The sequence below is a fragment of the Arthrobacter sp. Y3221087 genome, assembly GCF_059089905.1.
Genome location: NZ_JBNHFE010000008.1, coordinates 1 through 57,671, shown reverse-complemented (window position 1 = coordinate 57,671; position 57,671 = coordinate 1). Strand labels below are relative to the sequence as shown.

Annotated in this window: 43 protein-coding genes; 16 read left to right on the top strand and 27 right to left on the bottom strand. The window is 67.4% G+C overall.

Features of this window, described 5'->3' with window-relative positions; translation table 11 throughout:
* Positions 1-50: 50 nt before the first annotated feature.
* From AC5RUO_RS17780 to AC5RUO_RS17745, 8 genes are all read right to left on the bottom strand, one after another.
* A complete protein-coding gene (locus tag AC5RUO_RS17780; RefSeq protein WP_494011036.1) occupies positions 51-1,076 on the bottom strand; it encodes a nucleoside hydrolase in 1,026 nt (341 codons plus the stop codon).
* A 6-nt stretch (positions 1,077-1,082) separates the two neighbouring features.
* Positions 1,083-2,060 (bottom strand): aldo/keto reductase, encoded by a 978-nt coding sequence (locus AC5RUO_RS17775; RefSeq protein WP_494104199.1) that lies wholly within the window; start codon positions 2,058-2,060, stop codon positions 1,083-1,085.
* An 8-nt stretch (positions 2,061-2,068) separates the two neighbouring features.
* Entirely contained in the window at positions 2,069-2,629 is a 561-nt protein-coding gene (locus AC5RUO_RS17770) for a hypothetical protein (protein ID WP_494104198.1), read from the bottom strand.
* Positions 2,626-3,186, bottom strand: coding sequence for a DUF402 domain-containing protein (locus tag AC5RUO_RS17765; RefSeq protein ID WP_494104197.1), 561 nt, complete (start codon positions 3,184-3,186; stop codon positions 2,626-2,628). Before AC5RUO_RS17765 ends, AC5RUO_RS17770 begins: the two co-directional genes overlap by 4 nt.
* Positions 3,187-3,239: 53 nt before the next feature.
* Complete coding sequence (gene dxs, locus AC5RUO_RS17760; protein WP_494104196.1) at positions 3,240-5,213, bottom strand: 1-deoxy-D-xylulose-5-phosphate synthase; 1,974 nt, start codon at positions 5,211-5,213, stop codon at positions 3,240-3,242.
* Between the two features lie 142 nt (positions 5,214-5,355).
* Positions 5,356-8,181 (bottom strand): aconitate hydratase, encoded by a 2,826-nt coding sequence (locus tag AC5RUO_RS17755; RefSeq protein ID WP_494011031.1) that lies wholly within the window; start codon positions 8,179-8,181, stop codon positions 5,356-5,358.
* A gap of 164 nt (positions 8,182-8,345) precedes the next feature.
* Entirely contained in the window at positions 8,346-9,740 is a 1,395-nt protein-coding gene (locus AC5RUO_RS17750; RefSeq protein WP_494104195.1) for a class I SAM-dependent RNA methyltransferase, read from the bottom strand.
* Positions 9,737-11,713, bottom strand: coding sequence for an APC family permease (locus AC5RUO_RS17745; protein ID WP_494011029.1), 1,977 nt, complete (start codon positions 11,711-11,713; stop codon positions 9,737-9,739). The genes AC5RUO_RS17750 and AC5RUO_RS17745 overlap by 4 nt, the downstream gene beginning before the upstream one ends.
* 119 nt (positions 11,714-11,832) lie before the next feature.
* On the opposite strand from AC5RUO_RS17745, the gene AC5RUO_RS17740 reads away from it, so the two are divergent.
* Together AC5RUO_RS17740 and AC5RUO_RS17735 are read left to right on the top strand one after the other, a co-directional pair.
* The gene (locus tag AC5RUO_RS17740) at positions 11,833-12,507 is read left to right on the top strand and encodes a potassium channel family protein (RefSeq protein ID WP_494011028.1); all 675 of its coding nucleotides are present in this window, start codon (positions 11,833-11,835) and stop codon (positions 12,505-12,507) included.
* The gene (locus AC5RUO_RS17735) at positions 12,504-13,256 is read left to right on the top strand and encodes a potassium channel family protein (protein ID WP_494011027.1); all 753 of its coding nucleotides are present in this window, start codon (positions 12,504-12,506) and stop codon (positions 13,254-13,256) included. Before AC5RUO_RS17740 ends, AC5RUO_RS17735 begins: the two co-directional genes overlap by 4 nt.
* Positions 13,257-13,271: 15 nt before the next feature.
* On the opposite strand, the gene AC5RUO_RS17730 is transcribed toward AC5RUO_RS17735, so the two are convergent.
* From AC5RUO_RS17730 to dut, 4 genes are all read right to left on the bottom strand, one after another.
* The gene (locus AC5RUO_RS17730; protein WP_494104194.1) at positions 13,272-14,051 is read right to left on the bottom strand and encodes a DUF3159 domain-containing protein; all 780 of its coding nucleotides are present in this window, start codon (positions 14,049-14,051) and stop codon (positions 13,272-13,274) included.
* Positions 14,048-14,392, bottom strand: a complete 345-nt coding sequence (locus AC5RUO_RS17725; protein ID WP_494011025.1) for a single stranded DNA-binding domain-containing protein — start codon at positions 14,390-14,392, stop codon at positions 14,048-14,050. Before AC5RUO_RS17725 ends, AC5RUO_RS17730 begins: the two co-directional genes overlap by 4 nt.
* A 4-nt stretch (positions 14,393-14,396) precedes the next feature.
* Complete coding sequence (locus AC5RUO_RS17720; protein ID WP_494011024.1) at positions 14,397-15,101, bottom strand: DUF3710 domain-containing protein; 705 nt, start codon at positions 15,099-15,101, stop codon at positions 14,397-14,399.
* A gap of 100 nt (positions 15,102-15,201) precedes the next feature.
* Entirely contained in the window at positions 15,202-15,726 is a 525-nt protein-coding gene (gene dut, locus AC5RUO_RS17715) for a dUTP diphosphatase (protein WP_494104193.1), read from the bottom strand.
* Positions 15,727-15,874: 148 nt separating this feature from the next.
* Here dut and AC5RUO_RS17710 point away from each other — a divergent pair, with 148 nt between their 5' ends.
* The gene (locus tag AC5RUO_RS17710; RefSeq protein ID WP_494104192.1) at positions 15,875-16,363 is read left to right on the top strand and encodes a DUF3093 domain-containing protein; all 489 of its coding nucleotides are present in this window, start codon (positions 15,875-15,877) and stop codon (positions 16,361-16,363) included.
* 179 nt (positions 16,364-16,542) lie between these two features.
* Complete coding sequence (gene sepH / locus AC5RUO_RS17705) at positions 16,543-17,940, top strand: septation protein SepH (protein WP_494104191.1); 1,398 nt, start codon at positions 16,543-16,545, stop codon at positions 17,938-17,940.
* A gap of 8 nt (positions 17,941-17,948) precedes the next feature.
* Here sepH and AC5RUO_RS17700 read toward each other — a convergent pair whose 3' ends face one another.
* The 5 genes from AC5RUO_RS17700 to AC5RUO_RS17680 all read right to left on the bottom strand — a co-directional run bounded on the left by AC5RUO_RS17700 (position 17,949) and on the right by AC5RUO_RS17680 (position 25,090).
* Entirely contained in the window at positions 17,949-19,520 is a 1,572-nt protein-coding gene (locus AC5RUO_RS17700) for an HNH endonuclease signature motif containing protein (protein WP_494104190.1), read from the bottom strand.
* A gap of 110 nt (positions 19,521-19,630) precedes the next feature.
* Positions 19,631-20,383 (bottom strand): thymidine kinase, encoded by a 753-nt coding sequence (locus AC5RUO_RS17695; RefSeq protein WP_494011020.1) that lies wholly within the window; start codon positions 20,381-20,383, stop codon positions 19,631-19,633.
* Positions 20,376-21,599 carry an alkaline phosphatase family protein gene (locus AC5RUO_RS17690; RefSeq protein WP_494104189.1) on the bottom strand — a complete coding sequence of 408 codons (1,224 nt, stop codon included), beginning with the start codon at positions 21,597-21,599 and terminating at the stop codon, positions 20,376-20,378. The genes AC5RUO_RS17695 and AC5RUO_RS17690 overlap by 8 nt, the downstream gene beginning before the upstream one ends.
* Positions 21,599-22,342, bottom strand: coding sequence for a DUF5998 family protein (locus AC5RUO_RS17685; RefSeq protein WP_494011018.1), 744 nt, complete (start codon positions 22,340-22,342; stop codon positions 21,599-21,601). The genes AC5RUO_RS17690 and AC5RUO_RS17685 overlap by 1 nt, the downstream gene beginning before the upstream one ends.
* A 63-nt stretch (positions 22,343-22,405) precedes the next feature.
* A complete protein-coding gene (locus AC5RUO_RS17680) occupies positions 22,406-25,090 on the bottom strand; it encodes a bifunctional acetate--CoA ligase family protein/GNAT family N-acetyltransferase (RefSeq protein WP_494104188.1) in 2,685 nt (894 codons plus the stop codon).
* Between the two features lie 76 nt (positions 25,091-25,166).
* Between AC5RUO_RS17680 and AC5RUO_RS17675 the strand changes: the two genes are divergently transcribed.
* Positions 25,167-27,674 (top strand): DNA gyrase/topoisomerase IV subunit A, encoded by a 2,508-nt coding sequence (locus AC5RUO_RS17675; RefSeq protein ID WP_494011016.1) that lies wholly within the window; start codon positions 25,167-25,169, stop codon positions 27,672-27,674.
* 9 nt (positions 27,675-27,683) lie between these two features.
* Positions 27,684-28,202 carry a DinB family protein gene (locus AC5RUO_RS17670; RefSeq protein ID WP_494011015.1) on the top strand — a complete coding sequence of 173 codons (519 nt, stop codon included), beginning with the start codon at positions 27,684-27,686 and terminating at the stop codon, positions 28,200-28,202.
* On the opposite strand, the gene cydD is transcribed toward AC5RUO_RS17670, so the two are convergent.
* The 3 genes from cydD to AC5RUO_RS17655 are packed head-to-tail and all read right to left on the bottom strand — an operon-like array spanning position 28,199 to position 34,337.
* Positions 28,199-31,648, bottom strand: a complete 3,450-nt coding sequence (gene cydD, locus AC5RUO_RS17665) for a thiol reductant ABC exporter subunit CydD (RefSeq protein WP_494104187.1) — start codon at positions 31,646-31,648, stop codon at positions 28,199-28,201. The genes AC5RUO_RS17670 and cydD overlap by 4 nt on opposite strands.
* A gap of 1 nt (position 31,649) precedes the next feature.
* Positions 31,650-32,699, bottom strand: a complete 1,050-nt coding sequence (gene cydB, locus AC5RUO_RS17660) for a cytochrome d ubiquinol oxidase subunit II (protein ID WP_494011013.1) — start codon at positions 32,697-32,699, stop codon at positions 31,650-31,652.
* A gap of 33 nt (positions 32,700-32,732) precedes the next feature.
* Entirely contained in the window at positions 32,733-34,337 is a 1,605-nt protein-coding gene (locus AC5RUO_RS17655; RefSeq protein WP_494104241.1) for a cytochrome ubiquinol oxidase subunit I, read from the bottom strand.
* Positions 34,338-34,597: 260 nt separating this feature from the next.
* On the opposite strand from AC5RUO_RS17655, the gene AC5RUO_RS17650 reads away from it, so the two are divergent.
* Both AC5RUO_RS17650 and AC5RUO_RS17645 read left to right on the top strand, forming a co-directional pair.
* Complete coding sequence (locus tag AC5RUO_RS17650) at positions 34,598-34,981, top strand: BlaI/MecI/CopY family transcriptional regulator (RefSeq protein ID WP_494011012.1); 384 nt, start codon at positions 34,598-34,600, stop codon at positions 34,979-34,981.
* A 6-nt stretch (positions 34,982-34,987) separates the two neighbouring features.
* Positions 34,988-35,977 carry a M56 family metallopeptidase gene (locus AC5RUO_RS17645; protein WP_494011011.1) on the top strand — a complete coding sequence of 330 codons (990 nt, stop codon included), beginning with the start codon at positions 34,988-34,990 and terminating at the stop codon, positions 35,975-35,977.
* 53 nt (positions 35,978-36,030) lie between these two features.
* On the opposite strand, the gene AC5RUO_RS17640 is transcribed toward AC5RUO_RS17645, so the two are convergent.
* Positions 36,031-38,139 carry a DNA gyrase/topoisomerase IV subunit B gene (locus tag AC5RUO_RS17640; RefSeq protein ID WP_494011010.1) on the bottom strand — a complete coding sequence of 703 codons (2,109 nt, stop codon included), beginning with the start codon at positions 38,137-38,139 and terminating at the stop codon, positions 36,031-36,033.
* 252 nt (positions 38,140-38,391) lie between these two features.
* On the opposite strand from AC5RUO_RS17640, the gene AC5RUO_RS17635 reads away from it, so the two are divergent.
* The gene (locus AC5RUO_RS17635; protein WP_009358954.1) at positions 38,392-38,613 is read left to right on the top strand and encodes a DUF7455 domain-containing protein; all 222 of its coding nucleotides are present in this window, start codon (positions 38,392-38,394) and stop codon (positions 38,611-38,613) included.
* Between the two features lie 219 nt (positions 38,614-38,832).
* On the opposite strand, the gene AC5RUO_RS17630 is transcribed toward AC5RUO_RS17635, so the two are convergent.
* From AC5RUO_RS17630 to AC5RUO_RS17615, 4 genes are all read right to left on the bottom strand, one after another.
* Positions 38,833-40,137, bottom strand: a complete 1,305-nt coding sequence (locus tag AC5RUO_RS17630; protein ID WP_494104186.1) for an RNA polymerase sigma factor — start codon at positions 40,135-40,137, stop codon at positions 38,833-38,835.
* A 345-nt stretch (positions 40,138-40,482) separates the two neighbouring features.
* The gene (locus tag AC5RUO_RS17625) at positions 40,483-41,688 is read right to left on the bottom strand and encodes a DUF4192 family protein (RefSeq protein WP_494011008.1); all 1,206 of its coding nucleotides are present in this window, start codon (positions 41,686-41,688) and stop codon (positions 40,483-40,485) included.
* A gap of 76 nt (positions 41,689-41,764) precedes the next feature.
* The gene (locus AC5RUO_RS17620; protein WP_494053630.1) at positions 41,765-43,117 is read right to left on the bottom strand and encodes an MFS transporter; all 1,353 of its coding nucleotides are present in this window, start codon (positions 43,115-43,117) and stop codon (positions 41,765-41,767) included.
* Between the two features lie 65 nt (positions 43,118-43,182).
* Positions 43,183-44,121, bottom strand: a complete 939-nt coding sequence (locus AC5RUO_RS17615) for a proteasome assembly chaperone family protein (RefSeq protein WP_494104185.1) — start codon at positions 44,119-44,121, stop codon at positions 43,183-43,185.
* Positions 44,122-44,381: 260 nt separating this feature from the next.
* Between AC5RUO_RS17615 and AC5RUO_RS17610 the strand changes: the two genes are divergently transcribed.
* The 5 genes from AC5RUO_RS17610 to AC5RUO_RS17590 all read left to right on the top strand — a co-directional run bounded on the left by AC5RUO_RS17610 (position 44,382) and on the right by AC5RUO_RS17590 (position 50,472).
* Positions 44,382-45,905, top strand: a complete 1,524-nt coding sequence (locus AC5RUO_RS17610; protein ID WP_494104184.1) for a leucyl aminopeptidase — start codon at positions 44,382-44,384, stop codon at positions 45,903-45,905.
* Between the two features lie 252 nt (positions 45,906-46,157).
* Positions 46,158-47,540 carry a dihydrolipoyl dehydrogenase gene (gene lpdA / locus AC5RUO_RS17605; protein ID WP_494011004.1) on the top strand — a complete coding sequence of 461 codons (1,383 nt, stop codon included), beginning with the start codon at positions 46,158-46,160 and terminating at the stop codon, positions 47,538-47,540.
* Positions 47,541-47,654: 114 nt separating this feature from the next.
* Entirely contained in the window at positions 47,655-49,400 is a 1,746-nt protein-coding gene (gene sucB / locus AC5RUO_RS17600; RefSeq protein ID WP_494011003.1) for a 2-oxoglutarate dehydrogenase, E2 component, dihydrolipoamide succinyltransferase, read from the top strand.
* Positions 49,401-49,549: 149 nt separating this feature from the next.
* Positions 49,550-49,900, top strand: a complete 351-nt coding sequence (locus AC5RUO_RS17595) for a hypothetical protein (protein ID WP_494011002.1) — start codon at positions 49,550-49,552, stop codon at positions 49,898-49,900.
* Between the two features lie 143 nt (positions 49,901-50,043).
* Complete coding sequence (locus AC5RUO_RS17590) at positions 50,044-50,472, top strand: OsmC family protein (protein WP_494104183.1); 429 nt, start codon at positions 50,044-50,046, stop codon at positions 50,470-50,472.
* Between the two features lie 74 nt (positions 50,473-50,546).
* Here AC5RUO_RS17590 and AC5RUO_RS17585 read toward each other — a convergent pair whose 3' ends face one another.
* Positions 50,547-54,056: a S41 family peptidase gene (locus tag AC5RUO_RS17585; RefSeq protein ID WP_494104182.1), complete on the bottom strand. Its 3,510-nt coding sequence runs from the start codon at positions 54,054-54,056 to the stop codon at positions 50,547-50,549.
* Positions 54,057-54,128: 72 nt separating this feature from the next.
* Between AC5RUO_RS17585 and AC5RUO_RS17580 the strand changes: the two genes are divergently transcribed.
* Positions 54,129-55,040 carry a TIGR01777 family oxidoreductase gene (locus AC5RUO_RS17580; protein WP_494104181.1) on the top strand — a complete coding sequence of 304 codons (912 nt, stop codon included), beginning with the start codon at positions 54,129-54,131 and terminating at the stop codon, positions 55,038-55,040.
* A 22-nt stretch (positions 55,041-55,062) separates the two neighbouring features.
* On the opposite strand, the gene AC5RUO_RS17575 is transcribed toward AC5RUO_RS17580, so the two are convergent.
* The gene (locus AC5RUO_RS17575) at positions 55,063-56,769 is read right to left on the bottom strand and encodes a serine/threonine-protein kinase (RefSeq protein ID WP_494104180.1); all 1,707 of its coding nucleotides are present in this window, start codon (positions 56,767-56,769) and stop codon (positions 55,063-55,065) included.
* A gap of 139 nt (positions 56,770-56,908) precedes the next feature.
* Between AC5RUO_RS17575 and lipB the strand changes: the two genes are divergently transcribed.
* A complete protein-coding gene (lipB, locus tag AC5RUO_RS17570) occupies positions 56,909-57,577 on the top strand; it encodes a lipoyl(octanoyl) transferase LipB (RefSeq protein ID WP_494104179.1) in 669 nt (222 codons plus the stop codon).
* Positions 57,578-57,671: the final 94 nt, after the last annotated feature.

Genomic DNA, 57,671 nt, shown 5'->3' with positions numbered 1-57,671 from the left:
GGATGAATCAACCGGCGGGCCGGGGACCATTCTACCGGTGGTGGAGTATTTCAGCCCAGCCTGGCTGCGAGGCCGCCGACGGTGGATACCAGTTCGCGGAAGGCCTGCTCCGGGTTGTTGCCGGAGACGATCCTGGCGTTGGGTTCGATGCCCCACAGGCCGCGGAAGTCGGCAACCGTTGTTCCGGCGAAAAGCGGCGATTCCGCCTCAACGTCCACGGTAGCCGGCCGGGCCGTGTACTCCAGCGTTCCCGCCGCCACGCCGGCGGCGAAGAAGTCATGGACGTGGGCAAGGTAGCCCTGGTCGTAACGCCGATGGAACTCGAAGTAGAACCGCAACGCATCGGACAGGTGCCTGATGATCCCGTTGTCCGAGGTGCTCCGCTGCCCTTCCGGCTGGTCCGGGAGCACCAGTTCGGGGACGGCGGCGCCTGCCGCTTCCGCCAGCCGCCGGACATGCTCCGGCCGCATCTCGATGCGTTCTGTCGTGTCCAGCGAGCACACCACGGGAAGCTTTTCCATGGCCCGCCCACGGTAAGCGGCGTAGACCTCCTTCGCCGCGTGCGGGTCCACGTGGGTGTTCCATTCCGCGGTAGGCGTGGTGTTGCCCTGGTAGTAGAAGCAGCCGCCCATGATCACCACACCGGCCAGGAGCTCCGGCAGGTCCGGCTCCTTGCGGAGTGCCAGCGCAAAATTGGTCAGCGGTGCAGTAACCAGGGCCGTCAACTCCCCCGGCCGTGCCTTGGCATGTTCAATCCAGAGGTCGACGGCGTGGCGCGGCGACACCCGCCCTTCCGGTTCCGGCAGGACGGCGTGGCCGATGCCCTGGGGTCCGTGAGTCTCAGGGGTGGTCAGCAGCGGTATGGACAGCGGCCTGCGCGCACCGATGGCCACTTCCACCCCGTGCCGGCCGCACAATTCGAGGAGCGCGAGGGTGTTGCGCGCCACCTGGTCCGCATCGACGTTGCCGGGTGTTGCCGTCACCGAGACGAACTCCGTGTCCGGCAGGGCCGCGAGGTAGGCAACGGCCAGTGCGTCGTCGATGCCGGTATCGACGTCCAGGAGGTAGGCGGGCATGGCGGCCTAGAAGAGTGCCACTTTGGGGACTGCGGGGAAGATCCCGTCCAGTTCCTGCAGGTCGGCTTCGGTGGGGATCCAGTCGGCAGCCGCGGCGTTCTGCCGGACCTGGTCCGGCCGGGTGGCGCCGGCGATGACGCTGGCCACCGACGGCTGGGCGGCAAGCCAGGAGAACGCGACGTCGATTTCGGTGAGCCCGCGTTCCTTGGCGAAGCGGCTGAACCGTCCGAGCTGCTCCCAGTCGGCGTCGTGCACCATGTGGGTCCGCGTGTGGCTGAGCCGGGAGCCTTCGGGGGCGTGCCCGGGCGAGTACTTGCCGGTAAGCAGGCCGTTGGCCAGCGGGAAATACGGCAGGACCCCCAGGCCAAATTCCTCGGCAGCCGGTGTCACTTCCAGTTCCGCCCGCCGGTCCAGGAGGTTGTAGTGGTTCTGGGTGGAAATGAAACGGGCGCCGCCCAGCTCCCGCGCCACGTACTCGGCCTGCGCGATCTGCCAGCCGGCACGGTTGGAGTGGCCGAGGTAGCGGACCTTGCCGCTGGTGACCAGCGCATCGAGGGCGGACAGTGTCTCGTCGATGGGGGTCAGCGGGTCCGGAGTGTGGAACTGGTAGAGGTCGATCCAGTCCGTGCCGAGCCGCCGCAGCGAAGCCTCCACCGCCTGGATGATGTAGCGCCGTGAGCCGCGTGCTCCGAAGTCGGGGCCGTTGGCGCCCTTCATGTCCATGCCGAACTTGGTGGCCACCACCACGTCGGCGCGGCGGCTGCCCAGGGCCTTGCCCAGCATTGTCTCGCTGAGCCCCGGCTCCCGGCCGTAGGTGTCGGCGACGTCGAACAGGGTGATCCCGGCGTCGAGCGCAGCGGAGACCACGGCGTCGGTGGCTTCCTGCGATTCGGTGGCGGTGTTGGCGCGGCCGAGGTTGTTGCAGCCCAGGCCGACCGTGGAGACCGTCAGCCCTGATTTTCCGACGCGGCGGTAGGTGGTCAAGGAAACTCCTAAAGGCTGAACGTGGTGGCGGACTTAGCGGAGTGCTTCACTTTGAACTTGTCCGGTTCCTTGAACGGGGCCGCGGCGATGGTGAGCTTGGTGAAGTCCAGGTCCTCGCCGCGGGCGCAGACCTTGATGGCGTTGGCGGCCTTGTTGGCGTCCGGGCAGAGGCAGAAGATGTTGAGCTTGAAGTCAGTGAATTCGGACCGGTCCACGGTGCCGAGGCCGCGCCACGCGAGGTGGCTGACCAGGGCATCTTTCGCCTTCTCCTCCAGGAACCGGTCGCGTTCGGTGCCTTCCCTGGTCTTCAGGGAAAACTGCGCCACCACCCAGAACTGCTCCTCGTCCGGAATCTCCGCGTAGCCGTCCTCGGCGCACTGCACGGCGAAGGCGTCCAGCAGCGCATCGGCGGCCGCGGCGTCTGCGACGTCCGTCTCTTCGGTCTTGCTCTGGTGCCCCACCACGCCGAAGTTCATCACGAACTGGCTGTACTCCTCGTCGAACCAGGCCTCCCGGAAGTGGAGGACGCCCTCGTCGTCGCGCTTGTAGACCCTGACAATCCCGCTCATTTGCGTCCCTCCGTGAACCATTCGACGTCGGTGCCGTCAAAGGGTGCCTGCTGTGCCTTGACGGCCCGGTATAGTTCGTCCGCTGCGGCCTGGATGTCTCCGATGAGCCGTTCGGGGTAGTTCATGGACATACTGTGGTGGGCGAACTCGTCCTGGTCGTCGATGAAGACGCCCCGGTCCGCGGTCCGGATGACGTCCAGGTCCATGTCGATGACGTGGAACTCGGTGACGGCCGGCCGGATGTCCGTCCATTCGTGTCCTACTGCCAGGTCCACGTAAACCCGTACCCCGTTCGGATGGGCCGAGTCGTAGAACGTGGCAACCCAGTCCCCCTGTCGCGGGACCAGCAGGACGGCGTCGGACCGGGTGTAGAACGCGGCGCCCGGGCGCGAGCAGAACTCGTTGGTGCCCTGGAAGATCCACCAGCCGTGCCGGTCCTCGCCAAGGTAGCGCCCCGGCACCACCCAGTGGGCCTTGCCGTTCCATTTCCGGTTCCGGGACACCACCAGCTGGCCGGGCTGGAGGCCGCTGGGGACCCTCGTTGTAGTGGTGTGCATGACCGGTCCGGACTCCCCCGTTGCGCCCGGAATTTTCAGCGCATCCTCTTCCCTCACAGGATCGGAAGGCTGCCGGTGGTGGGGTGTTGTTGCCCCGGCAGCGGGCGCGCGAACGGGACCTTCGTCCCCAAAACCTGCGCGACGACGTCGTGCGTAATCTGCTGGGCAGTGAGCCCCACACGCTCCAGGACCTGGCTGCGGCTGCCGTGGTCCAGGAACTCGACCGGCAGGCCGACCTCGTTCAGGGCAGTGTCCACCCCGGCCGCGCGCATCTCCTGGCGGATGCGCGAGCCCACGCCGCCGGCGCGTACGCCGTCCTCGATGCAGACCACCAGCCGATGGTGGGAGGCAAGGGCGATGATGGAGCGGCGGACGGGAAGGGCCCAGCGCGGATCCACCACCGTGGTGCTGATGCCCTGCGCGCCAAGCCTGTTGGCCACGTCGAGGGCCAGCTCGGCCATGGCGCCGACGCTGACGATCAGCACATCGTTCTCCGTGGACCCCGAAGGACGGCGGGCCAGGATGTCCACACCGTCGCTGAGCCGTTCAAGTGCTTCAACCTCGGCCCCGACAGAGCCCTTGGAGAAACGGACAACGCTGGGAGCGTCACTGATGGCGATGGCCTCACGGAGTTCCTCCCGCAGCCGTGTGGCGTCGCGGGGAGCAGCCAGGTGGAGTCCGGGTACCACCTGGACCATGGCCATGTCCCACATGCCGTGGTGGCTGGCGCCGTCCGGACCAGTGACGCCGGCGCGGTCCAGGACGATGGTGACCCCTGCCTTGTGCAGGGCAACGTCCATGAGCAGCTGGTCGAAAGCGCGGTTGAGGAAGGTGGCATAGACAGCCACCACGGGGTGCAGGCCGCCGAAGGCCATGCCCGCCGCGGAGGTGAGGGCATGCTGCTCGGCGATGCCGACGTCGATGACGCGGTCCGGGTGCTTGGCGGCGAACTTGTGCAGGCCTACCGGGATGAGCATGGCTCCGGTGATGCCCACCACGTCCTGCCGTTCGTCGGCGATGGCGGCGATCTCGTCGGCGAAGACCGAGGTCCAGGACTTGGCGCCGGCTTTCCCGGTGGGTTCGCCGGTTTCCGGGTCGATGATGCCGACGGCGTGGAACTGGTCCGCCTCATGCGCGCGGGCTGGGGCGTAACCGTGCCCCTTTTCCGTCATGGCGTGCACGATGACCGGGCCGTTGTAGTGCTTGGCGGTGGCGAGGGCATGCTCCATCGCCTGGAGGTTGTGGCCGTCCACGGGCCCGATGTACTTCATGCCGAGGTCCTCGAACATGCCCTGCGGAGCCCACCAGTCCTTGATGCCCTTCTTCATGGCATGCAGGCTCTTGTAGGTGAACTGGCCCACCGGGCCGCCGTCCTGGAGCTTTTTCTTCCACCAGTCCAGCGCCACCTCATAGGCGGGGGCGGTGCGGAACGAGTCGATGGTGGGCCGCAGCGAGGCCAGGTAGTCCGCGAATCCGCCCACCGTGGGGGCATATGACCGGCCGTTGTCGTTGACGACGATGACCACCCGGCGCTTCTTGTCCGCGGCGATGTTGTTGATGGCCTCCCAAGCCATCCCACCTGTCAGTGCCCCGTCACCGACGACGGCGACGACGTGCCGGTCGCCTTCCCCGGTCAGCTGGCGGGCACGGGAGATTCCGTCCGCCCAGGACAGTGAGGAGGAAGCATGCGAGCTTTCCACGATGTCGTGCTCGGACTCGGCACGGGACGGGTAGCCGGACAGTCCGCCTTCCTGGCGGAGGGTGGTGAAGTCCTGGCGTCCGGTGAGCAGCTTGTGGACATACGACTGGTGGCCGGTGTCAAAGACAATGCTGTCACGCGGCGAGTCGAAGATGCGGTGCACGGCGAGGGTCAGCTCCACCACGCCAAGGTTTGGCCCGAGGTGACCGCCCGTCTGGGAAACGTTTGTGATCAGGAATTCCCTGACCTCCGAAGCCAGCTGCTTGAGCTGTTCTTCGGTCAACTCGTTCAGGTCCTGCGGATTCCGGATGGTGTCCAAGATTCCCAATGACCCCTCCTTCAGGTGGTAGACGTGCCGTTTAACTCTAACGCCTTGGTCCACGGGACCGGACGCGCCTGCACAGCCGAAGCCCCGGCTGGTCCGTGACCGGCCGGGGCTTCGGGAGATGCTGCCTGCTGGGCAGTTCCCGCTAGTTCGCGGAAATCTGGCGCAGCACGTACTGCAGGATGCCGCCGTTGCGGTAGTAGTCCGCTTCACCCGGGGTATCGATGCGCAGCACGGCGTCGAACGTGGTGGCGGAACCGTCTTCGGCGGTTGCCGTGACCTTGAGGGTCTTGGGCGTGGTGCCTTCGTTCAGGGCCGTGACGCCCTCAACGGAGAACGTCTCCGTGCCCGTCAGGCCCAGCGACGCGGCGGACTCGCCGGCCGGGAACTGCAGGGGCAGGACACCCATGCCGATGAGGTTGGAGCGGTGGATGCGCTCGTAGCTTTCGGCGATGACGGCCTTGACGCCCAGCAGGGCGGTACCCTTTGCTGCCCAGTCGCGGGAGGAGCCGGAACCGTACTCCTTGCCGGCCAGGACCACCAGCGGGGTGCCGGCTGCCTGGTAGTTCTGCGCTGCGTCGTAGACGAACGCCTGCGGGCCGCCTTCCTGGGTGAAGTCGCGGGTGTAGCCACCTTCGACACCGTCCAGGATCTGGTTCTTGATGCGGATGTTCGCGAACGTTCCGCGGATCATCACCTCGTGGTTACCGCGGCGGGAACCGTAGGAGTTGAAGTCCTTGCGCTCGACGCCGTTGGCCAGCAGGTACTGGCCGGCAGGGGTGTCGGACTTGAAGGAACCGGCCGGGGAGATGTGGTCGGTGGTGACCGAGTCGCCCAGCTTCAGCAGGACGCGCGCGCCCGTGATGTCCTTGACCGGCTCCGGCTGCGCCTGCATGCCCTCGAAGTACGGGGGCTTGCGGACGTAGGTGGAGTTCGGATCCCAGGCGAAGGTGTCGCCTGCCGGCGTGTCCAGTGCCTTCCAGCGATCGTCGCCGTCGAAGACGCCTTCGTAGCCCTTGGCGAACATTTCCTTGTCGATCGAGGAGTCGATGACCTGCTGGACCTCGACCGGGTTGGGCCAGATGTCCTTCAGGAAGACGTCGTTGCCGTCGGTGTCCTGGCCCAGGGCATCGGTTTCGAAGTCGAAGTCCATGGAACCGGCCAGGGCGTAGGCGATGACCAGCGGCGGGGAGGCCAGGTAGTTCATCTTGACGTCCGGGTTGATGCGGCCTTCGAAGTTGCGGTTGCCCGAGAGCACCGCGGCGACGGCGAGGTCGTTGGCCTGGACAGCCTCGGAAATCTCGGCTTCCAGCGGGCCGGAGTTGCCGATGCAGGTAGCGCAGCCGTAGCCCACGATGTAGAAGCCGAGCTTCTCCAGGTAGGGGGTCAGGCCGGACTTCTCGTAGTAGTCGGTGACCACCTTGGAGCCGGGGGCGACGGAGGTCTTGACCCACGGCTTGGCGGTCAGGCCCTTTTCGACGGCGTTGCGTGCCAGCACAGCGGCGGCGAGCATCACGGACGGGTTGGACGTGTTGGTGCAGGAGGTGATGGAGGCGATGGTGACAGCACCGTGGTCCAGCTCGAACTCGCGTCCGTCAGCCATCTTGACCGGCACCGGGCTGGAGATGCGTCCGGCGCCGCCGTGCGCTGCCGAGTACTTCGGCGGTTCGCGGTCGGTGTCGGAGACGTGGGTCGCTCCGGCGGTGAAGGACGGGGCGTCGGAGGCCGGGAAGCTTTCCTCAAGGGACTCGTCCAGGGTGCCGGCATCGGCGTCGTGGGAAACGTAGTTCTTGAGGTCGTGGCGGAACTCGTCCTTGGCCTCGGTGAGCTCGATGCGGTCCTGCGGGCGCTTGGGGCCTGCGATGGACGGAACAACGGTGGAGAGGTCCAGTTCCAGGTACTCGGAGAACTTGATGTCGCGGGACGGATCGTGCCAGAGGCCCTGCTCCTTGGAGTAAGCCTCCACGAGGGCAACGTTCTGCTCGGAGCGGCCGGTGAGGCGCAGGTAGTCCAGGGTGACGTCGTCGATGGGGAACATCGCGGCGGTGGAACCGAATTCCGGGCTCATGTTGCCGATGGTGGCGCGGTTTGCCAGCGGCACAGCGGCGACGCCCTCACCGTAGAACTCGACGAACTTGCCCACAACACCGTGCTTGCGCAGCATTTCGGTAATGGTGAGCACCACGTCGGTGGCGGTGGCGCCGGCCGGGATGCTGCCGCTGAGCTTGAAGCCGACGACGCGCGGGATGAGCATGGAGACGGGCTGGCCGAGCATGGCTGCCTCGGCTTCAATGCCGCCAACGCCCCAGCCGAGCACGCCCAGGCCGTTGACCATGGTGGTGTGCGAGTCGGTTCCGACGCAGGTGTCGGGGTAGGCGCGGAGGGCGCCGTCAACTTCGCGGGTCATGACGGTGCGGGCCAGGTATTCGATGTTGACCTGGTGCACGATGCCGGTTCCCGGCGGGACCACCTTGAAGTCGTCGAACGCGGTCTGGCCCCAGCGCAGGAACTGGTAGCGCTCACCATTGCGCTGGTATTCGATCTCCATGTTGCGCTCCAGCGCACCGGAGTTGCCGAAGGCGTCGATCTGGACCGAGTGGTCGATGACCATTTCGGCCGGTGCCAGCGGGTTGACCCGCTTGGGGTCGCCGCCCAGTTCCTTGACCGCTTCGCGCATCGTCGCCAGGTCAACCACGCAGGGAACGCCGGTGAAGTCCTGCATGATCACGCGTGCCGGCGTGAATTGGATTTCAGTATCAGGCTGGGCATTCGGGTCCCAGCCGGCCAAGGCGCGGACGTGATCGGCAGTGATATTCGCGCCGTCCTCGGTCCTCAGCAGGTTTTCAAGCAATACCTTGAGGCTGAACGGAAGGTTTTCTGCACCTTCAACGGAGTTCAACCGGAAAATTTCATACTCGGTTCCGGCTACATTAAGTTTGCCTTTTGAACCGAAGCTGTCCACAGTGCTCATCGCAGGACTCCTCTCGCAACAGTTTCATCTTTGTCGCGCGGTTGACCGCCTGCTAGTTAGGACGCCCTAATTACTTTCGGGCCCGAAAATTGCACACGGCCGGCCGTGAATACGGGCGCGACGTGGGACTACTACGGCCATCGTAGTCGATAACCGCGGCGGCATCACGGGCGGGGAGCAAGCAGCGCCACTGTTTCAAGGTGGTGGGTGTGGGGGTAGAGGTCGAACGCGCGCAGGCCGGCCAGGTCCCAGCCGGACTGGCGGAAGTAACCCACGTCACGGGCGAACGACGCCGGGTCGCAGGACACGTAGGCAATGGCTCGCGGGTCCGCCGCGACGAGCTGACCCACCACGGACTTGCCGGCACCGGCACGGGGAGGGTCCAGGATAAGGGCGTCAAAGTCCCGCGGCTTCTGGCGCAATACCCGTTCCACGCGGCCTTGGATGATCTCCACCTGCGGGGCGGCGTGCAGGTTCTTTCGGGCGTCCCGGCTGGTTCCAGGGGCGCCCTCCACGGACAGGACTGAGCCGGTCTCCCCCACGGCCTCCGCCAGCACGGCGGTGAACAGGCCCGCCCCGGCGTAGAGGTCAGCCACCACGGCACCGGCATGAAGGAACCCGCCGCCGTGCAGGAAATCTGTGACAGCCCCCACAAGTGTGTCGGGCGCGTCGCGGTGGATCTGCCAGAACCCCGCGCCTGTGACGCGGTAGTCGTGGCCTGCCACCGATTCCTGCACCCAGGTCCTGCCGCGGAGCTGTGTGACGTCCTCCGTGACCGGATCGAAGGACGCGACGGACACGTCCGCGGGCAGTTGGGCCGCCACGGCGGCCAGCCGCTTTGCCTTCGTCCCCGGTGCCGGGGCGAGAAGCACCAGCGGCCGTGACCCGTTGGCCGGCGCGGCCACCTCCACCCGTTCGATCCCCTGCAGGTCCAGGTTCCAGAGCTGCAGGGCGTTGATGGCGTCCGTGGCCAGCGGCATGTCCCGCACTGGAACAATGTGCGTAGACCGGTGTGCATGCATCCCGAGCTTGCCGCCGGGGGTGACCGAAAAGCTGGCGCGCGTCCGCCACGCGAGGCCCGTGCCGCCGTCGGACGCTGCTCCCCCATCGCCGGCGCCGGCACCCACCGGCTCCACTGCCGGGGAAAGTTCGACGCCGGCCAGCCGGCGAAGCTGCTCGGCCAGCACGGCGGCCTTGAGGGTGCGCTGCCGCTGGAGGGTGATGTGCCCGAACTCAGCACCGCCCACCGGCGGACGGCCCTGCTGCCAGGCACGGCCTGAATCCGCAGGGCGCCAGAAGTGCTCCACACGGTCAGGTGACGCTTCCAGCACTTCGATGACATCGGCCCGCCAGAACTTGGCTTTGTCCTCCGCGTCCGTCAGGCGCACGCGGACCTTTTCGCCGGGGATGGCGTGCCGGACAAAGATGACCCGTCCCTCGTGGCGGGCAACGCAGTGCCCGCCGTGGGCCACCGGTCCGACGTCGAGGACGGCTTCTTCGCCGCTGTGCCCGCCGGCCTCCGGCGTAGCGGCAGGGGTGATGGAGGTTTTGGCGGTCATTGGACGTCCTGGAGGTTCTTTGCTTCTTCGGATGATTTGAGCTGCCAGGGAACGCTGGCCACCATGACCCCGGGTTCGAAGTGCAGCCGGGTCTTGATGCGCAGTGCGGTCTGGTTGTGCACCAGCTGCTCCCACCACTTGCCCACGACATATTCGGGGATATACACCACGATAAGGTCGCGCGGGGAGTCCAGCCGCATCTGCTTGATGTACTCCATGATCGGGGTGACGGTTTCGCGGTAGGGACTGGCCAGCACCGTCAGCGGCACGGGGATTTCGAGTTTTTCCCAGTCGGCGACGGTCTGGGCCGTTTCCTCGGGATCGATGTCCACGGTGATCGCGTCAAGGCGGGAGGGCCGTGACGCCCGTGCATAGGCCAGGGCCCGCAGGACCGGCTTGCGCACATGCGAGACCAGGAGCACGGCATGCACCCTGGTAGGCAGGGCCCGCGGGGACGCGTCCTCGTCCACCGCCAGTTCCCGGGCGACGTTGTCGTAGTGGGCTTTGATGCTCCACATGATCAGGTACAGGATGAACATGGCCAGCAGGGCAAGCCAGGCGCCCTGCTCAAATTTGGTGACCAGCACAATGCCAAGGACGGTGGCGGTCATGCCGAAGCCGACGGTGTTGATCGCACGGGACTTGGCCATCCGCCGTCGGACTGTCTTGTTCCTCGTTACCTTCAGCTGCCGCCCCCAGTGCCGGACCATTCCCAGCTGGCTGGCGGTGAAGGAGATGAAGACACCCACGATATAAAGCTGGATGAGCTTGGTGACATCGGCATTGAACGCCAGGATGAGCACCAAAGCCCCAGCCGCCAGGGCCACGACACCGTTGCTGAAAGCCAGGCGGTCGCCCCTGGTCCGGAGCTGGCGCGGAAGGTAGCCGTCCTGGGCAAGGATTGAGCCAAGGACGGGAAACGCGTTGAACGCAGTGTTGGCGGCGAACACCAGGATGACGCCGGTCGCTGCGACCACAATGTAGAAGAGGATGGAACCGGGGCCAAAGATGGTCTGGGCGATCTGGCTGATGACAGGGTTCTGGATGTAACCCTCCGGCAGCGGGCTGCCGTTCAACAGGAGTTCGGTGGCGGGGTCCAGGACGACGTGGACCTTGGTGGCATTGGCGAGGTAGATGATGCCTGCCAGCATGGAGGCGCCGATGACGCCCAGCAGAAGCAGGGTGGTAGCGGCGTTCTTGCTCTTCGGCGGCCGGAAACTGGGTACACCGCTGCTGATCGTTTCGATTCCGGTGAGCGCTGCGGCGCCGGAGGAGAACGCGCGAAGCAGCAGGAAGGCACCGGCCAACCCCACCAGCCCTTCATCGAAACCGGCTGCGGGCACGATCGTGAAGGCCGCTGACGGCGCCTCCCCTAATTGGCCGGTGGCCGCCTGGAAAATCCCCACGGCCGTCATGCCGAAAATTGATGCGATGAAGATGTAGGTGGGTAATGCGAAAAGGGTGCCGCCTTTGCTCACACCCCGCAGGTTGAGCAGTGCCAGGATGACAATGCCGACGGCGGCGATCAGCGCCTGCTGACCATACAGTGAAGGGATGGCGGTGGCCAGGTACGCCGCGGCGGAGGACATTGACACGGCCACAGTCAGGACATAGTCCACCAGCAGGGCAGACGCCACCGTAATGCCCGCGTTCTTCCCTAGGTTTTCACCGGCGATCTGGTAGTCCCCGCCTCCGGAAGGATACGCGTGGACGTTCTGCCGGTAGGAGGCAACCACGGTCAGGAGCACCACCATCACGGCCAGCCCAACCCAAGGGGAGAAGGCCACCGCACTGACGCCGGCCAGGGCGAGCGTCAGCAGGATTTCGTCCGGTGCGTAGGCTACGGAGGACAGGGCGTCGGAAGCGAAAACCGGCAGTGCAATCTTCTTTGGGAGCAGGGTGTGGGAAAGCCGGTCGTTCCGGAACGGCCTGCCCACCAGCACGCGTTTGACGGCGTTCAGTATTGTCAGCACCCCACAAAGCTAGTCTGATTCCCTGGGGTTGTCATGACGGCCCCTTGACAGGGGCAACGCCGGATGCTGGCGGTAGAGTTCTAGCTGCACAACCTGCACAGGATTACAGAGGAGATACGGTGGCGCATTTCGTGATCATGGGATGTGGCCGGGTGGGGGCGACGCTGGCTCATACGCTGGAGGACGCCGGCCATTCCGTGGCCATCATCGACCAGGACGACCGCGCCTTCCGCCGGCTCCGCCAGGGGTTTACCGGCCGCAAGGTCACCGGTGTCGGCTTTGACCGCGACACCCTGAAGCAGGCCGGCGTGGCCGAAGCCTACGCATTCGCTGCCGTGTCCAGCGGCGACAACTCCAATATCCTGGCCACCCGGGTGGCCCGCGAAACGTTCCACGTCCCGCACGTCGTGGCCCGCATCTACGACCCCGGGCGGGCGGAAATCTACCAGCGGCTGGGCATCCCCACCGTGGCCGCGGTGCGCTGGAGCGCAGACCAGGTCCTGCGGCGCATCCTCCCCGAACAGCACCTGGCGGGTGATTTCCGGGAGCCCTCCGGACGCCTGGTCCTGGCTGAACTGGACCTGGACACCGGCTGGATCGGGCACCGGATCAGCAGCATCGAAAAGGCGGCGGACGTCCGGGTGGCATACCTCACGCGCTTCGGCGAGGGCATGCTCCCCGATGCAGGAACCGCCTACCAGGACGGCGACACGGTGCACGCCATGTTGCAGGTGGACCGCAGCGCGCACGTCGCCCAGATCCTGGCCAAAGCCCCCGCCAAGGAGTTGCAGTGAAAGTCGTTATTGTCGGCGCGGGAAGCGTCGGGTCATCCATCGCCAGGGAACTGCTGGCCCACAAGCACGAAATTTTGTTGATCGACCTGAAGCCGGAAGTGATCGGCCGGAGCGGACTGCGCGGCGCACACTGGCTGGTGGGCGACGCCTGCGAGCTGAGCACACTGCAGGGCGCCAAAGTGGAAGAGGCGGACGTGGTGGTGTCAGCCACCGGCGACGACAAGGTCAACCTTGTGGTGTCCCTGCTCGCCAAGACCGAATTCGGCGTCGGCCGCACCGTGGGCCGCGTGAACAACCCGAAGAACGACTGGATGTTCAACGATTCCTGGGGCGTGGACGTGGCCGTCAACACGCCGCAGCTCATGACAGCGCTGGTGGAGGAGGCCGTGGAAATCGGCGACCTGGTCCGGCTCCTGACCCTCCAGACCGGAGTGTCGTCCCTGGTCGAATTCACCGTGCCGCACGATTCGCACGTGATCGGCCGGACGGTGGGGCAGATTGACTGGCCGGAGGATGCCACCCTGGTGGCAATCCTGCGAGACCACGCCCCCATCACGCCCAGCCGCGACGACGTCATTGACGGCGGCGACGAGCTGTTCTTCGTGACAACCATTGCCGCCGAGGACCAGCTGCGCGCCCTGCTTTCACCCGAGGCGGCCGACTCGATGGAGGAAGAGCAGCAGGACGAAGGGGTGCCGGCAGGCCGCGCGGAACAGCAGGCCCTCGAGGACGACGGCTTCGACGGCTAATGGCCGTGGGAGCCGTCAGGCTTTCGGCGCCGGTTCCCCGCCCGTCAGGTCCTTTGCGGGGGCAGGACGGGTCACCAGCCAGGCCACCCAGACGCCCAGGATGTACAGCGGGGCCCCCATCAGGAGGCGGGTGGTGGCAAGTGCGGCAAGGCCTTCCGGGCCCATCAGGTACAGCGGCACCTGGACGAGAAGCCGGAGCGCCAGGACCGCCACGATGATCCAGGTCCCCAGCCGGTAGGCCTTGAGCCGGCCCGGGTCCTTGCGCCAGTCGAGGCCTTCGTTCCGGATGAACCCGAACAGCAGTCCGGCCACCGGCCACTTGACCAGGATGGAGATCACCATTGCGATGATGTACGCCGCGTTGGTGAAGAACCCCGGGAGGTAGAAGTCCTCGGCCTTTCCGGTGGTGTTGGCCAGCCAGGCGGAAATTCCAACGCCGACAACGCCGGCGAGTGCCTGGGTCAGGGGCCGGCGCTGGATGAGGCGGACCACGGTGAACACGGCAGCGGTGCCTAGCGCGGCAACCAGCGACGGCGGAAGGTCCTGCGTGATGGTGAACGCAATCAGGAACACCAGTCCCGGCATGATGCTTTCCGCGATGCCCTGGACTCCACCGGCACTGCGCAGGACATCCACCCGGCCGTCGTGCGTCCTGTGCAGTCCCGCCTTGGCCGCGTATTCGGCGGCGAGGCCGGCCACAGGCGAGGACTCCTGCGCTGTCCCCGGCTCCTGCTCCGGGCCGTTGTTCCCGGAACGGGATCCTCCGGAGGACGGGTCGGGCTGGGGCGAGGTCATTCGTTCTCCTGACGGGACAATATCTCGTAGCGGGGGTTGAACATGGTGGGCAGGCCCTCGCTCCGGGACAGCATTCCCTCGAGGCGGAGCTCGGTGCCGGCTTCGATGCCGGGCACCCGCCTGCGTCCGAGCCACACCACCCGCAGCCGGGGATGCCGCCCCGCTGCAGGTCGCTGCCGGCCGGGCCCGGACTCGGAGACGATAGCGCTGAAAGCGGCGCTCCGGTCCGCCGGGACGTAGGTGATGGACTCGATCCGTCCCTGGCAGAGCACCCGGCCCTTGACGGGCAACTGGCTGAGGGGGGTGGTGCGGCCACCGTCCCTGGATGCTCCATCCGGCACGGAATCAGCCAATCTGGGTGATTTCCGGGCCACGCTCCGGTTCCTGCAGGCCGGGAGCAGCAGGCGGGGGCGTGGCAGTGGCATCCTTCGGCAGGCGCAGCTGGAGGAGGTCACGGGGCGGCATGGGGCTGTCGCCCCGGACAACCACTACCTTTTTGAACAAGGCTTCGAGGGGTCCGGCCGCCTCACGGTCCAGTGCTGCGGCGCCGCCCAGGACGCCGCGGAGGAACCAGCGGGGACCGTCGACGCCGATGAAGCGGGCCACGCGGTAGCCCTGGCTGCCGTCGGGCAGGCCGGCGGGAAGCTTGGCGACGAGTTCCGTCCCGAACTCACCCTGCACCTCCTCGACCTGGCCGCCCTGGGCGCCCACTGACTGGCCGATCTGGCCGCGGATTTCCTCCCACAGCTCTTCGGTCTTGGGCGCGGCAAACGCCTGCAGCTGAAGGCTCGAACCGTTGAGGTCCATGGTGACGGCCACCACCCGCTGGGTGGCTTCCTCAACTTCCAAACGCAACTGGAGGCCCTCGCTGGGCGTGATCAGGAGCGCCCCGAGGTCAACGTAACCGTCGCGGCTGCTGATTTCAGATGCATCGAAAGGGCCGCTGGCACGGCGTCCGGTGCTGCCCGCTTCGGCGTCCGCGAGCGTCAGCGGTTCGTCCGGTTCGGCCGCCTGTTCCTTCTTGGCTTTCCTGCCGAGCCCAAAGACCATCAGGGTGTCTCCTTAGTTGTGAAGTTCCGGTCCGGCCTGGGGAGGCCCCGCCGTCGTGCTTGTTCCGGCCGCCGGCTCCTGCGCTGGCACGAAACCGGCGTTAGGGAAGGGTGAATCCGCCGGTTGACCCGAACCCTCCGGTGCCGCGTACGGATTCGCTCAATTCTGCGACCGGGACGAACTGCGCGTGCTCTACGCGCTGGATGACCATCTGGGCAATTCTATCGCCGCGCCGCAGTTCGATGGGCTGGCTTGCGTCGGTGTTGAGCAGGGTGACGGAAATTTCGCCGCGGTAGCCCGCGTCCACCGTGCCGGGAGAATTGACGATAGTGAGACCGTGTTTGGTGGCCAGACCGGAGCGCGGATGGATCAGGGCCACGAAGCCATAGGGAAGCGAGATGGCCACTCCGGTCGGAACGAGCTTGCGCTCACCCGGCTGCAGGACTACATCCTCCCGCGCCCGGAGGTCTGCGCCGGCGTCGCCCGGGTGCGCGTAGGACGGGGCCGCCAAATCGGGGTCCAGCATCTTCAGCTGGATCTGGAGGGTGGGTGCCGGGTTGTCCGCGCCCGGGGCTGTGGGTGCTTCGTGAAGGGCCGTGTCGAGTGTGGCGGGATGATCAGTCACAATCACTCACTCTAACCCCCGCGCCCGCGCCGAACCTAGGCGTCCCGCTGATGGCACGGGCAGGGGCAGCATGACCTCCGGTCCAATGCGGGCCCAGGACACCCGGCGCCAAGATGAAATAGCGGGGCAAAGGTGGAAAGCTTGGCGTATGCCCGAATCAAGCTCCCCTTCGCCCGTGCCCAATTCTTCGTCCACGGGCGCGTCGGTGATTTACACGGAAAAGCTTTGGCCCAACCTGTGGATCTGGATCATCGCGGCGGGTGTTTCGGGCGCCGGAATCCTGGTTTTTGCCCCCATCAGCGCGGCCGCCGGTTTTACTGCGGCAGCGGTGCTCTTTGTCATCATCACGGTGCTCCTGTTGTTGTCCACTCCCACCATCCTGGTGACCGGGGACACGCTGACGGTGGGCCGCGCCACCATCGAGCGCAAGTTCGTGGGTGACGTGCAGGAATTCCGCGGGGAGGAAGCAACGGCAGAGCGCGGGACGCGGCTCAATGGCCTTGCCTACCTTTGCATACGGGGCTGGATTGATCCCGTGGTGAAGATCGACATCACGGACCCCGCGGACAGCACACCCTACTGGCTCACCTCTACCCGGCACCCGGCCCGGCTCACGGCAGCCCTGACCCGCAGGTAGGGCTGCCGCTCGGCGGCAACAACTTCCCGGCCCCTCTGCCGCCGGCGCCCTGATCGACAGTTGCGGCCCCCGGTCCCTGATACGGCGGAAAATCGCGGCACGCCCGGCCCCTTGAGGCAAAACACGTACACCGGGTGGCAGAGTTTCGATTGATAGTAATGCCAGGGTGGAGGATTTGGATGCAGGATCTACGGCTTGTGGGCGTGCACGACGACGGGACTCACCTCCTGTTGACCGGAGCCGGCGGCGAGATGTTCCAGCTGCCGATCGATGAAGCCCTGAGGACGGCAAGCAGATCAGCGGCAAAGCGGCCCGCCGACCGGCCTGCCATCCCCATGTCCCCCCGGGACATCCAGGCGCGGATCCGTGCCGGTGCCACGGCCGCCGAGGTTGCGGAATTGTCCGGGCTGCCGCTCGCCAAGGTGGAGCGCTATGAGGGGCCGGTCCTGGCGGAGCGTGAGTACGTGGCTCAGCAGGCCCGCAAGGTGGAAGTTGCCACGCCCTCCCCCGGCCACGACGTGTACCGGGCGGCGTTCGGCGACAGCCCGGCCACCCTGGACGATATGGTGGCCCACCGGCTGTCCGCGCATGGAATCGATCCTTCAACAGTGGAGTGGGACTCCTGGCGCCGGCAGGACGGGACCTGGACCGTCTCGGCCAGCTTCGAACCCCAGACCGGCGGTACGGCCGGCATCGGCGAGGAACCGCCGGCGTTGTGGACCTTCAACCCGGTCCGGAAATCCCTGCAAAACACCAACCGGTGGGCGCAGCAGCTGAGTGAACTGGAGCCGCTTGACGGTCCCGTTCCCGCGCGGCGGCTCTCAGCCGTCTCGGACAGGCCCTTCGACTTCGAGGCCGATGCGGAGAACGTCCGTTCCGGCCACGGCAACCAGGCCGGACCTGCCCAAGGTCCGGGCAAGGACCCTGACGGGCTGCTCGACATGCTGCGCTCCCGCCGCGGACAACGCCTGGGCGTGGACGAGGATTCCGACGACGCCCTCGCGCTGCTGCTGACCCATGGCGTACCGGCAGCCCACCCCCGTCCGTCCGAGGTCATCCCGGAACCGGAGGAGCCGGAGACCGGGCCGCAGGACGATATGGATGACGCACCCGCCGCCAAGGGGGATTCCTTTATCCGCCGGCGCGACGCCCGTCCCTCCATGATGTCCAGGCTCAGCCTCATCCCGCCGCACCGCGATCCGGTGGAGGAGGCCCTGCGGCTGCACGACGGCGTCAGCACAGACACTCGCGAAGTCACCATCGTCGCGTCCCCCACCCGTCCTTCGGGCACTGCTTCGGCCGGAGCGTCCCCAATCGGTACCGACGAGAGCGGCACCGACCAAACGGGGGACGATTCGGAGCCTGCAGCAGCCAGTGGGGCCGCTGCATCTCCTAATGTCGGCCTGAACGAATTGCTGGGCGGAAATCCCCGGCGCAGGGCACCGCGGCACGACGACTCCACACCGGCCACGGGCCAACTGCCCGAAACTGAAGCCCCTGAGCGACAGCCGTCGAGGCCCAAGCGTTCCAGCGTCCCGTCCTGGGACGAGATCGTTTTCGGCACCCGCGGCGACTGAGGACCTAACTAAGACAGGCTCTCCACGAGCACTTCTTCCAAATAGCTCCATTCCACTGACAGTTCCCCCAGGAAGGCTTCCCCGGCCAGGAGCCCGGGTGGCAGGTGTGGTGGTTCCCAGTCCTGGGGTTCGCTGTTGTAGGTGCGGCCTGCCGGGGAGATCCAGCCCGGTGGTTCGTTCTTTGTTGCCGGGGTGGGTTCCCAGCCGCTGCCGTGTTTCATCCGGTGATGTTTTGGGCAGAGCTGTCCCAGGTTCCTGAGGCCGGTGGTCCCGCCGTGATGCCAGGCGAGCAGGTGGTCGGCTTCGTTGTCGAGCGAGGCGTTGCTGCAGCCGGGGAACGGGCACTTGCCGTCCCGCAGCCGCAGCCACCGCCGCATTGCAGCCGGTATCCGGTAGTTCTTGCGCCCGATCTCCAGCGGCGCCCCGTCCCACGGGTCCACCAGCACCCGATAGAACGACGCCGCCCCCTCGGCCACCAGTTGCCGGGCCATCGACGCCGGAACCGGGCCATGACCATCCAGCACGGCGGGTTCGTCAGTGAGGCCAAGCAGGGAGAACACGGGCACGGTGACCAGCACCTGCGCCGCCGGTGACGGGACCTCCGCCAGGCTGGCCGCGGCCCCGGCGCCAGGCGCAACACTGCTCCCGGTGCTCAGCAGCGCCGCGGCGCCGGTACCTGTGGCCGCGCCCGTAGCCGCACTCCTCCCGGTGCTCAGCAGCGCCGCGGCGCCGATGTCGGCCATCAGTTGGGCAAGGGTGCGGGGCTCGTCCGGGCCCTGGAGGCCGCGGGCCAATGCCCTGGTCCGGCTCCATGCCGCGTTGGCCTGATCGGCGGGCAGGAACAGCGAGATCCAGCCCATCCCGTCGCGGTCTGGAGAATACTCCATCCGCCGCTGGGCCACACCCCGGGCATGCCGGCTTTCGATCGATTCCGGGTGGTGGCGTTCCCGCCAGGACCGTACCTTCCGCCGCAACCTCGCCGGCGGCAACTCCCCCGCCACACCCCCGGGCCCCGTGCCCAGAGCACCAGAGCCAGCCGCATCAGGCGTGAGGAAGTGCGCTTCGAGGGCCGCCGCGCCGGCGGCGTCCAGGCCCGCGGCCTCATCTACCAGGACCTGGGCGTTCTGCCACGACACCGACCCGGCCTGCAGCGCATCCAGCGCTGCAGGCAGGCTTCTGGTCAAAGCGTGCGCGGCACCAAGCAATGAACTTGCTGCGCGTTCGCCGATGGTCAGGACGCAGGCGACCTCGGCGACCACAGCCATCTGCTGCCCGGTAACCCATTGCGGGCTCGGGTCCGGGTCCGCCAAGGCAGCCGCAGCCTCCACGTGCCCGGCCACCAACCGCACCTTCACAGCCGTGGTGGCCGCCTCGATCCTGCTAATCAATGCCAGCCCATCCAGGCAGTCATCAGCGAACCGGCGCAAGGGATCAACACCATCGCCCAGACGTGAGTCAGCGGAAGCGGCAGGCGAAGCACCCGCAACGACGTCGGCAAGCTCGTCAGCGAATCCGGCCACCGACGCAACGGCAGCGAGAATCGCGTCCCTGCCATTGCCCTGCACCGCTGTGGCGTCCATGAATCCAGCATGCCAAGGGGGTCCGACAAAACATGCCCCCATAGGGCCAGCGGTGAAAAAGAATCTGAGAAATTGTGGTGGCGCACGCGGACTCCGGCGGCCCGGCGCTGCTAAGCCCCGGCCCCGGCAGAAGTCCCCGCCCCCGGAGCGCCTGCCCCACCCGTTCCACGCCACAGGCAGGCATCCACGTCGAACGGCAGCAACTGGTCCTGTTCGGCCATCAGGTTGGCCCCATGGGCTGTAACGCGCCGCATGTAGTGCCGCCGGCACAGCGTCTCGTAACCCACTACCGGGACATGACCGCTTTCCACAGTGGCTGACGGGTCCATGGCCATGTCAACATCACCCACCACCACCTGGGCACCCTCGGTGACCATGACGCCGTCGACCGTCCTGGCGTTGTGCGTGGCGCGCCGGCCGCACCAGCACAAGGCCTCGACCTGGAGCACCTGCACCCGGTCCGCCAGTTCGATGAGCCGCTGGGAGCCGGGAAACAGGCGGGTGCGGAAGTCGGCCGTAATGCCGAAGGCGAAAACGTCGACGTCGATCTCGTCAACCACCTTGGCGAGCTGTTCCACCTGCTCCGGCGAGTAGAACTGCGCTTCGTCGCAAATCAGGTAGTCCACACGCTGCCCCTGGGTGCGCCGGCGCATGACTTCCTCCCAGAAGTCGGTGCCGTCCCCTACTTCCACCGCATCCGTCTGGAGGCCGAGGCGGCTGGAGATGCGGGATTCACCGGCGCGGTCGTTGCGGCTGAACCGGACCCCGCCCCGCCCCCTGGCGCGGTGGTTGTGATCCATCTGCAATGCCAGGGTGGACTTGCCGCTGTCCATGGTGCCGGAGAAAAAGACGAGCTCAGCCACGGCGCACGCCCTTGCCGCCGGCGGTGAAACACAGCAGCGGCACCTCGCGTTCGGCCTTGGTCAGCGAGCCGTGCTGGCCCACCACCTCCATGGCGGCGGGGCGGCTGCGCCGCGTGTCGTACAGGGCCAGGCTGTCCCGCGCGGCAATCATGACGTCGCCGATCCTGCCTTCGACGGCGGGACGCACCGGGCCGAAGAGGCCGGCGGACAGCGCATCCTCCCGGGTGAACGCCCAGATCCTGCCGCGGAAGCGGGCACGCCAGGCTGCCAGCAGGCGGTCCCGGTCTGCGCCCTCTTCGAGGTACAGGTGCACCATTCGGGGCTCGCCCGCCGTGTGCCGGACACCGTCCACCAGTTGGGGGTCCGCGGAGTAGTCGATGCGGTGCTGCTCCGGCACGTCCAGCATCCCGTGATCGGCCGTGAGGAGGATGGTGGTGCCGGTCGGAAGGGACACACTGAGCCGCTTCACGGTCGCGTCCAGTTCCTCGATCTGGTGCTCCCACTGCTCGGAGCCGCAGCCGTAGCGGTGCCCTGCCTTGTCCAGCTCGTTCAGGTAGAAGTACATCAATGACCGGTCGGAGCCGGCCATTGCTTCGGCGGCTGCGGCCGTGCGGGCGTGGGAGGTGGTTCCGGACACGAACCGGCCGCCGCGGAGGGCGGCGCGGGTCATGGGAGAGTCACCGAACTGCGGCAGGCTAATGGTGGTGACGTCCACTTCGCCGGCGGCGCGCTCCAGCACCGTGGGGAACGGCTGCCAGGACTCGGGGTCCACACCCGGATCCCAGTTGCCCAACAGGTTGACCACCTTGTCCTGCTTCGGATCGAGCACGTCGTAGCCCACCATGCCGTGCTGGCCGGGCGGCAGTCCCGTCCCGAAGCTCGACAGTGCCGCGGCCGTGGTGGAGGGGAAAGCCGAATCGAGCCACACCGGAACGTCGCCCTGCCCGGCCTGGATCACCGACCGCAGGAAGGGGGTGTGCGCTGTTTTCTGCTTCAGCAGGCTCCGCCCCAGGCCGTCGGCCAGGACCACGCAGACGCGCTGGGCCGACGGCAGCCCGAGCGTGTTCGTGAAGCCGTCGACGCCGAGGCTGGCCGCGGCGCTGGTGAGGACTTCGGCGACCGAGCGCCGGCCGTAGGCGGGGGCGGAAGGCAGGTCCAGCGCCTGGCCTGCGGGGGCAAGAGGGGTACTGACAGCCTGGTGTCGGTCTTCGGGCATCAACGCTGCTGGTGGCCGCGGCTGAGCCGGGTGCCGAAGACACCGGCGCGCGGGCGTGGCGGGAGCGACTGCACATGGGGTGCCGGGGCGCTGGAGCCGGTATTCACTGCGCGCAGGGCACGGGCGAAGAGCTTGGCGTCCTGCACCGCCTGCAGGCCGTCGGCCTCGGCACTGATCCGCAGGACAATGTCCTCCTGGGCGATGGTGCCGGTGTAGCCGTGGTCCGCTTCGCACTGCGGATCCCCGCAGCTGGCAGGGCCCATGTCCAGCCGCTGGCCGCCGGACCAGGCGATGGACAGCGTGAGTTCGCGGACGGGGTCGGAGGGCTTGTAGTTCTGCGGCTGGGAGTACATGTAGCTGAGGACCACGGAGCGGATCTGCGCCACAGGCACCGATTCGGTGGAGATCTGGGCGACGATCTGCTCGCCGGCATCGTCCAGCTGCTGGTCGTCGACATGCGTGATCACCAGCATGTCCGAGGTCAGGACCAGGACGGTGATGTGGCGGCGGACCTCGGCACGGTCGAAGTGGGTTTCCAGGTGCACCAGGTGGGCTACGCAGTCGCGTCCGTCCAGGGCATCGTCCACGACGTCGGCCACCAGGCGGGGGTAGAAGCCGGCCTTCTGCAGGGCGTCGTCCAGGCTCTGGCCCTGGGCACCGTGGCTGTGTGAGCTGTGGTGGCGGACGGCCTGGTTGTCATTGCCGGGCGTTTCGGGCGCCGACGCGGGAGGCTGTGAGCTCATGACCCCTATTTTCACAGATCGGCCATACACATTGCGAACCGCACCGGTCCCGCACGCGCGGGCTCAGCCCAGCATGGCCCGGCGTGCGCTGTCCGTCCGCTGGGCGGCGTTGCCGATCCGGACGTCCGCGGCAAGGATGGTGGCGCCCGACGTGCCGCACAACACGGGATTGAATTCCACCAGTGCGATCTCGGGGTGGTTGTCCTTCATCCAGGCCAGCCTGCCGGCCAGGTCCTCCAGCGCTTCAACGTCGACGGCCGGCAGTCCCTGGTAGGCGAACAGCTTCCGGGCAGCCCGGGGCGCGCGGATGAAGTCGTGCACGTCGGCGGCGGACAGGGGCGGCACCCGGTGCGCCCAGTCGTCGAGCAGGCTGGTGGCGTCACCGGCCAGCCCGAATGAGACCACCGGACCCAGCAGCGGGTCCTCGATGGCCCTGAACGTGCACGCCTGGCCCACAGGCGCCATAGACTGCACCTCCAGTGCCGGGTCGCCGTAGGCGGCGAGCGCCCGGCGCATCTGGAGGACGTTCTGGCGAAGAGACTCCGGGTCCTGGATGTCGAGCCGTACTCCGCCCAGGTCGAGCCGGTGCCGCAGCGCGGGAGCGGTGGTTTTCAATGCGACGGGCCAGCCCAGTGCGTCAGCCGCTTCGACGGCCTGCTCCGGGGTATCGAAGCCCACGGACGGGAGCAACCGGATGCCGTAGTGGCCCAGCAAGGACGCTGCCGCTGCGGGGTCCAGCTGCTTGAGCTGCTCGCCGCGGACATCCCGCAGGAGGACCTCGATCTCGGCGCGTGCCTGCTGCGGGTCGCAGCCGGCGGGTTCCACGAAATGTCCGTGGTCCCGCGATACCCACTCCGCATACCGCACCACGGCCGCGAGCGCAGCCACCGCGGCGCCGGGGTTCGAGTAGCACGGGACGGTGTGGTCGAGCGACCCCACCATGCCCTCGACGTAGACGGAGGGGTCCAGGATGCCGGTGAACGCCGCCACCACGGGCTTCCCGGCGGCGGCCGAGCATTCGGCCAGCACTTCGGCGATGCTGTCCACCGTGAGTCCCCGCGCGGGCAGGAGCGCAGCCACGGCCGCGTGCACGGCATCCGATTCCAGCGCCTTCAGCAGCTCCGCGCGCAGGGCCGGCAGGGCAACGGACCGTCCGGCGTCGAGATCAACCGCGGCCACCAGCTGCGCGACGCTGAGCCCCTGGTCGGTGGCGCTGTCCGCCACCACTTTGCCCAGCGCCTGCGAGTTGCTGAAGATGGCGATGCCCGGACCGGCGGGAAGCGGTTGGCCGGATACAACCTGCGCCACGTCCACCAGCTGCTCGATGGTCTCCACCCGGATGACGCCGGCCTGGCGCAGCATGGCATCCAGTGCCCCCACCGGCGCCTGGGTTGTGCGCACGGCGTGGCCCGGGGGAAGCCGCAGCCCCATGGTGTCCGATTTGGCCACGATCACCGGTTTGGTCCGGGCCAGCCGCCGGGCGAGTCGCGAGAACTTGCGCGGGTTGCCGATGGATTCCAGGTAGAGGCCGACGGCGGAGGTATCGGCGTCGTCCTCCCAGTACTGCATCATGTCGTTGCCGGAGACGTCCGCCCTGTTTCCCGCGGACATGAACGTGGACAGGCCCAGCCGGCGCCGGCTGGACGCGGCGTAGAGCGAGACGCCGATGGCGGCGGACTGGCTGAAGAGGCCGAGGCTGCCGCGCAGGGCCAGTGTGGGCGCCATCGACGCGTTGAGCGAGACGTCCGGGTGGGTGTTCACGATCCCGAGCGAGGCCGGGCCGATGACGCGCATCCCGTTCGCCCGCGCCTGCCGCACCAGGTCCCGCTGCCGCTGGAGGCCGCGTTCGCCGTCGTCCGCGAAACCTGCCGAGGCAATCACAAGGCCCTTCACCCCCGCCGCAGCGCAGTCGGCCACAACCCCCGGAACTTCCTCGTAGGGCACCGCAACGACGGCCAGGTGCACCGGATCCGGGACTTCGGACAGGCTGCCATAGGACAGCATGCCGGCCAGTTCGAAGGCCTCGGGGTTGATGGCGTAGACCGGCCCCGGGTACTTGCCTTCGATGATGTGCTCGAGCAGCTGGTAGCCCACCGTGCCCCATTTGCGGCTGGCACCAATGACGGCAACGGACGGCGGCGTCAGGAGGTCGCGGACGCTCCTCGCCTCCGCGCGGTGCTCGCGGGATTCCATGACGGCCCGGGATTTCTCCGTGGGGTCGATGTTGAACTCAAGGCTGACCACGCCGTCGTCGAAATGCCGTTTGACGTCATAGCCGGCGTCGGAGAAGACCATCAGCATCTTGCGGTTCTCCGGGAGCACCTCGGCAGTAAACCGGCGGATCCCGTTTTCGTGCGCGGCGGCGGCAAGGTGTTCCAGCAGGATGGAGCCCAGTCCCCTGCCCTGGTGCGCGTCGGCGATGTTGAACGCAACCTCCGCCTCCGCGGGATCATCCAGCCGGTCGTAGCGGCCGATTCCGATGATTTCCCCCCGGCTGGTGATGACGAACGCCACCCGGTCCTTGTAGTTCACCTCCGTGAAGCGTTTGAGCTCCTTGCTGGACAGCCGGGCCTTGAAGGCGAAGAACCGCATGTAAATTGAATCCTGGGACTGGCGCATATGGAACGCCTGGACCGCATCGGCATCCGAGGGATGGATGGGGCGCAGGTGCGCTGTTCCGCCGTCGCGCAGGACGACATCGGCTTCCCAATGTTCCGGATATTCGCCGTCCCCGGGCTGATCCACCATAGGCTTAGCCTAGCCAAAAACTTCCGGAGCACTCCGGAAAGCTGCACAGTAACCCCCAGAAGGATTCACCAACCCCATGGCCCGCCGCCAAAGTTCAGCCCCTCCCGTGGACACCACCCCCTACACGGAGAACATCGTGGATATCGATGTGACCTCCGAAATGGAGGGTTCCTTCCTGGAGTACGCCTATTCCGTCATCTACTCCCGCGCGCTCCCGGATGCCCGAGACGGGCTGAAGCCGGTACAGCGCCGCATCCTGTACATGATGAGCGACATGGGCCTGCGCCCGGACCGCGGCCACGTCAAGAGCGCCCGCGTGGTGGGCGAGGTGATGGGCAAGCTGCACCCGCACGGCGATACCGCCATCTACGACGCCATGGTGCGCATGGCGCAGGACTTCTCGCTCCGGCTGCCGCTGATCGACGGGCACGGCAACTTCGGCTCGCTCGACGACGGCCCGGCGGCTCCGCGGTATACGGAGGCCAGGCTTGCTGCCGCCGCCCTCACGCTCACCGACCACCTCGACGAAGACGTGGTGGACTTCGTCCCCAACTACGACAACCAGCTGACCCAGCCCGATGTGCTGCCGGCGGCGTTCCCCAACCTGCTGGTCAACGGCGCCACCGGCATCGCCGTCGGCATGGCCACCAACATGGCACCGCACAACCTGGTGGAGGTCATCTCCGCCGCCCGGCACCTGATCGCCCACCCGGACGCCACGCTGGATGACATCATGCGCTTCGTGCCGGGCCCGGACCTGCCCAGCGGTGGCCGGATTGTTGGACTGGACGGCATCCGCGACGCCTACGCCACCGGACGCGGCTCCTTCAAGACCCGCGCCAAGGTCGAGGTTGAACAGCTCTCCGCGCGCCGGACCGGACTGGTGGTCACCGAGCTCCCCTACATGGTGGGCCCGGAGAAGGTGATCGAAAAGATCAAGGACGCCGTCAACGCCAAGAAGCTGACCGGCATCAGCGACATCGTGGACCTTACCGACCGCAAGCACGGCCTGCGCCTGGTCATCGAGCTGAAGAACGGCTTCAACCCCAACGCGGTCCTGCAGCAGCTGTACCGGTACTCGCCGATGGAGGACTCGTTCGGCATCAACAACGTCACCCTGGTGGACGGCCAGCCGCAGACGCTCGGCCTGGTGGACCTGCTGCGGGTGTACGTGAACCACCGGATTGACGTGGTCCGGCGCCGGACCGTGTTCCGGCTGGGCAAGAAGAAGGACCGCCTGCACCTGGTGGAGGGCCTCCTCATCGCCATCGTGGACATCGATGAGGTCATCCAGATCATCCGGTCCTCGGACGAGGCAGCCGCCGCCCGCGCCCGCCTGATGTCCATCTACGACCTCTCCGAAGTCCAGGCGAACTACATCCTGGAGCTGCGGCTCCGCCAGCTCACCAAGTACTCACGGATCGAGCTGGAGAAGGAGCAGGAGGAGCTGCGCCGCGAGATCGAGGAACTGGAGGCCATCCTCGGCTCCGAGGAACTGCTCCGCGGTGTGGTGTCCGACGAACTGGGCGAGATTGCCGAGCAGCACGGCACCCCGCGGCGCACAGTCCTGCTGGAATCGGAAGCCGTGTCCCCCACCGTCGCCGCCGAACTGGCCGGCGCCAACGGCAAGAAGGGCAAGCCCGCACCGCTGGCCCTGGAGATCGCTGACGATCCCTGCTGGGCCATCCTCACCGCCTCAGGCCAGATAGGCCGCACCAGCAACCAGGAGCCGCTGGCCGAGGCGGGGCCGCGGAGCAAGCACGACGTGTTCACCTCCGTTGTGAAAACGTCGGCCCGCGGGGAAATCGCGGCCGTCACCTCCCAGGGGCGGATGCTGCGCCTGCAGGTGATGGACATGCCTGTCCTCCCGGCCATGTCAGGACTGCCCAACCTCGCCGGCGGCGTACCGGCCAAGGACTTCCTCACCCTGGTCAAGGGTGAAACCCTGGTGGCGTTTGTCCCGCTGGACGAGGTCCTGGCCATCGGCACCGCCCAGGGCGTGGTGAAGCGGGTCCAGCCCGACTACCCGCTCAACCGCGAGGACTGGGAAGTCATCGCCCTGAAGGACAAGGACGTCGTGGTGGGCGTGGCCCCCGCCGGGGCAGACGACGCCGAACTGGTGTTCGTCACCAGCCAGGCGCAGCTGCTGAAATTCCCGGCGGCCGCCGTCCGGCCCCAGGGCCGCACGGCGGGCGGCATGACCGGCGTCAAGCTGGGGGCGGACGACCGCGTGATCTTCTTCGGTGCGGTGCAGCCCAAGGACGAGGCCGCCGTCGTGGTCACCATTGCCGGCAGCAACGGCGCCCTGCCGGGCACCGCTCCCGGCACCGCCAAGGTGACGGGTTTCTCGGAGTACCCTGCCAAGGGGCGTGCTACCGCCGGCGTCCGGGCGCACCGGTTCCTGAAGGGCGAGGACACGCTGCTGCTCGCGTGGGCCGGCCATGGCCCGGCAAAGGCGTCCTCCGCGGCGGGTGTGGCCAGGTCCCTGCCGCAGGAGCACGGCCGGCGCGACGGCTCGGGCGTGCCGCTGTCCCAGCCGGTGGAAGCCGTGGGTCCTGCGATGGCATGGCCAGATCCCGCCTAGACTGCTGCCATGCCTATCGTTCCTGATGAAAAGGACTGGACCTGGGTCCTGACGCGTCCCTGCCCGGAATGCGCCTTTGACGCCTCCACCGCCACGCCGTCAACGGTCCCCGGGACCATTGCGAACATGCTGCCTCGGTGGCGGGCGGTGCTGCGGCGGCCCGATGCGGCGGAGCGACCGAATGACCACACCTGGTCGGCGCTGGAGTACGCCTGCCACGTCCGGGACGTCTTCAGCCTGTTCGACCAGCGGCTGAACCTCATGCTCGAATCGGACGAGGCCCGGTTCGAGAACTGGGACCAGGACCGGACGGCCATCGAGAAGGACTACGCCAACGCGGACCCCGCGGTGGTCAGTGCCGAACTCGCGGCCGAGGGCAAGCAGGTGGCCGAGTCGTTCGCCGGCGTCCGGGAATCGGAGTGGGGCAGGAAAGGGCTGCGCAGCAACGGCTCCGAGTTCACCGTCCTGACGCTCGCCCAGTACTTCCTGCACGACGCCGTCCATCACCTCCACGACGTGGACGGCTAAGCGTTTCCTGCGTTTGCTCCCCTTCGGGAAGCCACCAGGGCGTCTTCGTCGCCCGGCGCCGCGCGCAGGACGAGCCGGGCATCTTCCGGCTGGATATCGGCCGGGTTGTGCGTCACCAGCACCACCGTGCGGCCGCGCAGCCCGTGCCGCAGGTCTGCCAGCATGTGGCGGGCGGACCCGGCATCGAGGTGTGCCGTGGGCTCGTCCAGGAGGATCACTTCCGCCCCCGTCATCAGGGTCCGCGCCACGGCGAGGCGCTGGCGCTCTCCCCCGCTGAGGAACGCGCCGCCCGGGCCGATCCGGGTATCCAGGCCGTCAGGCAGGCGCTCCATGAGGCTGGTCAAGCCCACGGCCCGGATGACGGCGCCCATCTCCGCCTCCATGCCGGCCCCGCTGCGGTCCGCGGGGCGTCCCAGCAGCAGGTTGCCGCGGATGGTCGAGTCGAAGAGGTGTGCCTCCTGGGGGCACCACGCGGCCCGGCCCGTCACGCGTGCCTCGCCCGCCGCCGCAGGGAGGAATCCCAGCAGGACCGAGAGCAGGGTCGATTTCCCGGACCCCGAGGGACCTGTCACGGCGAGCCAGCGCCCCGGTTCGGCAACGGCATTGACGCCCGTGAATACAGGCCTGCCGCCCGGCCATGCGGCGGCGAGGTTGTCCAGTTCGACGCCGGGACGGTTTCCGGTGCGGGCCGGCACCGCGTGGAGCCCGTCGGAGTCGTCCGCGGTCGGGTCCAGGGCTGCCAGCGCGCCGGATTCCTCCACCCGCTGCAGGACTGTCCGCAGCGCCGGGAACTGGCGTACCGCCGTCGCCATGGCTGCGTAGGGTTCCACCAGCGCCAGGAGGAGCAGGACCACCACCGCCGCGGTTGCCGGCGCGATCCGGTCGTCGAACACGGCCGGGGCGGCGAGCCAGGCGGCCGCGAGGGCAGCGGCACAGCAGGCGGCCGTCGTGACAGCGTGGCCCAGCCCGTCCGCCCAGGCGGATCGCCGGGACGCCGCGGTGGCGTTGGCGTCCTGCCGTTGGAGGTCCTCCAGGACCAGGGGTGCCACGCCGTTGGCATGGAGTTCCGCGCGGGCGTCCAGTGCCGCTGAAATGCGGCGCAGCACGCCGGAGCGCAGGAGCTGCTCCGCCGTAGCCGACTTCCGGTCGCCCCACAGGGCAACCGCCGGGGCGAGCACCAGGCTGGCAAGGGCGGCAGCGATGACGGCAGGCAGCGCGGACGGCACCAGCAGCCAGGTGGCGGCCAGCGCTAGCACGGACACAGCCACGGCGGTAACCGGCGGCAGGACCACGCGGGGAAGCAGGTCACGGATGGTGTCGACGTCGTCAATCACCGTTCCCAGCACGTTGCCGCCCTGCAGCAGGCGGCGGAGTGCCAGTGCCCGGCGGCTCAGCGACTCCCACAGCCGGCCCCGGAGCCTGGTGAGGGCCGCGAACACGGCGTCGTGCAGGAGCAGCCGCTCCCAGTACCGGAACACGGCACGGCCGATGCCGAAGAACCGGACACCCACGATGGCTGAGAGCAGGTACAGGATGGGCGGCTGCTCGCTGGCCCGGATGATCAGCCAGCCGGAGAGTCCGGACAGGGCGACGGCGAAGACCGCCGCCAGCGTGCCCACCGCAGCCGCGCCGCCGAACTTGCCCTGTACCGGCGCCAGCAGTGCCGCCAGGAGCCGGACGGGCGTCCGCCGCTGCCCGCCTGTACTGACTTCCCGGGCGCGGGGGCCGGGTCCGGCCGGTCCGCCACGTGATCCAGCGGGTGCAATCAGGGTGGCATCGCCGCCGGAACCGGCGGTAGCGGGCAGCGGTTGCCGGCCCGGGTCCCCTGCTGCCGGCACGTCCGGGACTATGCCGCCTACAGGGACCAGGTGGTCCGCGAGGGCGCGGGTACGGTCATTGTGCGCCACCAGGATCACCGTGACCTGGCCCCGCAGCCTGCGGATGGCATCCTCCACCGCCAGTGCCGACTCGTCGTCGAGGTGCGCGGTGGGTTCATCGAGCAGCAGGACCGCGGCTCCTGCCTCGATCCGGGCCAGCCCGCGGGCCAGGGCCACCCTGCGCAGTTCGCCTGGGCTCAGCTCAGCGGGGTGTTTAGCGGCCAGGTGCCCCGCCGCGGCCTGCACCAGGCAGGACCTGGCAACATCCACTGTCAGCGCCCGGTCCCGCGAATTCCGGGCGTGGGCGGACAGGTAGAGCAGCACCTCGTCCATAACGGTGTCGGCCACCATCACAGGATGCTGCGGGACCCAGGCCACCACGGTACGGTCCAGGCCTTTGACGGAACCGGTGACGGACGTGCCGCCTCCGTCGCCGATGGTCCCGGCCAGGACACCCATGATGGTGCTCTTTCCCGCGCCGCTGGGCCCGTCCAGGGCGGTGATCCGGCTCTGCGGCGCCTCGAAGCTGAGCGGTCCGACGGCGGCCCGGGACCTTCCGCCGAAGGTGACAGTCAGCGCGGAGGCTGTAATGGGGGCGCCCGGCCGTCCTGCCCGCACGGCAGCAAGCGGCCGGGGTTCAGGTGCCTCGGTAACGGCCGCCACCTCTGCGAGCGCCACGCGGCCGTCATCGCTGGCATGGTGGGCGGTACCCAGTTCGCGCAGCGGAAGGTAGCAGTCCGGGGCGAGGATCAGCGCCAGCAGCCCGGCCTCGAGCGGCATGTCGCCGTGCACCAGCCGGACGCCGATGAACACGGCCACGACGGCCACGGAAATGGTGGCGATCAGTTCCAGGGCCAGGGCGGACATGAAGGCCGTCCGCAGGGTGCGCATGGTCCGGAAGCGGTACTCCTCGGAAATCTCCTCCAGTGCCCTGCGCTGGGCGGACGCGCGCCCCAGTCCCACCAGGACCGGGAGTCCCTTGGCCAGCTCCAGCATGTGGGCCGAGAGCCGAGCCAGCGCGGACTGCGCCTCACGCACCTTATCCTCGGTGTAGCGGCCGATCAGCACCATGAAGAGCGGCACCAGCGGCACGGTGAGGACGATCACCACGGCGCTGACCCAGTCAGCAAAGAGGATCCGGGCGCCCAGCAGCAGCGGGATGGCGGCGCAGTTCACCAGGGCAGGAAGGAATTGGGTGTAGTAGCTGTCCAACGCGTCCAGTCCCCGGGTGGCCAGCACAGCCAGGCCCCCATCCGCCGGACCGGTGCCCCGGCTACCGTTCCGCAGTGCCCGTTCGAGCAACCCGGACCGCAGTTCCTCCTTGATGCCCAGGGCGGCCCGGCGGGCAGCAACGGCCTGTCCCCACACGGTGAGGGAGCGCAGGACCACGCCGGCCAGCCCCGGGATCATCTGATCGGCCCAGTGCGGTTCCCCTGCGGCCAACCCCGCCAGCGCGGAAGCCACGGCCTGGCCGATCAGGACCAGCGACAGCGCCTTGAGTGCTGCCAGGAGACCGAGCCAGTAGAGGGCGGAGCGGGTGGCGGGACCGGCGGGGAACGTTGGCCGCACGTCAGCCTTTCGTGGTGAACGCCCTGGCGGCCACTGCCGGCAGGAAGCTGTGGGCCTCCGGGATGGACGCGGCGCTGACCCGGCGGCGGAACACCCAGTAGGTCCAGGCCTGGTAGGCAATCACCAGGGGCAGGCCGAACGCGGCGACGATGCTCATAAGGCCCAGAGTGTAGTCCGATGAAGAGGCGTTTGAAATGGTGAGGTCGAAGGCCCCGTCCAGGGTGGACGGCAGGACCACGGGAAACACCGCGCCGAAGATGGATGCCGTTCCGAGCACCAGGAACACGCCGAGCGCCAGGAACGCCTTGCCTTCGGCTCCGGAGCGGGCCAGCAGCCAGGCCGCGGCGGCGGCTGCGACGGCGAGCAGGACCGCTGCCCAGGTCCACGGTTTTCCGTCCAGGAACTGGATGCTGAGCGCCCAGGCCGCGATGGGCAGGAGCAGGACCGGCAGCAGCCGGATGAACCACTGCCGGGCACGGTACCGGACCTCGCCGTCGGTCTTCAGCGCAAGGAACGCGAGGGCGTGGACCAGTGAGAAGCCCACTACTGCCAGCCCGCCCAGGACCGCGTAGCCGCTGAACCAGGCGAAGGGGCCGCCCTCACGGTCGCCGTTCGCGTTCAGGGGCAGTCCGGTGGTGGTCAGGGCCAGGGCGGCGCCGACGCCGAAGGCAGCGAAGAAGGATCCCAGGGCGATGGCCCAGTCCCACCGGGCCCGCCAGCGGTCAGTGTCCACCTTGCCGCGGTATTCGAAGGCCACCGCACGGAAGATCAGGGCCACCAGGACCACCAGCAGCGGCAGGTAGAGGGCGGAGAACAGGGAGGCGTACCAGAGCGGGAAAGCGGCGAACGTGGCACCGCCGGCCGTGAGGAGCCAGACCTCGTTGCCGTCCCAGACCGGCCCGATGGTGTTCAGGAGCACGCGGCGTTCGGTGTTGTTCCGGGCGAAGGCCTTCATCAGCATTCCCACGCCCAGGTCGAAGCCCTCGAGGAAGAGGTACCCGGTCCACAGCACCGCGATGGCGATGAACCAGATGGTCGGCAGCAGTTCCATAGTTCGTTTCCTCTGCGTTCTGTTCGGCTGCGGCTAGTAGGCGAAGGCCAGGACGTCGTCGGAGGGTTTGGCGCTGCCCGGTCCGCCGGGGCCCGGGGTGGCGTCCTCGTTTTCGTCCGCCGGGACGTGCGCGAGCTCCGGCATGGCGGAGACCACTCCGCCGCGGATGTACTTGACCAGCAGCTTCACCTCCACCACCAGCAGGACGGCGTACACAGCAGTCAGGGTGATGAGCGACGCCAGCAGTTCCCCGGCCGAGACGCCTGGGGAGACTGCTGCCGCGGTGAACATGAACACCTGGTCGATGCCGTTGGGATCAGGGTTGGGGGCAACCACGAACGGCTGGCGGCCCATCTCGGTGAAGATCCAGCCGGCCGCGTTCGCGCCGAAGGGGGCCATGATGCCCAGGACCGCAAGCCGCATGAGCCACGGTGACGAGGGCACGGTGCCGCTGCGGGTGAGCCACAGAGCCACGAGGGCTGCCAGGGCCGCGAGTCCGCCGAAGCCGATCATCATGCGGAAGCCCCAGTAGGTGACTTCCATGACCGGCAGGTAGTCGATTTCCTGGCCGGCACGTTCGCCGTAGATGGGGTTGTCCGGCAGGTGGGTGCCGTAGTTTGCCTGGTACTCGGGGAGCAGGGTGTTGACGCCCTTGACCTCGGTGGTGAAGTCACCCTTGGCAAGGTAGGAGAGGATGCCGGGCACTTCGATCAGGGCCACAATGTCATCGCAGTCCTGGGAGCCCAGGTTGCCGATGCTCAGGACGGAGAAGCCGGTGCCGTCGTGGCAGGCCGCCTCCGCTGCCGCCATTTTCATGGGCTGCTGTTCGAACATGAGCTTGCCCTGGAGGTCGCCGGTGAGGGCGGTGCCGGCGAAGGAGATCATGGCCACCACGGCGCCGATGCGCAGGGACCGGATCCAGACCGTGTGGTCTGCGCGGTCGCGGCCGGGGATGGTTGTGGACTCCCCCGGGATGACCTTGCCGCCGGCACCCACGGTGTCGACGCCGTCGCGCCGCCTGCGCCAGAGGTGGTACCAGGCAATGCCGAGCAGGAAGCCGCCGGCCACGGCCAGGGCGCCGAAGAGGGTGTGCGGCACGGCCACCAGCGCGGTGTTGTTGGTGAAGACGGCCCAGGCGTCGGTCATGACCGGCCGGCCGTCCACCATTTCCACTCCCACTGGGTGCTGCATCCAACTGTTGGCCACGATGATGAAGTAGGCGGAGAACACGGAGCCAACCACGGCGATCCACAGGCAGGCCAGGTGGATGGCGGGCTTGAGCTGCTTCCAGCCGAAGATCCACAGTCCCAGGAAGGTGGACTCGACGAAGAAGGCCAGGAGGGCTTCGAGGGCCAGCGGGGCTCCGAAGACGTCGCCGACGAAGCGGCTGTATTCGCTCCAGGCCATGCCGAACTGGAATTCCTGCACGATGCCGGTGGCCACGCCCATGATGAAGTTGATGAGGAACAGCTTGCCCCAGAACTTGGTCATGCGCAGGTACTCCGGCTTGCCGGTGCGGTGCCAGACGGTCTGGATGATGGCCACTACCAGGCCCAGGCCAATGGTCAGCGGGACCATCATGAAGTGGTAGACCGTGGTGATACCGAATTGCCAGCGTGCGATTTCCAAGGCGTCCAAGGCAGTCCCTACTGTGAGCAGATGCACTTTTCTACGTTTCGTAGAACTCTAACTTCTACCGAGTGTAGAACAACGCCGGAGCGCTGTAAAACACCCGTGCCTCGCGCTGCAACAGCCAACCGTGCGCCACGCCACACTGTTCTACCCAACGTAGAAAGTAGCGCCGGTTCGGGGTAGATTTATAGGTGTAGTTGAAGAAACCGCGTGCAGTCACCGGCGCCAGCAGGGCGCACGGTGCGGGGAAACAAAGGAAGAGTGCGATGGCTAGTCTTGGTGAACTGGAACGGGCAGTAATGGATCTGCTCTGGGCGGGCCAGGAAGCTGCTACGGCGAACACCCTGCGGGACCAGCTGGCCCGCACGTCCGCAGGGCAGGGCGGTTCCGCGCACGAAGGCAAGGAACTTGCCGTCACCACCGTGCTCACGGTGCTGTCCCGGCTGGAAAAGAAGGGGCTGGTGGAGCGTGAACGCGGCACCCGGCCGCACCGCTACCAGGCCGTCTCCAGCCGTGCCGAGCACACCGCGGAGCTCATGCATGAAGTCCTGGGCTCGGCTCCGGACCGCGAAGCCGTGCTGGCACGCTTCATTGGCTCCGTATCCGAAGGTGAAGCCGAAACACTGCGCAAACTGCTTGGCCACCTCTAGCCAACCATGTTCTGGGCCTCGTACCTGCTGGCGGTCCTGGCGGTAATACTGGCCTGGCCGGTACCCATCCTCCTGTCGCGCGCACAGTGGCCCGCGCGCTCCCCGTTCACGGCCATGCTTCTCTGGCAGGCGATCGCCCTCGCCGGCGGGCTCTCCATGATCGGGGCCATGCTGGTTTACGGGCTGGAACCGATCGGCGACAACCTGATCGCCGGGCTCCGGGCGCTGGCCGCGATGGTGTTGTTCAACGCCCCCACCACGGCCTTGGGATTCTGGCACATCTTCGCTTTGTCAGCGGCCGCGCTGCTCACGGCCCACCTGGTCTTCACCCTGCTGCTCACGTACTACAAGATTGAGCGGCAGCGCCGGCGCCACCGGGAACTGCTGGCCCTGCTGGCTTCCCCTTCAGGGCAGGACGCCGCAACGCTGGTCATCAGTCACGACTCCCCTGTGGCCTATTGCCTGCCCGGCGGCGCCCGTTCGGTGACCGTATTGTCGGACGGATTGATGGCCGCCCTGGAGCCGGCCGAGCTGCGGGCCGTCCTGATCCACGAGAACGCCCATCTCAGCCAGCGGCACCACCTGCTCCTGTGGGCCTTTGCGGCCTGGCGGCAGGCCCTGCCCTGGCTCCCCACCACCCGGCTGGCCCAGGAGTCCGTCAACTCCCTGATTGAGATGCTTGCGGACGACGTCGCCCTCAAGAGCGAGAGCAAAGCCACCCTGATCAAGGCCATTGCCATTGTTGCCAGCGGTTCGGCGCAGGGAACCGGGTCCGAGCTCGCTCCGGCTTCCTCCACGGCGGCCCTGGCCGGGCTGGACCCCGGAAATGGCGTCCTGGCGTCGGATTCAGCGCGGACCACCGCTTCGCGGGTCAGCCGGCTGCTGTCGCCGCAGCCCCAGCTGCCGGGCGCCGTGCGCAGCCTGGTGCTGACCGGTTGCGTTCTCCTGCTGGCCCTCCCCACGGCCCTGCTGGTGGTTCCTGGCCTGCTCGGCTGAACATCCCGCCGTCGGACGCTCCCCCGGGGAGCGCCGCGGCAGGCACCGCCGGGTCAGGCGTCGATGCGCTCCCGGTCCAGGCTGGCGGCGCCCGCGATGATGAAGTCCTTGCGCGGGGAGACGTCCGAACCCATCAGCAGGTCGAAAATCTCCTCCGCCTGCTTGGCGTTCTCGATGCCCACCTTGCGCAGGGTCCGGTGCCGCGGGTCCATGGTGGTCTCAGCCAGCTGTTCCGCGTCCATTTCGCCCAGGCCCTTGTACCGCTGGATGGGCTCCTTGTACCGCTTGCCTTCCTTGGCAAGGCGCGCCAGCAGCACATGCAGCTCAGCCTCCGAATAGGTGTAGATCATCTCGTTGGCCTTCTGGCCGGCGTTGATCACCTCCACCCGGTGCAGCGGCGGCACGGCCGCAAACACCCTGCCCTCGTCGATCATGGGGCGCATGTAGCGGAAGAACAGGGTCAGCAGGAGGGTGCGGATGTGCGCGCCGTCCACGTCGGCGTCGGTCATCAGGATGACCTTGCCGTAGCGTGCGGCGCTGATGTCGAAGCTGCGGCCTGAACCGGCGCCAACCACCTGGATCAGCGCGGCGCACTCGGCGTTGGAGAGCATGTCCCCCACGGAGGCTTTCTGGACGTTCAGGATCTTGCCGCGGATGGGCAGCAGGGCCTGGAAATCGGAGGACCGGGCGAGCTTGGCCGTTCCCAGCGCCGAGTCCCCTTCCACGATGAAGAGTTCGGAACGTTCGACGTCGTCCGTCCGGCAGTCGGCAAGCTTGGTGGGCATCGAGGACGTTTCCAGCGCGTTCTTGCGCCGCTGGGTTTCCTTATGCACGCGCGCCGAGATGCGCGACTTCATCTCATTGACGATCTTCTCAAGCAGCAGCGCCGTCTGCGCTTTATCGTTCCGGTTCGAGGAGGTGAGCCTGGCATTGATTTCGCGCTCCACCACCTTGGAAACGATGGCGCGGACCGCGGACGTGCCCAGGATTTCCTTGGTCTGCCCCTCAAACTGCGGTTCCGCCAGCCGGACCGTCAGAACGGCTGTGAGGCCGGCGAAGATGTCATCCTTCTCGATCTTGTCGTTGCCGGCCTTGAGCTTGCGGGCGTTGTTTTCCACTGCCTTCCGGAAGGTCTTCACCAGGGCCTGCTCGAAGCCGGACTGGTGCGTGCCGCCTTTGGGCGTGGAGATGATGTTCACGAAGCTGCGGACGGTGCTGTCATAGCCAATCCCCCAGCGCAGGGCAACGTCCACTTCACAGTCCCGCTCCACCTCGGCCAGCTGGCTGTGCCCGCGCTCGTCCAGGACCGGGACGGTTTCCTTGAACTTGCCCGCACCGTGGAGCCGCCACACGTCGGTGACGGCGGGGTCCGCCGCCAGGAAGTCGACGAACTCGGAGATGCCGCCGTCGTGGTGGAACACTTCCTCGTGCGGTCCGGCCTCCCCCGGGGTTCCGGCGATCCTGCGCTCATCACGGACCGTGAGCTTGAGCCCGGGAACCAGGAAGGACGTTTGCCGGGCGCGGGCCACCAGCTCGTCGTACGAAAACTTTGCGTCCGGGGTGAAGATCTGCCGGTCCGCCCAGTACCGGATCCTGGTGCCGGTGACGCCGCGCTTGGCTTTCCCCACAACGTCAAGGACAGAGTCTTCCACGAACGGAGTGAAGGGCGCGGCCGGGTCAACCCGGGAACCCGTGTCCTGGAACCGGCCAGGCTCGCCGCGGCGGAAGGACATCTTGTAGGTCTTGCCCCCGCGGTCCACCTCCACGTCCAGCCGTGAGGAGAGGGCGTTGACCACCGACGCGCCCACACCGTGCAGGCCGCCCGAGGCCGTGTAGGAGCCGCCGCCGAACTTGCCGCCAGCGTGCAGCTTGGTGAACACCACCTCGACGCCGGTGAGTCCGGTCTTCGGTTCCTTGTCGATGGGGATGCCGCGGCCGTCGTCATGGATTTCCACCGAGTTGTCCGCGTGCAGGATGATCCTGATGTCATGGCCGAAACCTGCCAGCGCTTCATCCACGGAGTTGTCGATGATCTCCCAGAGGCAGTGCATGAGGCCGCGGGAGTCGGTGGAACCGATGTACATGCCGGGGCGCTTGCGGACGGCTTCCAGGCCCTCCAGCACAGACAGGTGCCGGGCAGTGTAGTCAGAACTTGGTGCCACTGGTGTTGAACTCCTTCAGGTAAAGCGGGCGCTGAAAGCGCTCCCTCTAGGGTAGTCGGCCCCGGCCCGGACGGCTGGCTGCCACACTGCGGAGGGGCCTGTGCAGCGCACCACTGGCCCGCCGCTCGGCCTTCCCTGGTGAATCTTGACTGAACCTTGCGGATACGCGCACAGCGAACTTGCCCCATCCTTGCGATGGTTTTGTTACGAATACTGGTTATATAGACGTACTGATCTACTAAGGAGGCCGATATGACAACAGCAGTGGCGGACCGCACGCTCAACGCCCTCGACCGGTGCGATCGTTGCGGAGCCCAGGCATATGTCCGGGTTGTACTCGAGTCCTCCGGCGGTGAGCTGCTGTTCTGCGCCCACCACGCGCGTGCGGTCGAGGCTACCCTGAAGCCGTTGAGCTCCGACTGGCACGATGAGACGGCCAAGCTTCATGAGAAGGCTGCCGTAGAAGTCGACTAGTTGCACCGAGACTTACCAAGGGAATGGGATTCCTCCGGCCGGAGGAATCCCATTCCTCTTTTAACCCGCTTTTAGACCCGCGTCCTCTGTCACCAGCATCTTCTGCGCGCCGCGTCACGGCGCAGCACTGGCAGGTCCTTTAAGCAGCAGCGCGGGCCATTCCGCGCCTGGGAAATTTCCGTTCCCGGGCGGGAATGGCCCGCTTTGCCCTGCTGTGACCTAGTCCAGGTAGTCCCGGAGCACCTGCGACCGGGAGGGGTGGCGGAGCTTGGACATGGTCTTCGATTCGATCTGGCGGATGCGCTCACGCGTGACGCCGTAGACCTTGCCGATTTCGTCTAAAGTCTTCGGCTGCCCGTCGGTGAGGCCGAACCGCATCGCCACGACGCCGGCTTCGCGCTCGGACAGGGTGTCCAGTACGGAGTGCAGCTGCTCCTGCAGGAGCGTGAAGCTCACGGCGTCGGCCGGAACCACGGCTTCCGAGTCCTCGATCAGGTCGCCGAACTCGGAGTCGCCGTCCTCGCCCAGCGGGGTGTGGAGGGAAATGGGCTCGCGGCCGTACTTCTGGACCTCCACTACCTTTTCAGGGGTCATGTCCAGTTCGAGTGCCAGCTCCTCGGGCGTGGGTTCGCGGCCCAGGTCCTGGAGCATCTGGCGCTGGACGCGGGCCAGCTTGTTGATGACTTCAACCATGTGGACCGGGATGCGGATGGTGCGGGCCTGGTCCGCCATGGCGCGGGTGATGGCCTGCCGGATCCACCAGGTGGCGTAGGTGGAAAATTTGAAGCCCTTGGTGTAGTCGAACTTCTCGACTGCACGGATCAGGCCCAGGTTGCCTTCCTGGATGAGGTCCAGGAAGAGCATGCCGCGGCCGGTGTAGCGTTTGGCGAGCGACACCACGAGGCGGAGGTTGGCCTCCAGCAGGTGGTTCTTGGCACGCTTGCCGTCGTGGATGATGAATTCCAGTTCCCGCTTGTACTTCGGGTCCATGGAGCCGTCGTCGGCGGCAATCTTCTCTTCGGCGAACAGTCCGGCCTCGATGCGGAGCGCAAGGTCCACTTCCTGCTCGGCGTTGAGCAGGGCGACCTTTCCGATCTGCTTGAGGTAGTCCTTGACGGGGTCCGCCGTGGCACCCGCGGACATGACCTGCTGCACCGGGGCGTCGTCGTCATCAGCATCCGAGTAGACGAAGCCCTTGCCGCTGCCGGCAACGGCCTTGGCAGGATCGGCCTCAGCATCGGCGTCGGCGTCCTCGACCGCTTCCGGTCCCTCGAGGATGATGTCGTCGAGGTCCTCGACGTCCTCTGCCTCGTCGGGGTCAACGTCACCGGCGGAACCCTTGTTCGCGGCCTCGGCCGCCGCCTTGGCGCCGGGCTTGGGCCCGCGCTTCTTCGGCTCGCGCTTGCCGTCCGCGCCGGCAGATGCCTTGGTGGCTGCCCGCTTGGCGCCGGTCGCAACCTGCTTGTCCTCGGCGGACAAATCGTCCTGGGCGGCGGGGTCCTTCTTCGTGGAAGACGGGGTCACAGAAAACCTTTCTAGCGGTGGTCTGTGGAATCGCCATACGGGCAACACCACTATGACCCTGTCAAGTCCGTGGTGAAAACCAAGCGCCACCACGGCCCGCAGAGTCACTTAAGACAACTGCCGAAGCCGCTGCAATGTTCCCCGGAGGGCACATCCACAGGCACTCGATACACGGACCCAACCGGGTCTCGGCATCCATTGTCTCATGTTTTCCCCGGATCGGGCCTCTCCAATGACCTAATCACCGCCGCGCGCTCCCACCCCGCTGCCCATGCACCGCCAGATGCCGTCCCGTCCGCGTTCACAACCGCTGCTTGCTGCCCGCCTCCAGGCTGCAGTGCCCGTTCAGAATTTTTGCCAGGCCGCTTCTTTCCGTCCGGCCCAGCCGCAGATTGCTCCCCGGCCCACCAGTTCAAGAAGGAGCTCGGCCAGGCGGTACCCCGGCTGGATCTCCAGGGCGGACGCAAAATGCGCGGCGGCGTAAGACCCCCGGCCGCGGCACCAGGAGATCCATCCGCGAAGCGTCAGCGACGCGGCGGCGGCAGGCCCGCCCACCGCCGCGAGGTGTTCGAGGACCACGTCCAGCGCGTTGAGCCCGGCCCAGTCCGGCACATCAGGCCGGATGCCCATCAGTACGTCGGCGTAGCCCGGATTCGGGCCCTTCACCTGAAGTGGCTGGGGCTTCGCAGCGGGACACGGGATTGCCGGAGACACCGGGTGGGAACCGGCGCCGTCCCTGACGATGCCGAAAAGGGCGGCACCCGTTTCGGCTGCATCCTTCCCTGCAGCTGCCATCACCAGGACCGCGTCCCGCCAGCCCGGGGTCAGCAAGGATGCCCGCAGGAACGCGTCGCGTTCCACCTCCGGAAGCCACGGTTCCCCCTTCGGCCTGGCGAGCACGGCCTCCCACAGGTCCAGAACCGCCTGAAGCTGCGCCCTGCTCCCCCGGCGGAGGTCGAGTTCTTCAGCCCACCCTGCCTCGGCTTCAAGGACAGCCTCCCGGTGCAGGCTTGGAACGGTCCGGGCAGTGGCAGATTGTGCCGGTCCGGATTGCGGCCCGGGGGCGGGCCCCACGCTGCTGCCGCGGTACACCATTTCCGCGTTCAGCGGGCTGTCCAGGATCTCCTGGAGGGGCCTGCCGGGCACGGGGCAGCACGTGGCATCGGCGCAGTACGCTTCCCGCCAGTAATCGGTGCCGACATACCAGGCCTCCCGCACAGGCATCCTGCCCTGGAGCATGGAGTCCAGTTCTGCAAGAAAGTGGCCGTAGGTGGCCGCCGCCGAGGCTGCGGCGCCGCCGGTGAAGACGGCCACCAGCGCGCCATCAGCCTCCGTGTCAGCCTCCAGGTAACCGCGGACCATTAGGAGGTATGTGCCGGGAGTGGCCAGGACCGGACCTGCCGGCAGGTCCAGCCGGAGCGTGGCCCCGAGACTCTTGCCGTGCATGGTGATGATCACGAGGCTGGCTTTGGGCCAGTAGCCCAGGGAATGGGGTATGAACCCGAGGACATCCTGGGGTCCGGTGATTCTGAGTTGTTCAGGAGCTGTCATGGCTCCAGCATTCGCCCGGGAGTGCAGGTGCTTTAGCAGGAATTTTCCCTATGTGGGTAGTCCCGCCGGTGGAGGACTAGTCGCCGTTGCCTGGGGGCGACGTCTGCCGGCGCCGGGCTAAGTTCTCGCGCCGCTGCCGGGCCAGGGCCGTGCGCAGCGGTGGAACCACCACGCCCTGGGCTGCCATCTGCCGGCGGACCTTGCGCCGGCACACCAGCGTGGCTGTGGCCCCGAATCCCAGCAGCAGGAACTGGACGCTCAGGGCGATGCGGAACGGGTCCAGCCCGTATAGGACGCCGTTGGAGAAGCCGCTGGCGTACAGGACGTCCAGGACAAGCCCGATCAGGTAGATGGCAACCAGCGCAGCGATGAATCCGCCCACGTTCACGATGCCGGTGGCGGTTCCGATCCGATGGGCCGGGTTGAAGGTGCGGGCGAAGTCGAAGCCGATCATGGAGCCCGGGCCGCCAATGGCCAGCGCGACCACCAGGGCGGCGAGCAACCATAGCGGGGCACGCCCGGGCGTCAGCAGGACCGCAGCCCAGGCGGCGGCGGTGGTGGCTGCGATCAGCAGGACCATCGTGGAGCGGCGGAGGGGATGCCGCGACACGAAGCGGCCGATGAACGGGCCCACGGCCATCCCGGCGGCAACGTAAAGACCCATCAGCCCCGCCACCGTGCCGGCTTCCAGGCCCTGGCCGGAGATGAGGAACGGGTAGCCCCAGGTCATGGCGAACACCGTGCCGCTGAATTGGATGGTGAAGTGGCTCCACATCCCCAGCCTTGTTCCGGGCTGGCGCCATGCCCGGGCCAGGGAAATACCGGTGGCCTTGAGCCCCTGCTGCGCCTGCGGCCGCTCCGTCCCCGGCGGGACGTCCTTCAGGAGCACCACCACCAGGACCACTGCCAGGGCGGACAGCCCCGCCAGCATCAGGAAGGCCGGGGTCCAGCCGGCCGCATGCAGGACGAAAGCGAACGGGATGACGCTCACCAGCTGGCCCAGCTGCCCCGTCATGCCCGTCAGCTGGGTGACCAAAGGAACCCGCGCCGGGGCAAACCACAGCGGGATCAGGCGGATCACCGAGATGAATGTCATGGCGTCGCCGGCACCCACCAGGACCCTGCCCAGGATCCCGCCCGGGATGCTGTCGGCGAAGGCAAGCTGCAGCTGGCCCAGGCCCATGAGGACGGCGCCGCCGGCGATCATTGCCCGCGAGCCGAACCTGTCCACCAGGAGTCCCACGGGAATCTGCAGCGCCGCGTAGACCAGGAGCTGCAGGACGGTAAAGAAGGAGATGGCGGACGCCGTTGCATTGAACCGCTCCGTGGCCTCAAGCCCCACCACGCCGAAGGACGTGCGCTGTGACACGGCCACCAGGTACCCGAAGATTCCAACGGTCCAGATCAGCCATGCTCGGGGTGCAGTCACGTCTTCATTATGCCCGCATGCCCGGCGGCACCCCCGCCGCTGCGTGCCGGTTGCCGCCCCGAAACCTACTGCGCCGGGTTCTCCCGGGCAAGGTAGGCCTCGACGGCGGCGCCCAGCACATCGGCGTCGGGCAGCTCGTCGTTTTCGTCGGCGAGCAGCGAGCGGCGCACGATGCCGTCAGCCTTTTCGTCGTAGCGGGTCTCCAGCCGGGACACCACCTGCTGGACCTCGTCCGACGCGTCGATCTGCTCGGCAATCTGGCGGGTGACTTCCCGGCCCGCCTCGCGCAGCCGGTCCGTGGGCAGCATGAGGGACGTTGCCGCACCGAGGTACTCAAGGCCGGCCACCGCCGCAGCGGGGTACTCCGCTTCAGCGAGGTAGTGCGGGACGTGGATGACGTAGCCGGCGACGTTCCGCCCGGCTTCCACCAGCCGGAGCTCCAGGATGTGCCCCACGGCGGCCGGAACTTCCACGGTGGGCTTCCAGACGGAGATGCCCTCGATCAGCTCGGGCCTGTTGCCGTGCACAGTGACCCCGATGGGCCGCGTGTGCGGGACCGGCATGGGAATGGAGTGGATCCACGTCACCAGGTTGATGTCCAGCTTCTCCACGATCCCGACGACGGCACGGGCAAAACGCTCCCACTGGAGGTCCGGCTCGAAACCGGCCAGGAGCAGGAAGGGTTTGCCCAGGCCGTCAACCAGCCGGTAAAGCGCCAGCCGCGGTTCCTGGTAGTCCTGGAGGTGGTCCTCCACAAAAGTCAGGTGCGGCCTGCGGGACCGGTAGTCGATCAGCTGGTCGGCGTCGAAAACAGCAACGGGCTGGGCATCGAGGGAGTCGAGAAGTTCGGCGTTGATCTGCTTCACCACGTGACCGGCGTCGGCGAATCCCGTAAAGCCCATCACCAGATTCAGCCCGCGGAGCTCCGGGCTGTGGAACAGCTCCATGTTGCTCGCATAGAGCGCGTCAGGGTCCAGCAGGGAGCCGGAGATCCGTTCAAGCACGGCATGTTCCTTTCATGGATACGGGTGGACATCAATTACAACGCGGGCGGGCGGCCGGGCATTCCGGACGGCCCTGTGGCGCACGTCTCAGAAGATTCTTCCGCCGGCGCGTCCAAGGGCTACGATCGGAACTGGCCTGCCAGGCGGTCCTGCACCTCCCCGGAGGGCATCCGGAAGGGCCGTCATCCGGTCTTCCATGGCAGAGCGCCGAACATGCACCCCTGCCCGTACCGATCTTCGAGAATTGAGGACTCATCCCTGTGGTCAAGAATACGGAAATCAACCTTAGTACCGTCTCCCGGGACCTGAAAAAGAGCCCAAGCGACGCAGTAGTCATCGGCGTGGGGCAGGCTGCGGACGGACCGGTCCTCCTGGATAACCCGCTGGCCGCGAAGTCCGCCGAAGCACTCACTGATTCACTCAAGTCACTCGGCGTGACCGGCGCTGCAGACCAGATCGTCCGCCTGCCCGGCCTCCCCGAGACCGGCGCGGGCATCCTCGTCCTCGCCGGCGTCGGCAAGGTCGCGGCCGGCATTGCACCCACGGGCGAAGCCCTCCGCCGCGCCGCCGGTTCCGCTGTCCGCCAGCTGGCCGGGCTGGGCACGGTTGCCCTTGCCTTCCCGACGGCGTCGGTGGCCGATGTCGCGGCCGTCGCCGAAGGCGCAGCGCTGGGCGCCTATTCCTTCACTGAGTTCCGGTCCGCCAAGGACGGCCTGAAGGATCCGGTCTCGAAGGCCATCATCTTCACCGATGTGGCCGACCAGAAGGAACTTGACGCCGCCCTGAAGCGCGCCGCCCTGATCGGCCGGGCGGTCAACGCCACCCGCTCCCTGGTGAACACCCCGCCCAGCCACCTGTACCCGGAAACGTTCGCCGAGGCCGCCAAGGACCTGGCCAAGGGCCTTCCCGTCAAGGTGACGGTCTGGGACGAGAAGCGGCTGGAAAAGGAAGGCTTCGGCGGCATCATGGGCGTCGGCAAGGGTTCCTCCCGCCAGCCCCGCCTGGTCAAGGTGGAGTACTCCCCTGCCCGGGCCACGGCGAAGATCGCCCTGGTGGGCAAGGGCATCACCTTCGACACCGGTGGCATCTCCATCAAGCCTGCCCTCGGCATGGGCGACATGAAGAGTGACATGGCGGGCGCCGCCGTCGTCCTTAATACTGTGCTTGCCCTCGCCGGGCTGGGCCTGCCGGTCAAGGCGACCGCGTGGTTGTGCATTGCGGAGAACATGCCCTCGGGTGCCGCCTCGCGGCCCGCCGACGTGCTGACCATGTTCGGCGGGAAGACTGTGGAGGTCCTGAACACCGACGCCGAAGGCCGTCTGGTGATGGCGGACGGCATCGTGGCGGCAAGCCGCGAATACCCGGACGCCATTATCGACGTCGCCACCCTGACGGGCGCCCAGCTGATCGCCCTGGGAAACCGGACCGCCGGCATCATGGGCTCCGAAGCCGTCACCACGGCCCTCAAGGCCGCGGCCGACCGCGCCGGGGAACTGGTCTGGCCGATGCCGCTGCCGGAGGAACTGCGCCCCAGCCTCGACTCCCAGGTTGCGGACCTGGCCAACATCGGCGAACGCCACGGCGGCATGATGACCGCAGCCGTCTTCCTGCAGGAATTCGTGGGCAAGGACAAGGACGGCGCACAGATCCCCTGGGCCCACATCGATATCGCCGGCCCGTCCTTTAACAACGGCAGCCCGTACGGCTACACGCACAAGCAGGGCACGGGCTGCACGGTCCGCACCCTGGTGGCCTACGTTGAGGACATCCTGGCGGCCGCCTGACGCATCCGGCTTGTGCCGCGCGGCGTTGTGGCACGGGGTGATCCCTCCGCCACAATGCCGCGTGACACTCGACACAAAGCGCTCCCCAAACACTGTGCCAAGGTGGAGCATGGATAAGTGGTTCGCTAAGGTGAACCACGGTAGTCACAAATGCAAGAGAGTTGCCCTGCTGACATAATCACGGCAGTGCAAGTTCCAAGACCAGATGATGCGCGCAGAAACGCGTCATCGTTCACGCGAGGGAGCGTTTAAGTGGCCGATCAGGCAACTGCGCAAGAATTCGACATCCTGGTACTCGGTGGCGGCAGCGGCGGATACGCTGCGGCGCTGCGGGCAGTACAGCTTGGCCTCACCGTCGGCCTCGTGGAAAAGGCAAAGCTGGGCGGTACCTGCCTCCACAACGGCTGCATCCCCACCAAGGCCCTCCTGCACTCCGCAGAGCTGGCCGACCACGCCCGTGACTCCGCCAAGTACGGCGTGAACGTCACCTTGGACAGCATCGACATCAACGCCGTCAACGCGTACAAGGACGGCATTATCGCCGGCAAGTACAAGGGCCTCCAGGGCCTCATCAAGTCCAAGGGCATCACCGTCATCGAAGGTGAAGGCAAGCTCCAGGGCACCGACACCGTCGTAGTAAACGGCACCGCCTACAAGGGCAAGAACATCATCCTGGCTACGGGTTCCTACTCCCGCACGCTGCCCGGACTTGAAATCGGCGGCAAGGTCATCACCTCCGACCAGGCCCTCACCATGGACTCCATCCCGAAGAGCGCCATCATCCTGGGCGGCGGCGTCATCGGCGTCGAATTCGCCTCGGTTTGGAAGTCGTTCGGCGTGGACGTCACCATCGTCGAAGGCCTGCCCTCGCTGGTCCCCAACGAGGACGCCACCATCATCAAGAACTTCGAGCGTGCGTTCAAGAAGCGCGGCATCAAGTTCTCCACCGGCGTGTTCTTCCAGGGCGTCGAGCAGAACGAAAACGGTGTCAAGGTCACCCTGGTGGACGGCAAGACGTTCGAGGCAGACCTCCTCCTGGTTGCCGTGGGCCGCGGCCCCGTCACCGCCAACCTCGGATACGAGGAAGCCGGCATCACCATCGACCGCGGCTTCGTCATCACCAACGAGCGCCTGCATACCGGCGTGGGCAACATCTACGCAGTGGGCGACATCGTTCCCGGCGTCCAGCTTGCGCACCGCGGCTACCAGCAAGGCATCTTCGTCGCCGAGGAGATCGCCGGCCTGAAGCCCGTGATCGTCGAGGACATCAACATCCCCAAGGTCACCTACTCCGAGCCTGAAATCGCCACCGTGGGCTACACCGAAAAGGCCGCCAAGGAGAAGTTCGGCGAGGACCAGGTACAGACCCAGGAATACAACCTCGCCGGCAACGGCAAGAGCTCCATCCTGGGCACGTCCGGCCTGGTCAAGCTTGTCCGGCAGAAGGACGGCCCCGTTGTGGGCGTCCACATGATCGGCGCCCGCATGGGCGAACAGGTGGGCGAGGCCCAGCTGATCGTGAACTGGGAAGCCTACCCGGAGGATGTGGCCCAACTGGTGCACGCACACCCCACCCAGAACGAGTCCCTGGGCGAAGCCCACCTGGCACTCGCGGGCAAGCCGCTCCACGGCTGATTTTCCGCAGCACCATGGAGCCTGGTGCACCCGGCATGGAAACCCCGGGGCACCAGGCTCAAAATCAGGCAGCATTCAATCGCACTAAAGATCAATAAGGAGAACGGGGACGACATGTCTGAATCCGTTAACTTGCCCGCCCTCGGTGAGAGCGTCACCGAAGGAACCGTCACCCGCTGGCTCAAGCAGGTAGGTGACCGGGTAGAGGTGGACGAGCCGCTGCTCGAGGTTTCCACCGACAAAGTAGACACTGAAATCCCCTCTCCTGTAGCTGGCGTGATTGAGGAAATCCTGGTGGCCGAAGACGAGACCGCCGAGGTAGGCGCACCCCTGGTGCGCATCGGCGACGGCTCCGACGGCGGTTCGGCTGCCCCGGCCGAAGAAGCTCCGGCCGCTGCCCCGGCCAAAGAGGCACCGGCACAGGAGGCCCCTGCCCAGGAAGCTGCGGCACCGGAAGCTTCCGCTGCCGCACCGGCAGCGGAAGCACCCGCCGGCGGCGGCGAAGGCCACGAAGTCACCCTCCCCGCCCTGGGCGAGAGCGTCACCGAAGGCACCGTCACCCGCTGGCTCAAGGCCGTGGGCGACAACGTCGAGGTTGACGAGCCCCTGCTGGAGGTCTCCACCGACAAGGTGGACACCGAAATCCCGTCCCCCGTGGCCGGTACCCTCCAGGAAATCCGCGTCAACGAGGATGAGACCGCTGAGGTTGGTTCCGTCCTGGCCGTCATCGGCTCCGGCGCCGCTGCTGCTCCCGCGGAGGCTCCGCAGGCTGCTCCGGCCGCCCCCGCCAAGGAGGCTCCCGCCCAGGAAGCCCCGAAGGAAGAGGCCCCCAAGCCAGCACCTGCACCCGAGGCTCCGAAGGAAGAGGCTCCGCAGCAGGCAGCACCCGCCCCCGCGGCCGCACCCGCCCCGGCAGCAGCCGAAGCCCCATCCGCAGGAGGCGAGTCCGGCTACGTCACTCCCCTGGTCCGCAAGCTTGCCAACCAGCACGGCGTGGACATCGCCTCGCTCTCCGGCACCGGCGTCGGCGGCCGCATCCGCAAGCAGGACGTCATCGCCGCTGCCGAGGCCAAGGCAGCTCCGGCCGCAGCACCTGCAGCAGCCGCCCCGGCGGCTTCTTCCGCCCCTGTCTCCTCCCTGCGCGGCACCACGCAGAAGGCTCCGCGCATCCGCCAGGTCATCGCCCGCCGCATGCGCGAATCCCTGGAAATCTCCACCCAGCTGACGCAGGTCCACGAAGTGGACATGACCAGGATCGCCAAGCTGCGGACCCGGGCCAAGAACTCGTTCCAGGCCCAGAACGGCACTAAGCTGACCTTCCTGCCCTTCATCGCCAAGGCTGTTGCCGAGGCCCTCAAGCAGCACCCCAAGCTCAATGCTGCCTACGATGAGGACAAGCAGGAGATCACGTACCACAACGCCGAGCACCTGGCGATCGCCGTCGACACCGACAAGGGCCTGCTGGTGCCGGTCATCTCCGACGCCGGCAACCTGAACCTCGCCGGCCTGGCCGGCAAGATCGCCGACGTCGCAGCCCGTACCCGCGACGGCAAGATCGGCCCGGACGAGCTGTCCGGCGGCACGTTCAGCATCACCAACATCGGCTCGGTGGGTGCCCTGTTCGACACCCCGATCATCAACCAGCCGCAGGTGGGTATCCTCGGCACCGGCGCGATCGTCAAGCGCGCTGTGGTGGTTGCCGACGAAAACGGTGACGACTCGATCGCCATCCGCTCCATGATGTACCTGTCGCTGACGTACGACCACCGCCTGGTGGACGGCGCAGACGCCGGCCGTTTCCTCCAGACCCTGAAGGCCCGCCTTGAAGAAGGCGCTTTCGAAGCGGACCTGGGGCTGTAGCAGCCAGCCACGGACGACGGCGGTGCAGGCCGGCGGTGGGACAACCCCCCGCGGCCCGCGCCGCCGTCGTTCTTTAATGCCCTTCAGGCAGTCCGCCGCACGTCAGCGCGTCTACTACCGGACGTAGAACAACTGGCTACACTGGTCCCATGAACATCCTCTACAACATTGTGGTTTTCCTGCATATCGTCGGCGCGGCCATGATCGTGGGCATCTGGATCGGGCAAATGAAGAAGCCCACCGTCCACCCCCGCCAGTTCGACGGCGCCATGCTGCAGCTCCTCACCGGCGTGGCCCTGATGGGCCTCATCCCGGCCCTCGACATGGATGCCAATTACGCGAAACTGGGCATCAAGCTCGTCATCGCCCTGGTTGTCGGCGTCCTGGCCTTCATCGGCCGCCGGAAGTACAAGGCCGGCCAGGACGTCAGCCCCGGCCTGGCCCATGCCGTGGGCGGCCTGGCGCTGCTGAACATCGCCATCGCCACCATCTGGAACTGACCCTGGCCTGTTTCCTATCCCGCCGGAGTCACAATCCACCGGCAGCGGACACGGATGCACCCGCCGGGTGAAGTCCCTAGGATGGGAAACGGCGGGGTCCAGGCAGCGGCCTGCCCCGGTACACATCGACTTGAGGAGTGAATATGGCAGCAACACGTTCAGCAAATGCAGTATGGAACGGCAACCTGACGGAAGGCGCCGGAACCACCAGCCTGGCCACCTCAGGCCTGGGCACGTTCGATGTCACCTGGAAAGCCCGCACCGAAGCGGCCAACGGCAAGACCAGCCCTGAGGAACTCATTGCCGCAGCCCACGCAGCATGCTTCTCGATGGCCTTCAGCAATGAACTGGCGAAGGCCGGACACACTCCCGAAGAAGTCCGCGCCAAGGCTGACGTGACGTTCGTTCCGGGCACCGGCATCACCGGCAGCCACCTGACGGTCGAGGCCAGGGTCCCGGGAATCTCTGAGGACGAGTTCCAGAAGATTGCCGGCGAAGCCAAGGTGGGTTGCCCGGTTTCAGGCGCCCTGGCAAGCATCGACATCACGATGGACGCCACGCTGGTGTCCTGATCCGCCAGTAAGCGGCAAAGGCCCTGCACGCCCGGGAGAATTCCGGGGGTGCAGGGCCTTTCCTTGTTCCTGGGTTACTTGCCCTGGCTGCGCGCAGGCAAGGGAGCCGGGCGGAGCCGGCGGTACCCCTCGCGGGCCGGCGGGCGGTCGGTGGGAAGTTCCTGGATCATTTCCTTCAGGGCACCGATGCCGTACTCCAGCTGCGGGTCCCGGCCTGCGGCGTAGGCGTGCGGCGGGTAGGCCACCTCAATGTCCGGATCGACGCCATAGTTTTCGACGCTCCACCCCACGCCCCCGCTGAACCAGTTGGCGTAGCGCGGCTGGGTGACGCCCGTGCCGTCCGCCAGGGCGAACCTGTTGTCGATGCCGACCACTCCGCCCCAGGTACGGGTCCCGATCACGGGGCCGATCCCCCGCAGCTTGGACACCTGGGTGATGATGTCCCCGTCCGAACCGGCGAACTCGTCCGCCAGCACGATGACGGGCCCTCGCGGTGCGTGGTGCGGATAGGTCCGCGGCTTCTCCCCGCGCGGCATGCTCCAGCCCGTGACTTTCCGGCCGATCAGTTCCGCCACCAGCTGCGACGTGTGGCCGCCACGGTTCCGCCTGACATCCACGATGAGCCCGTCCAGCGCGGTTTCGGTGTCCAGGTCGCGGTGGAGCTGTGCCCAGCCGTTGGCCATCATGTCAGGGATATGCAGGTAGCCGAAGGTTCCGGCGGATGCTTCCCGGACGGTGCGGCGGTTGCCGGCTACCCACTCCTGGTACCGCAGGCGTTCCTCGTCCATGACCGGCACGACGGCGACCCGCCGCTGGGTGCCAGCCGCACCTGTATGGGCGGGGCCGTTAAGGAGGGTCAGCTCCACCGCCCGTCCGGCCGCACCCACCAGCTGCATGGCCGGGGTGACGGATGCCGAGAGCGGGACGCCGTCGATGGCCAGCAGGATGTCTCCGGCCTTGGCGTCCACGCCCGGCCGCGTCAGGGGCGATGTGGCCAACGGGTCCGAGGATTCGCCGGCCAGGATCCGGGTGATTTCCCAGCCCGCCGGAGTGTGGGCGATATCGGCCCCGAGCCGGCCCTGCCCATGGCTGCCGTTTTCGGTGACCGGCGCCGGCCGGACATAGGCATGGGAGGTGCCCAGTTCGCCGTGCATCTCCCACAGGAGGTCCACGAGGTCATCGTGCGATCCCAGGCGCTCAACCAGGGGGCGGTAGCGCTTGTGAATGGATTCCCAGTCCTGGCCCGCCATGTCCTCAGCCCAGAAGAAGTCCCGCTGCAGCCGCCAGGCCTCGTCGAAGGCCTGGCCCCAGACGCTGAGCGGATCCATCACTACGCGGATCCGGCCCAGGTCCACCTTGACCAGCTTCCCGGATTCCTCGTCCGCTTTCGCATCCCCCGGAACCGCTGTGACCTGCTTGTCCGAGATCAGCACCACGGTGCTCCGGTTCCCGGAGAGCCGGTAGCTGTCCAGCGACTCCACGAGCGTGGACTTCTTCCGCCGGGCTATGTCGAACCTGACAAGGCTGGGGCGGGCATCCTTGTCGTCCTGGCTCGCTTTTCCGTCGCCGGTGACGCCTGCCAGTGCCCAGTCAAGCCACAGAAGCGCGCCGTCCGTGGTTTCCAGGGAGGTGTAGTTGCCCTGCGGCACGGGGACGGTGATGACGCGGTGTGCAAGGCCCTCGGGGTCAACCGCAACTTCCGGAGTTTCGCCGGGTTCCTGCCCGCCGGGGGTGTCCGTAACGGAGCCTTCGCCGCCGTCGGGTGCCACCGCCGGACCGAAGGGCGACGGCGTCCCGGCGGCGAGTGCCACCAGGTACGGCTTAATGGGGCTGGGGAAGGAGAGATCGAAGGAGTGGCCGTCGTACACCGGGTCGAAGCTGCGGTTGGACAGGAACGCCAGGTATTTGCCGTCCGTGGTGAAGGCCGGCGACTTGTCGCCGAAGCGGCCGTCCGTCACGTCAACGGGGGCCGTTCCGGGGTTGTCCATGTCCGCCAGCCGGAGCCGGCTGCGCGAGCCGAAGGACGTGACCGGCTCGGACCAGACCAGCCACCGGGAGTCGGGCGACCACGCCAGTTCCGAGATGGTGCCTTCCCCGATGCTGGCCACCAGGACAAAGTCGCCCGTGCGGGTGTCCGCCGCATACACCTCACCGAAAGAGGTGCCAACGGCTACCCGGCGCCCGTCGGGGCTGGCCTCCAGGGCGCTGGCCCGGGACGGCATGGGAATGTTGATCCCCGGGGCGTCCGCCCCGGACTGGGCGTCTGCTGCGGATACGGTGTCCTCCGGGGCGACGTCGGCCTGCTGCGGGTCCGCCTGCTGGTCGTCCGCGGGGACAAAGGTGCCGGCCGCGGCCAGCACCGCGGCGCCGGCCGCCGGGACGGGCTGCGGGAGCACCGGCGCATCGCCGGCACCGTCGGCAGGAGTGGGCGCCTCCCCCGGCTTGGTGCCCGCCGGTCCGTCGTCCTGGACGGCGGGAGTGGCGTTGTGCTCAACCGTTGCCACAATGTCCCTGATGTGCAGGGCCTCCACGCCGCCATGGTCGGCGACATAGGCAATCCGGCCGTCGCCGAGTGGCCGTGGCAGGCGCCCGCGCACACCCGGTGTCGCCTCGACGATCCGGGACGGCCCGTCCTTGTGGCGGAGCCAGTGGATGGTGCCGTGCGCTTCCACGGCGCTGGCTGTCCCAGCGGTGTCAGGCACCACCGCGCCCAGGTGCTTTGAAGTCTTCAGCAATGCCGGTCGCCGGGACTGGGAGGCGGAGCCCAGTGCGATGTCCAGCCGCACGGCGTCGGAGTCCAGGCTGTGCAGGATCCACAGTTCGCCGGCCGATTCGAAGATGACACGCTTTCCGTCGCTGGCGGCATGCCGGACGTAGAAGTCCTCGTGGTCCGTGTGGCGGCGCAGGTCGCTCCCCCCGGGAAGGACCGAATAGAGGTTGCCGTAGCCCTCATGGTCGGACAGGAAGGCGATACGGCCGTCCACCCACATAGGGTCCGCGAGGTTGCCGTTAAGGTCCGGCAGCAGTCGCTCGAACTCCCCGTTGCCGTCTGCGTCGATCCACAGCTTCCCTGCGGTGCCGCCGCGATAGCGCTTCCACCAGGCCGGTTCGCGGGACAGCACACTGCCCACCACCACGGGCCGCTCATCCCCCACCTCGGGCCCGAACGCCACCGACTCCACCGGGCCGAAGGGCAGCTCTTCGGCCCAGCCGCCCTCCACCGGGACACTGTAGGCGTAGGTATGCCGGCTTTCGGCCTGGCGGAAGGCGCTGGTCACCAGCACGGACCCGTTGGCCGTGAAACCCTTGACCCGGGTGGTGCTGTGGCCGAAGTAGGTCAGCTGCCGGTAGTTACCGCCGTCGACGTCCGCGGCCACAACTTCCGGCGCCGTCCCCTGGACCACTGTCCACACCAGGCGCTTCCCGTCGGGCGTGAAACGGGGGTTGCGCGCGGGCAGCTGCAGGGAGGAGACCCGCCAGGCCCGGCCGCCCTCCAGCGGGGCGATCCACACGTCGTCCTCGGCCACGAAAGTGACCAGGTCACCATGCACATGCGGGTAACGGAAGTAGCTCGAAGAAGTCATCGTTTGATCATAGTCAACCCTCCCGCGGCCCTGCCGGAAGTGCGGCCGCCCGCGCCCGTGATGTGATGGAGCATGCGCATCGTTATGGCAGGAGCCTCCGGGCTGCTCGGGACCCACATGTCCGAAACTTTCCGCGGCGCCGGCCACCAGGTGACCGCCCTCGTCAGGCGCGAACCTTCCTCGAGCGGGGAAATCCGCTGGGATCCGGCCAACGGCCTGCTCGACCCCTCCGCACTGGCGGGGGCAGACGCCGTCGTGAATCTGTCAGGTGCCGGCATCGGCGACAGGCCATGGACGCGGAAGCGGGTTGATGAACTGTTCAGCTCGCGCCTTCAGCCGACCCGCACACTCACGCAGGCAATGCGGCAACTGGACACGCCGCCGGCGGTATTCATCAGCCAGTCCGGCTCGGGGTACTACGGCGACGCCGGCAATACTGTCCTGCGGGAGGACGCTCCGCCGGGGTCGGGCATCCTGTCCCGGATCTGCGTGGAGTGGGAGGCCGCCGCGGCCACTGCGCCGTCCGGAGTCCGGGTTGTCGTGCCACGCACCGGTGTGGTTTTCAGCCGCTCCGGCGGGGCCCTCGGCAGGCTGTTGCCGCTGCTGCGGCTCGGCGTTGGCGGGCCCTTCGGCGATGGCAGGCAGTTCTGGCCCTGGGTCACCCTCCCGGACGTATCGGCCGCCTTCCTCTTCCTCCTGGAGTCTTCGGTCAGCGGCCCTGTCAACCTGTGCGCCCCCGAGGAGGCCGATGTCAACACCATCGTTGAAGCACTCGCCCGTGCCCTGCACCGTCCCGCCTCCTTCCGGGTTCCGGCGCCGGTGCTCCGGCTCGTGATGCGGAACCTGGCCGAAGAACTGCTGCTGTCCAGCCAGCGGATGGAACCCGCTGCCCTCTCGGGCGCGGGGTTCCGGTGGCAGCATCCGGCGCTGGGGCAGGCGGCCCAATGGGTGGCCGGAACCGAGGGCGCCGAGGCTTTGGACTAGCCCGGCCAGTCCCGGCCGGGGTTCAGGACCCGGGCAGTATCTCACTGATCCGCCACCCGCCGTCCACGGACGCCAGGACCAGGCGCAGGCGCTGGCCGCCGCTTGCCGCACCTGATGCAACCACCGTTCCTGCACGGTCCGTCTCCTCGTACGCAGAGGTGGCCGAGGTGGCGCTGACCACGGCACGTCCACCCGGGGCCACGTCTTCGGCCGCTACGTCGGACAGGAGGCTGGTGAACCCTGCCAGCACATGGCCTGAGCCGCGGAGCCTCTCCGCGGTCCCGCTGTCTGCGGCAGCCGCCGGTGAACCTGCCGCATTCACTTCATCCAGCAGTTCCAGCCTGCCGCTGGCGAACGCGTGGTCGCGGAGGGCCGCAAGTCCTGCCACAGCCACGGCAGGGTCCGGCGCCGCGGCTTGCTGCCTTGCCTCCCTGACCCTGTCCGGCCCTGCACCCGCCTGGCCGGGAACAGCCGCAGTGCCGGCGGCCGCTCCGGCTGCGCTGCCGGGTTCAGCTGGCAGCAGGCCCACCGGGGCCGCCGCCGCCATCCACCAAGCCACGGCCAGGGCCACGGCAGCGGCGGCAGGCATGACGAACGGCTTCCAGCGGGGCCTGCCCGGCAAGGCCCGGACCGCGGCACCGGCGTGTTTTCCGCGGGCAGCGGGCGCCGCGGCTGTGGACGGGAACGGCAGCCGCGGACCGGGGGTCCGTCCCTTGGCCCAGCGTGCCGCCAGCATTCTGCGATGCCAGCCATCCAGCTTTTCCTTGAGCCTGGCGGGCCGGATGATCCTGTTCCGACCGGACGACGGCGCGGCATGCCTGCGCGTCACCAGTTCCGGAAGGACGGTGGGATGGACAGAGGCCGCCAGGTCGACAGGGCTGGTCGGAGCGCTCCGATAGACGGCAGCCGCCAGGGCCGCAGCCGTTGGCCGCAGCCGCCTGTCCTCGTTGAGCCCGGATTCCAGGGCAGCGGCAAGTTCCTTCGGCACGTCCGGAACGAGCAGGGACAGCGGTGGGCGCTCGGCCGTCACGGGCGGCGCGGCGCCGGTCAGGCAGTACCAGCCGACGGCCGCCAGCGAGTAGACATCCCGTTCCGGCTGGAGACCGGCACGCACCGAATCCACCGGCGCAGGATCCAGGAAACCGGGTGTACCGAAGTCTCCCCCGCGGTCGGGATCGCCCAGTATCCGTGCGATGCCGACGTCGGACAGCAACGGCTTGCCCTGGCCGGTGAACAGCACGTTTCCGGGCGCAACGTCCGAATGCGTGAACCCCTTGCCGTGCAGGTACGCCAGCGCCTGGCCAATCGGCGTCAACACCGTGACTGTCTCCCCGATGCCCAGCCGGCCCCGGGCCGCAACGAGATGGGCAAGAGAACCACCCGGGGCGTAGTCCAGGACAAGCGCTGTGCCGCCCCCGGAGCCGGAATCGAAGCGGACGGCGTGGTGCGCGGTGGTGAGGTGCTGGTGGTCCAGCACGGAGAGGATGCGGATCTCCCGCTGTACAGCGTCTTCTTGTACGGCGTCTTCTTGTACGGCGTCTTCTTGTACGGCGTCATCAGACAGGCCGCTGCTCCCGTCCCGGTTTTCACCGGTGGGGTGGAAGCACTTCAGTGCGAATTCCCGGCCTGTCTGGTGTTCCTTACCCAACCAGACCGTGGCGCTTCCGCCGTGGCCTAGGAGCCGCCCCGTGGTGTAGCCGGGAACCTGCGGAACCGTTGTCTCGTCCATCCCTCATGTCTAGTGGAATCCGCTGGAGCCTGCAGAAGTTATCCACAGGCAGCGCTCTTCCACCAGTGGGTGCGGGCAGAGGTGGTGAGGTTGGCCACTAAACCGGGTACGCGGCGCTGCGGGGTCTAAGCTGGATGCCATGACTCTTGAGTTTTCACAGCTGGGTCTGGCCCCCGACTTCGTGGATTACCAGCAGGCGTGGGACATCCAGCGCGAACTCCATGACAATGTAGTCGCAGGCCAGGCACCAAGCACTGTGCTCTTGCTGGAACATGCTGCCGTCTACACCGCTGGAAAGCTCACGGAAGACCACGAGCGGCCCTTCGACGGCACTCCCGTTGTGGCTGTGGACCGCGGCGGAAAGCTCACCTGGCACGGGCCCGGCCAGCTCATTGCCTACCCCATCCTCAAACTGAAGAACCGCACGGGAATCCGGGACTACGTTGAGCGGCTGGAAGCGATAATGATCGCCGTCATGTCCGACTACGGCATTCAGGCCGAACGCATCAAAGGCCGGGCCGGCGTCTGGATCAGGGCTGACGAAAAGGGTCCGGACCGAAAAATAGCCGCCGTTGGCATCAGGGTACTTAACGGTGTCACCATGCACGGCATCGCCATTAACTGCAGCAATGACCTGGCACCTTACGGGCAGATCATCGCCTGCGGCATCACGGATGCGGGAGTGACCACAATGTCCCTGGAGACGGGGCAGGACATCCGCCCGGCCCACATTGTTGAACGCATTGTGGAAGAATTCCGCAAGCACGAAGAAGCACTCGTATCAAGCCCTGAAGGAGCTCTACTGTGACACTGGCACCCGAAGGCCGGAAGATGCTGCGGATCGAGCAGCGCAACGCGGCCGTCCCGGTGGAGCGCAAGCCGGACTGGATCAAGGCCAAGGT

What these genes read in the sequence shown, in the direction of transcription:
- AC5RUO_RS17780 (WP_494011036.1), bottom strand. Translation starts at nt 1,076, where the DNA reads ATGCCCGCCTACCTCCTGGACGTCGATACCGGCATCGACGACGCACTG.
- AC5RUO_RS17770 (WP_494104198.1), bottom strand. Translation starts at nt 2,629, where the DNA reads ATGAGCGGGATTGTCAGGGTCTACAAGCGCGACGACGAGGGCGTCCTC.
- AC5RUO_RS17765 (WP_494104197.1), bottom strand. Translation starts at nt 3,186, where the DNA reads ATGCACACCACTACAACGAGGGTCCCCAGCGGCCTCCAGCCCGGCCAG.
- AC5RUO_RS17755 (WP_494011031.1), bottom strand. Translation starts at nt 8,181, where the DNA reads ATGAGCACTGTGGACAGCTTCGGTTCAAAAGGCAAACTTAATGTAGCC.
- AC5RUO_RS17750 (WP_494104195.1), bottom strand. Translation starts at nt 9,740, where the DNA reads ATGACCGCCAAAACCTCCATCACCCCTGCCGCTACGCCGGAGGCCGGC.
- AC5RUO_RS17730 (WP_494104194.1), bottom strand. Translation starts at nt 14,051, where the DNA reads ATGACCTCGCCCCAGCCCGACCCGTCCTCCGGAGGATCCCGTTCCGGG.
- AC5RUO_RS17720 (WP_494011024.1), bottom strand. Translation starts at nt 15,101, where the DNA reads ATGGTCTTTGGGCTCGGCAGGAAAGCCAAGAAGGAACAGGCGGCCGAA.
- AC5RUO_RS17710 (WP_494104192.1), top strand. Translation starts at nt 15,875, where the DNA reads ATGCCCGAATCAAGCTCCCCTTCGCCCGTGCCCAATTCTTCGTCCACG.
- sepH (WP_494104191.1), top strand. Translation starts at nt 16,543, where the DNA reads ATGCAGGATCTACGGCTTGTGGGCGTGCACGACGACGGGACTCACCTC.
- AC5RUO_RS17700 (WP_494104190.1), bottom strand. Translation starts at nt 19,520, where the DNA reads ATGGACGCCACAGCGGTGCAGGGCAATGGCAGGGACGCGATTCTCGCT.
- AC5RUO_RS17690 (WP_494104189.1), bottom strand. Translation starts at nt 21,599, where the DNA reads ATGCCCGAAGACCGACACCAGGCTGTCAGTACCCCTCTTGCCCCCGCA.
- AC5RUO_RS17685 (WP_494011018.1), bottom strand. Translation starts at nt 22,342, where the DNA reads ATGAGCTCACAGCCTCCCGCGTCGGCGCCCGAAACGCCCGGCAATGAC.
- AC5RUO_RS17680 (WP_494104188.1), bottom strand. Translation starts at nt 25,090, where the DNA reads ATGGTGGATCAGCCCGGGGACGGCGAATATCCGGAACATTGGGAAGCC.
- AC5RUO_RS17675 (WP_494011016.1), top strand. Translation starts at nt 25,167, where the DNA reads ATGGCCCGCCGCCAAAGTTCAGCCCCTCCCGTGGACACCACCCCCTAC.
- AC5RUO_RS17670 (WP_494011015.1), top strand. Translation starts at nt 27,684, where the DNA reads ATGCCTATCGTTCCTGATGAAAAGGACTGGACCTGGGTCCTGACGCGT.
- cydB (WP_494011013.1), bottom strand. Translation starts at nt 32,699, where the DNA reads ATGGAACTGCTGCCGACCATCTGGTTCATCGCCATCGCGGTGCTGTGG.
- AC5RUO_RS17650 (WP_494011012.1), top strand. Translation starts at nt 34,598, where the DNA reads ATGGCTAGTCTTGGTGAACTGGAACGGGCAGTAATGGATCTGCTCTGG.
- AC5RUO_RS17645 (WP_494011011.1), top strand. Translation starts at nt 34,988, where the DNA reads ATGTTCTGGGCCTCGTACCTGCTGGCGGTCCTGGCGGTAATACTGGCC.
- AC5RUO_RS17635 (WP_009358954.1), top strand. Translation starts at nt 38,392, where the DNA reads ATGACAACAGCAGTGGCGGACCGCACGCTCAACGCCCTCGACCGGTGC.
- AC5RUO_RS17625 (WP_494011008.1), bottom strand. Translation starts at nt 41,688, where the DNA reads ATGACAGCTCCTGAACAACTCAGAATCACCGGACCCCAGGATGTCCTC.
- sucB (WP_494011003.1), top strand. Translation starts at nt 47,655, where the DNA reads ATGTCTGAATCCGTTAACTTGCCCGCCCTCGGTGAGAGCGTCACCGAA.
- AC5RUO_RS17595 (WP_494011002.1), top strand. Translation starts at nt 49,550, where the DNA reads ATGAACATCCTCTACAACATTGTGGTTTTCCTGCATATCGTCGGCGCG.
- AC5RUO_RS17590 (WP_494104183.1), top strand. Translation starts at nt 50,044, where the DNA reads ATGGCAGCAACACGTTCAGCAAATGCAGTATGGAACGGCAACCTGACG.
- AC5RUO_RS17585 (WP_494104182.1), bottom strand. Translation starts at nt 54,056, where the DNA reads ATGACTTCTTCGAGCTACTTCCGTTACCCGCATGTGCATGGTGACCTG.
- AC5RUO_RS17580 (WP_494104181.1), top strand. Translation starts at nt 54,129, where the DNA reads ATGCGCATCGTTATGGCAGGAGCCTCCGGGCTGCTCGGGACCCACATG.
- AC5RUO_RS17575 (WP_494104180.1), bottom strand. Translation starts at nt 56,769, where the DNA reads ATGGACGAGACAACGGTTCCGCAGGTTCCCGGCTACACCACGGGGCGG.
- lipB (WP_494104179.1), top strand. Translation starts at nt 56,909, where the DNA reads ATGACTCTTGAGTTTTCACAGCTGGGTCTGGCCCCCGACTTCGTGGAT.